50 protein-coding genes and 2 tRNA genes (1 of these 52 running past the window's edge) are annotated in these 57,671 nt (G+C 36.9%); 27 read left to right on the top strand and 25 right to left on the bottom strand.

The window, feature by feature from the left end; translation table 11 throughout:
• Together J0H12_05095 and J0H12_05090 are read right to left on the bottom strand one after the other, a co-directional pair.
• Window positions 1-38 carry the beginning of a methyltransferase domain-containing protein gene (locus J0H12_05095; GenBank protein ID MBN9413281.1) on the bottom strand. The gene continues 706 nt to the left of window position 1, outside the view, so only the first 38 of its 744 coding nucleotides appear in the window; the start codon lies at window positions 36-38; its stop codon lies off the left edge, out of view.
• A 168-nt stretch (window positions 39-206) separates the two neighbouring features.
• Window positions 207-737 (bottom strand): F-box protein, encoded by a 531-nt coding sequence (locus J0H12_05090; protein MBN9413280.1) that lies wholly within the window; start codon window positions 735-737, stop codon window positions 207-209.
• Window positions 738-921: 184 nt separating this feature from the next.
• Here J0H12_05090 and J0H12_05085 point away from each other — a divergent pair.
• A tRNA-Ser gene (locus J0H12_05085) sits at window positions 922-1,011 on the top strand.
• A 151-nt stretch (window positions 1,012-1,162) separates the two neighbouring features.
• Here the strand turns inward: J0H12_05085 and J0H12_05080 are convergent.
• Window positions 1,163-2,689, bottom strand: coding sequence for a M6 family metalloprotease domain-containing protein (locus J0H12_05080; protein ID MBN9413279.1), 1,527 nt, complete (start codon window positions 2,687-2,689; stop codon window positions 1,163-1,165).
• A 309-nt stretch (window positions 2,690-2,998) separates the two neighbouring features.
• Between J0H12_05080 and J0H12_05075 the strand changes: the two genes are divergently transcribed.
• Window positions 2,999-3,223, top strand: a complete 225-nt coding sequence (locus J0H12_05075; GenBank protein MBN9413278.1) for a hypothetical protein — start codon at window positions 2,999-3,001, stop codon at window positions 3,221-3,223.
• Here J0H12_05075 and J0H12_05070 read toward each other — a convergent pair.
• Window positions 3,166-3,864, bottom strand: a complete 699-nt coding sequence (locus J0H12_05070; GenBank protein ID MBN9413277.1) for a pirin family protein — start codon at window positions 3,862-3,864, stop codon at window positions 3,166-3,168. The two genes, J0H12_05075 and J0H12_05070, sit on opposite strands and share 58 nt — an antisense overlap.
• A gap of 117 nt (window positions 3,865-3,981) precedes the next feature.
• On the opposite strand from J0H12_05070, the gene J0H12_05065 reads away from it, so the two are divergent.
• Together J0H12_05065 and J0H12_05060 are read left to right on the top strand one after the other, a co-directional pair.
• Window positions 3,982-4,821 carry a hypothetical protein gene (locus J0H12_05065; protein MBN9413276.1) on the top strand — a complete coding sequence of 280 codons (840 nt, stop codon included), beginning with the start codon at window positions 3,982-3,984 and terminating at the stop codon, window positions 4,819-4,821.
• A gap of 97 nt (window positions 4,822-4,918) precedes the next feature.
• Window positions 4,919-5,707, top strand: coding sequence for a hypothetical protein (locus J0H12_05060; protein ID MBN9413275.1), 789 nt, complete (start codon window positions 4,919-4,921; stop codon window positions 5,705-5,707).
• Between the two features lie 6 nt (window positions 5,708-5,713).
• Here the strand turns inward: J0H12_05060 and J0H12_05055 are convergent, their stop codons facing one another.
• Entirely contained in the window at window positions 5,714-7,309 is a 1,596-nt protein-coding gene (locus J0H12_05055) for an ABC-F family ATP-binding cassette domain-containing protein (GenBank protein ID MBN9413274.1), read from the bottom strand.
• Between the two features lie 99 nt (window positions 7,310-7,408).
• Here J0H12_05055 and J0H12_05050 point away from each other — a divergent pair, with 99 nt between their 5' ends.
• Entirely contained in the window at window positions 7,409-8,257 is an 849-nt protein-coding gene (locus J0H12_05050; GenBank protein ID MBN9413273.1) for an ion transporter, read from the top strand.
• An 83-nt stretch (window positions 8,258-8,340) separates the two neighbouring features.
• Window positions 8,341-9,510, top strand: a complete 1,170-nt coding sequence (locus tag J0H12_05045) for a TraB/GumN family protein (GenBank protein ID MBN9413272.1) — start codon at window positions 8,341-8,343, stop codon at window positions 9,508-9,510.
• Between the two features lie 109 nt (window positions 9,511-9,619).
• Here J0H12_05045 and groL read toward each other — a convergent pair whose 3' ends face one another.
• On the bottom strand, window positions 9,620-11,281 hold the full coding sequence (gene groL / locus J0H12_05040) for a chaperonin GroEL (protein ID MBN9413271.1): 1,662 nt from the start codon (window positions 11,279-11,281) through the stop codon (window positions 9,620-9,622).
• A gap of 31 nt (window positions 11,282-11,312) precedes the next feature.
• Window positions 11,313-11,603: a co-chaperone GroES gene (locus tag J0H12_05035; GenBank protein ID MBN9413270.1), complete on the bottom strand. Its 291-nt coding sequence runs from the start codon at window positions 11,601-11,603 to the stop codon at window positions 11,313-11,315.
• A 380-nt stretch (window positions 11,604-11,983) separates the two neighbouring features.
• Here J0H12_05035 and J0H12_05030 point away from each other — a divergent pair, with 380 nt between their 5' ends.
• Genes J0H12_05030 through J0H12_05020 form a run of 3 tightly spaced genes read left to right on the top strand, consistent with a single transcriptional unit; the run spans window position 11,984 to window position 15,686 of the window.
• Window positions 11,984-13,309, top strand: coding sequence for an MFS transporter (locus J0H12_05030; protein MBN9413269.1), 1,326 nt, complete (start codon window positions 11,984-11,986; stop codon window positions 13,307-13,309).
• Between the two features lie 52 nt (window positions 13,310-13,361).
• Window positions 13,362-14,639 (top strand): MFS transporter, encoded by a 1,278-nt coding sequence (locus J0H12_05025; protein MBN9413268.1) that lies wholly within the window; start codon window positions 13,362-13,364, stop codon window positions 14,637-14,639.
• A 51-nt stretch (window positions 14,640-14,690) separates the two neighbouring features.
• Entirely contained in the window at window positions 14,691-15,686 is a 996-nt protein-coding gene (locus J0H12_05020) for a GDP-mannose 4,6-dehydratase (GenBank protein ID MBN9413267.1), read from the top strand.
• 36 nt (window positions 15,687-15,722) lie between these two features.
• Here the strand turns inward: J0H12_05020 and J0H12_05015 are convergent, their stop codons facing one another.
• Both J0H12_05015 and J0H12_05010 read right to left on the bottom strand, forming a co-directional pair.
• Window positions 15,723-16,496, bottom strand: coding sequence for an alpha/beta hydrolase (locus J0H12_05015; GenBank protein ID MBN9413266.1), 774 nt, complete (start codon window positions 16,494-16,496; stop codon window positions 15,723-15,725).
• A gap of 53 nt (window positions 16,497-16,549) precedes the next feature.
• Window positions 16,550-17,815 carry an AmpG family muropeptide MFS transporter gene (locus tag J0H12_05010; GenBank protein ID MBN9413265.1) on the bottom strand — a complete coding sequence of 422 codons (1,266 nt, stop codon included), beginning with the start codon at window positions 17,813-17,815 and terminating at the stop codon, window positions 16,550-16,552.
• A 192-nt stretch (window positions 17,816-18,007) separates the two neighbouring features.
• On the opposite strand from J0H12_05010, the gene J0H12_05005 reads away from it, so the two are divergent.
• The 3 genes from J0H12_05005 to J0H12_04995 all read left to right on the top strand — a co-directional run bounded on the left by J0H12_05005 (window position 18,008) and on the right by J0H12_04995 (window position 21,263).
• Window positions 18,008-20,392: a DNA translocase FtsK 4TM domain-containing protein gene (locus tag J0H12_05005; GenBank protein MBN9413264.1), complete on the top strand. Its 2,385-nt coding sequence runs from the start codon at window positions 18,008-18,010 to the stop codon at window positions 20,390-20,392.
• Window positions 20,393-20,409: 17 nt separating this feature from the next.
• A complete protein-coding gene (locus J0H12_05000) occupies window positions 20,410-21,009 on the top strand; it encodes an outer membrane lipoprotein carrier protein LolA (protein MBN9413263.1) in 600 nt (199 codons plus the stop codon).
• Window positions 21,010-21,089: 80 nt separating this feature from the next.
• Window positions 21,090-21,263, top strand: a complete 174-nt coding sequence (locus J0H12_04995) for a hypothetical protein (GenBank protein MBN9413262.1) — start codon at window positions 21,090-21,092, stop codon at window positions 21,261-21,263.
• Between the two features lie 135 nt (window positions 21,264-21,398).
• Here J0H12_04995 and J0H12_04990 read toward each other — a convergent pair whose 3' ends face one another.
• Together J0H12_04990 and J0H12_04985 are read right to left on the bottom strand one after the other, a co-directional pair.
• Entirely contained in the window at window positions 21,399-23,579 is a 2,181-nt protein-coding gene (locus J0H12_04990; protein ID MBN9413261.1) for a hypothetical protein, read from the bottom strand.
• A 164-nt stretch (window positions 23,580-23,743) separates the two neighbouring features.
• Window positions 23,744-23,820, bottom strand: a tRNA-Pro gene (locus J0H12_04985).
• A 154-nt stretch (window positions 23,821-23,974) separates the two neighbouring features.
• On the opposite strand from J0H12_04985, the gene J0H12_04980 reads away from it, so the two are divergent.
• Window positions 23,975-24,427 carry a hypothetical protein gene (locus tag J0H12_04980; protein ID MBN9413260.1) on the top strand — a complete coding sequence of 151 codons (453 nt, stop codon included), beginning with the start codon at window positions 23,975-23,977 and terminating at the stop codon, window positions 24,425-24,427.
• 159 nt (window positions 24,428-24,586) lie between these two features.
• Complete coding sequence (locus tag J0H12_04975; GenBank protein MBN9413259.1) at window positions 24,587-25,096, top strand: hypothetical protein; 510 nt, start codon at window positions 24,587-24,589, stop codon at window positions 25,094-25,096.
• A 349-nt stretch (window positions 25,097-25,445) separates the two neighbouring features.
• Here J0H12_04975 and J0H12_04970 read toward each other — a convergent pair whose 3' ends face one another.
• From J0H12_04970 to J0H12_04945, 6 genes are all read right to left on the bottom strand, one after another.
• A complete protein-coding gene (locus J0H12_04970) occupies window positions 25,446-25,985 on the bottom strand; it encodes a hypothetical protein (protein ID MBN9413258.1) in 540 nt (179 codons plus the stop codon).
• A 79-nt stretch (window positions 25,986-26,064) separates the two neighbouring features.
• Complete coding sequence (locus J0H12_04965) at window positions 26,065-26,694, bottom strand: YihA family ribosome biogenesis GTP-binding protein (GenBank protein ID MBN9413257.1); 630 nt, start codon at window positions 26,692-26,694, stop codon at window positions 26,065-26,067.
• A 12-nt stretch (window positions 26,695-26,706) separates the two neighbouring features.
• A complete protein-coding gene (yidC, locus tag J0H12_04960) occupies window positions 26,707-28,416 on the bottom strand; it encodes a membrane protein insertase YidC (GenBank protein ID MBN9413256.1) in 1,710 nt (569 codons plus the stop codon).
• Between the two features lie 2 nt (window positions 28,417-28,418).
• A complete protein-coding gene (gene yidD / locus J0H12_04955) occupies window positions 28,419-28,661 on the bottom strand; it encodes a membrane protein insertion efficiency factor YidD (GenBank protein ID MBN9413255.1) in 243 nt (80 codons plus the stop codon).
• Window positions 28,662-28,922: 261 nt separating this feature from the next.
• Window positions 28,923-29,393, bottom strand: coding sequence for a translesion error-prone DNA polymerase V autoproteolytic subunit (umuD, locus tag J0H12_04950; protein MBN9413254.1), 471 nt, complete (start codon window positions 29,391-29,393; stop codon window positions 28,923-28,925).
• 225 nt (window positions 29,394-29,618) lie between these two features.
• Window positions 29,619-31,553 carry a PBP1A family penicillin-binding protein gene (locus J0H12_04945; protein ID MBN9413253.1) on the bottom strand — a complete coding sequence of 645 codons (1,935 nt, stop codon included), beginning with the start codon at window positions 31,551-31,553 and terminating at the stop codon, window positions 29,619-29,621.
• Window positions 31,554-31,843: 290 nt separating this feature from the next.
• Here J0H12_04945 and J0H12_04940 point away from each other — a divergent pair, with 290 nt between their 5' ends.
• Window positions 31,844-32,521, top strand: a complete 678-nt coding sequence (locus J0H12_04940) for a carbonic anhydrase (GenBank protein ID MBN9413252.1) — start codon at window positions 31,844-31,846, stop codon at window positions 32,519-32,521.
• A gap of 80 nt (window positions 32,522-32,601) precedes the next feature.
• On the opposite strand, the gene J0H12_04935 is transcribed toward J0H12_04940, so the two are convergent.
• On the bottom strand, window positions 32,602-33,363 hold the full coding sequence (locus tag J0H12_04935; protein MBN9413251.1) for a hypothetical protein: 762 nt from the start codon (window positions 33,361-33,363) through the stop codon (window positions 32,602-32,604).
• Window positions 33,364-33,741: 378 nt separating this feature from the next.
• On the opposite strand from J0H12_04935, the gene alaS reads away from it, so the two are divergent.
• Entirely contained in the window at window positions 33,742-36,387 is a 2,646-nt protein-coding gene (gene alaS, locus J0H12_04930; protein ID MBN9413250.1) for an alanine--tRNA ligase, read from the top strand.
• A 307-nt stretch (window positions 36,388-36,694) separates the two neighbouring features.
• Here the strand turns inward: alaS and J0H12_04925 are convergent, their stop codons facing one another.
• The 3 genes from J0H12_04925 to lipB all read right to left on the bottom strand — a co-directional run bounded on the left by J0H12_04925 (window position 36,695) and on the right by lipB (window position 38,977).
• The gene (locus tag J0H12_04925) at window positions 36,695-36,877 is read right to left on the bottom strand and encodes a hypothetical protein (protein ID MBN9413249.1); all 183 of its coding nucleotides are present in this window, start codon (window positions 36,875-36,877) and stop codon (window positions 36,695-36,697) included.
• 14 nt (window positions 36,878-36,891) lie between these two features.
• The gene (gene recA / locus J0H12_04920; GenBank protein ID MBN9413248.1) at window positions 36,892-37,929 is read right to left on the bottom strand and encodes a recombinase RecA; all 1,038 of its coding nucleotides are present in this window, start codon (window positions 37,927-37,929) and stop codon (window positions 36,892-36,894) included.
• Window positions 37,930-38,329: 400 nt separating this feature from the next.
• Window positions 38,330-38,977, bottom strand: a complete 648-nt coding sequence (gene lipB, locus J0H12_04915) for a lipoyl(octanoyl) transferase LipB (GenBank protein ID MBN9413247.1) — start codon at window positions 38,975-38,977, stop codon at window positions 38,330-38,332.
• A 195-nt stretch (window positions 38,978-39,172) separates the two neighbouring features.
• Between lipB and J0H12_04910 the strand changes: the two genes are divergently transcribed.
• From J0H12_04910 to raiA, 6 genes are all read left to right on the top strand, one after another.
• The gene (locus J0H12_04910) at window positions 39,173-39,622 is read left to right on the top strand and encodes a 2TM domain-containing protein (protein MBN9413246.1); all 450 of its coding nucleotides are present in this window, start codon (window positions 39,173-39,175) and stop codon (window positions 39,620-39,622) included.
• A 30-nt stretch (window positions 39,623-39,652) separates the two neighbouring features.
• A complete protein-coding gene (locus J0H12_04905; protein MBN9413245.1) occupies window positions 39,653-39,970 on the top strand; it encodes a hypothetical protein in 318 nt (105 codons plus the stop codon).
• A 176-nt stretch (window positions 39,971-40,146) separates the two neighbouring features.
• Window positions 40,147-41,823, top strand: coding sequence for an energy-dependent translational throttle protein EttA (gene ettA, locus J0H12_04900; protein MBN9413244.1), 1,677 nt, complete (start codon window positions 40,147-40,149; stop codon window positions 41,821-41,823).
• Window positions 41,824-42,199: 376 nt separating this feature from the next.
• The gene (locus tag J0H12_04895; protein ID MBN9413243.1) at window positions 42,200-43,978 is read left to right on the top strand and encodes a hypothetical protein; all 1,779 of its coding nucleotides are present in this window, start codon (window positions 42,200-42,202) and stop codon (window positions 43,976-43,978) included.
• Window positions 43,979-44,252: 274 nt separating this feature from the next.
• On the top strand, window positions 44,253-45,746 hold the full coding sequence (locus J0H12_04890; GenBank protein ID MBN9413242.1) for a peptide MFS transporter: 1,494 nt from the start codon (window positions 44,253-44,255) through the stop codon (window positions 45,744-45,746).
• 97 nt (window positions 45,747-45,843) lie between these two features.
• On the top strand, window positions 45,844-46,413 hold the full coding sequence (gene raiA, locus J0H12_04885) for a ribosome-associated translation inhibitor RaiA (GenBank protein MBN9413241.1): 570 nt from the start codon (window positions 45,844-45,846) through the stop codon (window positions 46,411-46,413).
• Window positions 46,414-46,597: 184 nt separating this feature from the next.
• Here raiA and J0H12_04880 read toward each other — a convergent pair whose 3' ends face one another.
• From J0H12_04880 to J0H12_04870, 3 genes are all read right to left on the bottom strand, one after another.
• Window positions 46,598-47,332 (bottom strand): M48 family metallopeptidase, encoded by a 735-nt coding sequence (locus J0H12_04880; GenBank protein ID MBN9413240.1) that lies wholly within the window; start codon window positions 47,330-47,332, stop codon window positions 46,598-46,600.
• A gap of 235 nt (window positions 47,333-47,567) precedes the next feature.
• Window positions 47,568-49,343, bottom strand: coding sequence for an ABC transporter ATP-binding protein (locus tag J0H12_04875; GenBank protein ID MBN9413239.1), 1,776 nt, complete (start codon window positions 49,341-49,343; stop codon window positions 47,568-47,570).
• A gap of 243 nt (window positions 49,344-49,586) precedes the next feature.
• Complete coding sequence (locus J0H12_04870; protein MBN9413238.1) at window positions 49,587-49,784, bottom strand: hypothetical protein; 198 nt, start codon at window positions 49,782-49,784, stop codon at window positions 49,587-49,589.
• A 419-nt stretch (window positions 49,785-50,203) separates the two neighbouring features.
• Here J0H12_04870 and J0H12_04865 point away from each other — a divergent pair, with 419 nt between their 5' ends.
• From J0H12_04865 to J0H12_04855, 3 genes are all read left to right on the top strand, one after another.
• Window positions 50,204-51,415: a tyrosine-type recombinase/integrase gene (locus tag J0H12_04865; GenBank protein ID MBN9413237.1), complete on the top strand. Its 1,212-nt coding sequence runs from the start codon at window positions 50,204-50,206 to the stop codon at window positions 51,413-51,415.
• 485 nt (window positions 51,416-51,900) lie between these two features.
• The gene (locus tag J0H12_04860) at window positions 51,901-52,101 is read left to right on the top strand and encodes an MbtH family NRPS accessory protein (GenBank protein MBN9413236.1); all 201 of its coding nucleotides are present in this window, start codon (window positions 51,901-51,903) and stop codon (window positions 52,099-52,101) included.
• A gap of 198 nt (window positions 52,102-52,299) precedes the next feature.
• A complete protein-coding gene (locus tag J0H12_04855) occupies window positions 52,300-53,001 on the top strand; it encodes a 4'-phosphopantetheinyl transferase superfamily protein (protein ID MBN9413235.1) in 702 nt (233 codons plus the stop codon).
• A 263-nt stretch (window positions 53,002-53,264) separates the two neighbouring features.
• On the opposite strand, the gene J0H12_04850 is transcribed toward J0H12_04855, so the two are convergent.
• Window positions 53,265-53,600, bottom strand: coding sequence for a hypothetical protein (locus tag J0H12_04850; protein MBN9413234.1), 336 nt, complete (start codon window positions 53,598-53,600; stop codon window positions 53,265-53,267).
• Between the two features lie 966 nt (window positions 53,601-54,566).
• On the opposite strand from J0H12_04850, the gene J0H12_04845 reads away from it, so the two are divergent.
• Together J0H12_04845 and J0H12_04840 are read left to right on the top strand one after the other, a co-directional pair.
• Window positions 54,567-57,368, top strand: coding sequence for a tetratricopeptide repeat protein (locus tag J0H12_04845; protein MBN9413233.1), 2,802 nt, complete (start codon window positions 54,567-54,569; stop codon window positions 57,366-57,368).
• 112 nt (window positions 57,369-57,480) lie between these two features.
• Window positions 57,481-57,671 (top strand): hypothetical protein (locus tag J0H12_04840; GenBank protein ID MBN9413232.1); only part of this gene is annotated, 191 nt, incomplete at its 3' end.

Here is a 57,671-nt window from a genome sequence, read left to right as displayed (position 1 = left end):
TCATAAAAACGGTGAAGGTCAGCGATATCCATACGCATAAGAACATTATATCCTAATTTAAAGACATACCTACAAAGTTCAACATCAACCCTAATATATTTATGAAATAGGCACTAGATATATATTCTTTTATCACCCGAAATACGAAAAAAGCCGCCATTATTAATTGTATACATGGCGGCATAGCAAAGCAAAATTCTCAATTTTTAATCTTTTTTCGCCCCTTTGAGCTTCGTAATGACGGGGTCGAATTTTTCTATCTCGCTTGAAGCCTTAAACTTTTCAGTTCTTGGTATTTCACCTGTTCTTTGCATCATCTCATGCTCATGGCTCTCTTCACGAAGGGAGTCCATTTTTTTCGTTCTCAACTCACCCCTAATTTTAGCATTTGAGTTAGGATCGAGAAGAGTACGCCATTTCTCAGCTCCACTAAGTCTTTTAAAAGTCGCACTATACCTCTCACTGAAATTTATGACCTCTTGCCCAAGAATTTTTTCAGCCATGCCTTTCCAAAATCTTTCATCATTTAAAATATTGTGGCATTCTGAAGAAACCAATCGCATCGTCAAAAGATCTTTATGGGGAAGATATCCCATAATCTCAGCTTTCATTTCTGTAGGTAAATTATCAAAACATCCTTGATCTGAGGCATCTGCTTTAAATGCTGCGCTACTCATTCCACAAATTCCGACAAGACTCAATACCACGGAATTTAAACTTATTTTCTTGATAGACATTACTAACTCTCCCTTGTTTATACTCTTAAAATACGCTTTAAAAATTAAAAGGCCGTTAACTGAAGTGAAAATAATCTGTCGAATTCTTTCTGCAGGCGAAAATAAATTTATCCCTTAGAAAAGCATCCCTCATACCAATTCTGATTGACAGCCGCAGCAAGCTCGCGTAAGTGAATAACAACACGGAGAGGTGGCCGAGCGGTTGAAGGCGCACGATTGGAAATCGTGTATACGGGAGACCGTATCGAGGGTTCGAATCCCTCTCTCTCCGCCATCGATTATTGTGATAAAGCCGATACACGCCTGTGGCATGATGACACATGGTCTTCTGTGCTTATGAAAAAGGGCGAGACTGCCAGGCTCTTTACGCTTTGTTTACGCAAATAACCTTTCTTCATCCTCGCCCTCTAGTTTTTACTTAGGCTCTAATCTCTTTTAATATAGGTTATAGTAAAGCTTACTTCGCCAGAAAGAGCACGAGTTATATCAGAAAGATTAATACCTGAAAGAGCCCCTCCCTTGAAGGAAGTAATGGGTCTGGCAGGGTCCCTGCTCTCATCATTAAGGTCCACTACATTCTTAGTTCCAGGAAAAGGATCTCCTCCATCCCCCTGATTGTCATCAAAGGCATTCTCAAGATCATGCTGTCCATCGGCTTGAACGAGTTGTAATCCTGGACTATCGGGAGAAAACATTTCTTTAGACTCATCCACTTTCCATACTAAGAGTCCTTCTCCAGGTAACCTGCTATCAAATCCAACTCTCATTCTGTTTTCTAATAGTAAGTATTGTGTTGGTTTGAAGGCAGGACTTGTAAGTTTAATGATCTTATAACCTGGCATTGTTGTGAAAGGGGGAAGGGTAAGAGACATTTTATCACCTTCCATCGTTGAAGCATCTATTGTTTCTGTCTCAACCCATTTGTGTTGCATTTTATGTAAAGCAGCGGGATGAACTGGACGAGCTCCGCCTCCACCATAAGAACCACTTGCCATTAAATCCCACATACCAGAGCCATCCCAAGTCTTTCCATCTTCGTCATAGTTTGGATCATAAAAATCATCCCATTGAAAAGCTAAATGCCCTAGCTCATGGGAACATACACCTACATCACAATCATGTGGCACTGTTAAATAAGTAGAAGCATGTAAGCCTGGTGATACTTGAATAGGAGTTCTAAGGTTCCATTTATGGGACCAGATATCATTTCCCCGAATAGATGGATGTAAACGTTCTGCTCCGCTACCAGCATGAATTAAGAATAGAGCCGTGATAATACCGTTATCTAAAACATCAAGCTCTTTCTCAAACGAAATACCTTTTTTTAAAGCAACTTTTACAGCATCTTCAGCCATTCTAGGGGCATTTCTCGGATATGAGCCCCATTCTCCTCCTGATTCACCATTCGTATAGTACGAATAAGGATTTGGCATTCTTAGCCATCCATGAACCGATCCTTTGATAGATACCTTATCCAGACTAACTTCTTTATAGTAGTCTTTCATGCTGCCTGATAAAAGTTTCTTGTCTGAAAATAATAAATTTTCATAATGTTTACGTGGAAGTCGACCAACTTTGTCTTTGAAATCTATTAGCAAAACTTTTACATGCAGCTCTCCTGCGACGGGCTTACTGGGAATAGAGATTCTCCGTATGCCTGAAGATTCGATTGAAACATTATCTCTTCCTTCCTGATGTGAACAGGATGGTACATATCCAGCTAATTTTAAGTAATCCTTAAAAGTTAATTTTTCCACTTTTTCATTGGCATCTAAATACTCAGCATAAAGCCATGAGATAACTTGTGGGGAAGGTGGAACTGTTTTTGGGAATGAATACTTACTCTGTGCTTCTTTCTCTTCACTAGATACAACCGATGCAAACGTATAGGTACATAAACTCGCAAAAATTAATGGGATTCCAAAAAATGCCCTACATTTTTTATAATTCATGATAGGCTCCTTTCTAGTTTTCAGTTAGAGAAGTAGGAGATTTTCAACAAGAAAGCTCTGTCACATTTTCCCTTTGCAAGTCACAATCTCCCTCCATGAACTTCTAAATTTTTAGAAGTTGAAGTTAGTATGTTATGAGATCAAAAAATCTCATAAGATAAAAAAAATGTTTAATTAAACTTGTCGAAGCGCCTCTAGAAGCACCTGGCCTCACTAAAACTCAATGTCTGAATTCCAATCGCACACTTTTCTAGAGTCCTTATACTAGGTGCAAGGTGGAATCATTTAACTTCATCAAACAGATAAAAAATGCTAGCAAAAGAACAAAAATTTTACCAAGCCCTTATCGATAAAAATTCAGACTACGAGGGTATATTTTTTATTGTCGTAAAAACAGCAGGCGTATTTTGTCGTCCAACATGCCCTGCAAGAAAACCAAATCTTGAGAATAACGATGGGGTGATTAACTTAAAATTTCAGGATATTTCCATATCAAATAAGAGGAAAGTTGAGTCTCCTGAAACACTAAAGTAAAGAGATGATTCTTCTTGAATCCCCATTCCATCCCCTTGATCTAATTCGTAGCCATTGAGCATTAGCTTGCCCTCGACTATGTGAATCCACTGATGCGTTCCTTTGGGTTTATAAGAGAAACTTTCCGAGGCGAGAAAACGACCTTCATATACCCAAGCATTTGTTCTGAGCTTTATTGTATTTTCACCCTTATTCCCTTCAGGGACTGCAACCAAATGAAGTCCTTTTTCTTCCCGTAAGGAGATTTGATCATACCGCGGTTCGGCCCCTCGAATGTTGGGAAGAAGCCATATTTGCAAGAGATGAACAGGCGTTTGCGAAGACGGATTAAACTCACTATGGAGAACGCCGTGCCCCGCACTCATATATTGCATTTCCCCAGGCTTAATTTGGGTTCCATTTTCCATACTATCTTGGTGTTCTAGCGACCCGCTCATGATGTAAGTCAAAATTTCCATATCGCGATGAGGATGGGTTCCAAAACCTCGGCCAGGCTGTACAAAATCTTCATTGAGAACTCTTAGTGAGCCAAATTGACGCCATTGCGGATCAACGTAATCGCCAAAAGAAAAGGCATGATAGGTTTGCAACCATCCATGATCTCGAAAGCCGCGATCTGCACATCGTCGAATAAGATACATTTTTGCCTCATTTTTGATTTATCTATAAAATAAATGAAGAAAAAATTCTTGTCTCTGTTAAATTTTAGCTTTTCACGATCCTCAAAATATGTTTACATCCCCAAAAAGGAAACAAAAATGACAAAAAGTAAAAATATCCTTTTATTAATTGCGCTTTTATTCACAATCTCTCAACAAAGCTTTGCTTCTCTTCCTGAGATAGAAAAACAGGGACCTGAGATTATTCCACATCTCCTCACAGGCGCTGGGGAATTTGCAAAATTGACAGAAGAATATCTTCAAGATATTTCTCAAAACACCATCATCCTGACGGATGTGCACGGCGTTGTCACCAATTATTCAGAACCAAATCAACAACCGTATGATTGGGATACGAAAAAAACAAGATACGAATCCCGTGGTGATATGGTCCCTTATTTAAAGAATCTTATGGCACGCAAGTACGTGATCCTTTTTTCAAGCGCTTGGCCAAACCCAGAAGAAACTTTTACATGCCTTAGTGAGTTGGATTTACTCTCTCAGGAAATGGCGGTTCAAAAAGGGAGTCACGCCGTTAAAACTATTCGAAAATATCCCCCGGTTACAGACCAAGAATTTAATGAAGCTGCAAAAGATAAAACTTTGCTAGCAATTCTTGAAAACCGCCCCTCTGAAGAAACGATCACTACCCCTTACGACTTTATCCAAAAAGGAAATTGCATCTCTGTTAACTCTGATTGGGGATACTATCGTAGCAAAGCACTAGTCCCTGATGTGTATTTTGAAAGAAATTCTTCTTCCTCTCCAATAGACACCCTTATATTTATGGAAGATAGTGAACTTAATATTCGGATATTTATGAATCAACTTTCTTTAACAACCTACTATCCGACGCTGAAAAAAGTCATTATTTTTAAATTTCCTAAGATTCAGGGAGAAGTTCGAGACGAAGACAACATTGATCCTGCACTATTGTAAAAAATGATTTGTGAAGAAAATTATATAAACTAACAACGCAAGCAAACTTAGTTTTATACTTACTTCATCACCTTATAACTAGAAAAAGAATTGTGTGATGACCAAAATATTTCTTATTTGTTTAATTTTTTTGACCCATTCCTCATCGGAACTTATTTCTTGTCCTTCAGAAGAAGAAACACCTCGTCCTCTCAGAGTTGTCTTAGAAGAACCTAAATCCATAAAATCACTTCAAAATATTATTGATGCATGTTTAGAAGAATATCCCCGAACAACCATTTTGTTTGTTCAAGTTGAGGGCATCGTCACAGATGATCCTGCCCCAAAATCTGACTATGTGATGCCTCCTATGCCTTATGCAGGTTTGGTCACATACACGCCAGAAAAACTACCTCCTAAAGCTCGAGGAGGGCTTCAAAATACGATGGTTGATTATTTAAAAGGTCTCATGAATAAAGGTGTACCTATTATATTTATGAGCCATCTATTATTGCCTTTTCAAACTATTGAAAGACTGAAATTTCTTGGATTGGTCAGTCAAAACAAAATTTCCCAAAGGATTCCATTAACAGACTCTGTTAAAAATGAAACTTACTATTATGGTGTATATGATAATTTTATCTGGAATGCCTTAATTCATATATTCCCACAAAAATTAAACAAAATAAAAAAACATTTTTATCAATATGCTACCTTTGCTCCTCTTCTATTTTTTTCAGCAGATAGCGCTTGGGAACAAGTTATTATTGTTGATCATACTTATAAATCCCCTGCCCCAGAAGAATTTTTAGAGGGCCTAAAAAATGCTCCTTATTATAACTCACTTGAAGAAATTACGCTCATTGAAATCGATTCTTTTGTAGGCTGGTTAAAAGAAGAAGAATGAAGATTTTTACTTCTTCTTTGCTTTACCTTTATCTTCTTTTTTAGCCCCTCCTAAAACCATTTTACGATACTCTTCAAGATCTCCCTCATAAGGCCGAAGCGTTCCGTCCGCCACAAGCCATAGACGATCAGCCGTATGTCGGAGTAAATGCCAATCATGGGTAATCAAAATCACGGCACCCGCAAAGTTGTTAATTGCCATCATTAATGACTCACGCATCTCCACATCAAGATGGTTTGTAGGTTCGTCAAAGATTAATAAATGAGGCTTTTCAACAGAAATAAGAGCCATGACAAGGCGCGCTTTCTCACCTCCTGAAAGCTTTTCAACAGCCACATCGCTTTTAGTCTTATCAAATCCAAATCGTCCTAAAAACGAACGTATAACCGTCTCAGAAGCCTTTGGCATGAGGTCGGCGACGTGATGGTAAGCTGTATCTCCTTTTTTGAGATCTTCAGCCTGATGTTGGTGAAAATAGCCAACACGTAATTTAGGTGAACGATGAAAATGGCCAGATTTTGGCTCTAAACGGCCTGCCAAGAATTTAGCAAAAGTTGATTTTCCATTCCCGTTCGCCCCCAAGAGCGCAATACGGTCTTCTGGCCCTATCGTTCCCCGCAAATGTTGCAGGATTACTTTATCTCCATATCCAAGTGCCACTTTATCATACGTAAGATATGGTGGAGACAAGGCTTCAGTTTCAGGAAAGTCTAGTTTTAAAGTTGGGTCATCTTCCGCCAAAGAAAGAGGTTCAAGTTTTTCAACGGCTTTAAGACGACTTTGAGCTTGACGAGCCTTCGTTGCACTCGCCCGAAAGCGATCTACAAACTTCATCATATGCTTTTTTTGAGCTTCTATCTTCTCATTATAAGCTTGCCCAAAGGCTAATTGTTCTTTACGGGTTTTTTCATAAAAATCGTAATTTCCATTATACGTCGTAATCTTCCCACGATGGAGATGGAAAATTTTCGTCACGACATTATTTAAAAATTCCCGATCATGGCTGATAATCAGCAAGGTTGCATTATAACTTTTTAAGAAATTTTCAAGCCAAAGAGCTGCTTCTAAATCTAAGTGGTTCGTAGGCTCATCTAAGAGCAAAAGATCAGGATGTTGAAAAAGTGACGCTGCGAGGGCAATACGCATTCTCCATCCTCCAGAGAAACTCGATAAAGAACGAAGTTGCTCAGCCTCAGAAAAACCTAATCCCAAGAGAATTTTGGCAGCGCGTGCCTCCGCGGTGTAGGCATCAATTGTCATAAGACGATCATGGATATCACCAATACGATTTGGATCTTCACATGTCTCAGCCTCTAAAAGCAAAGAAGTACGTTCGTGATCTGCATTAATCACAAATTCAAGAGCTGACATCTCTCCGCCCGGGACTTCTTGAGCAACTGTCGCAATTTTAAAGCTTTGCGCAAAATTAAGATCGCCTCCATCCGCGTGAATCTCTCCGAGAATTAAGCGAAATAAAGTTGACTTGCCGATCCCATTCCGTCCGACAAGACCAATTTTTTGACTGCGATCCATTTGCAAGGAAGCTCCATCTAAGAGAGTTCGTCCCGCAATACGATAAGTAAGATTTTTAAGTGTTAACATGTCCTTGGCATACCACAGTCTCGGCCATTTTTCAAATTAACCTTTAACGATTCATTAATTTTCTTTTGAAATATTAGAAAGAAATAAGAGGACATCATAATGGCTAAGGCAGAAAAAAATTCTTTTTCAAAAGAAGTTAAAAAGGTTGAAAAGGATGTAGAGACCTTCGCGGAGAAAGTTAATAAATTCTTTGAAGAAGAGCCCATTCATTATCTGATCTTAGCATGTATTTTCATCGTAGCAACAGTCTCTGGCCTTCAAACAATACACCATATTAAGCAAAAATACGGTGAATTTTTAGAAGTCCTAGAAAAAGGGATTCATTGTCTTTTTGTGATTGAAATGGCTTTCCGTATTATCGTCACAAAAAAGAAATTTTTTCAAAATTACTGGAATATATTCGACCTTACTTTAATCCTTGCAACACTCTACCCTTCCCCTTTCACGCCAACTGTCCTTATCATCTTCAGAGGCCTCACAAGCCTGAATGTCCTCAATATCTTCCCCAAAACACGACACATTATTCAAGGACTTGCAAAATCTACTCCGGGGATTATCAGCGTCTGTTTTCTTGCTTTTATATTCTTTTATGCTTTCAGCTTGATCTCAACAGAACTCTATCGGGAATATGCGCCTGAATTATTTGGTGACATTGGCATTTCTATGCGGACACTTTTTAGCATGGTCGGCGAATTCTCTTGGCTTGAAATATCTCAAACCATGACAAAATACTATCCAGACGCTTGGATCTTTCTCATGATCTTTAACTCTATTCTAGGTTATTTTGTCTTTAATCTTGTGGTAGGAACGATTGTGGGCGCCATGTCAGAAGTGGTAGAAGATGATATGCGTCGTAAAGGGACTCACCCGCTTGATAATCATATTAAAAGTCTAAAAGAAGAATTAGCAGAAATAAAAAGAGACCTGGCTCTATCTAAAAGAAAATAATTTTTACAAATAGGAATTTTTATGCTATTTATCACCCTTAATAAGGATGATAAATACAATTATTTTTACCCATAAGGAATTACATGAGTTATTTTTTTAAAAAATTCTTCTTTATATTAACTTCTATACAAAGTTTTTCAACCGGTTGGGGGTCATCTCTTCCCCTTAAAAACAACGACCAATTTTCTGAAGATCAAGTTGTAAAACAATCTTTAATTCTCCAATCAAAAATCTCAGCTCTTGTACCTATGCCACGACAGCATAGACCTTATCTCTATAAGCTCACGCCGCCTCAAGACTCTAATTATAAAAAGTTTACAGTATTAGGAACAAATCATGCATACCCTCACTGCATGCTGCCCCCTTCTGTTTTAAAGAAATTCTCAGAGGCTCAACACGCCATCTTCGAACTCACCCCAGAGTATTGGGCGGATAAACGATCAGTGACCAAGGAAGAACTTAAACGCACTGGTGCCTTTATAAACATCCCTGCTGAAGTTGAGCGTCTTGTTAAACAACAACTAGAATGGTTGCAAGCATTTTATGAAGAACAAGAAATTGAAAATCCTTCTCTTTTTAAGAGAGAAGATAAAATATCATTTTTACAAAGCAAGCAAGCAGAAGAAGAACTAAGAATCAAAGAGTTCTTAACAAATTGGGACAATTCTCTTTCAGATGAAAGGCGTCAATACATTCTTGCCCTCCTTCAAGAGGAATTTCCTGAGTTAAATTTAACCGATATTGGGGTATTCCACCCCATAGCTGTGTCTCAATTCCTTCAGGAACTAGAGTACATGAATACTGCACCCAACCATCTCGAAGTAATAGATCACTATTTATACCGATATTCTTTAGAATCTTCTATACCTGTTTATAACTTAGATACCATTACTTTACGGTATGAAGCACAATTAAATGAATTTGCCGAAAACGTAATTTCTTTAGATATTTTTTCTATTGAATCCTCGATTGAATTGATGGCAGCCCCCTCAAAACCTCTTCAGCAAAAAGCACCGCGCTCTTTAGAAGATCACATGGAAATCTCCATAATTTATGATTATCATCATAATAGATGGAAAGCCACAAACAACTCAATTGCCTGTGACTTGAGAACCCAAGCATGGCTTCCTAAGCTTGAAAAGTATATACAATTAAAAGAAGACACTTTTGTTGCTGTGGGCATCGCCCATACCCCAGACATTCTTAAATGGGCCCAAGAGAAGGGCTATACTATTAAACGAAGCAAACATTAGCCCCAAAGTCATCGACCTCCCCCAGAGAGGGAAGCTTTTTTGATCTACAAAAAAAAGAGCTGCATTTCTGCAGCCCTTCTTTTTTAACCTGTGACAAAATGAGCTGAATTTAGAAATCCATACCACCCATGCCGCCCATTCCGCCCATGCCACCCATTCCGCCTGGCATTCCAGCTGCCGCATCTTTCTTTTCAGGAAGATCTGCAACCATCACCTCGGTTGTAATGAGAAGACCTGCAACAGAAGCAGCATCTTGAAGTGCTGTACGCACAACTTTAGTTGGGTCAATAATACCAGCCTTATACATGTCAACATATTGACTTGTTTGGGCATCGTACCCTTGCTTTGCATCTTTTCCTTCAATCAGCTTATTGGCAACGACTGAACCATCTTCACCCGCATTAGTTACAATTTGGCGAATTGGCGCTTGAAGAGAACGGCGGATAATATCAATACCAACGCGTTGCTCGTCATTTGCAAACTTAAGATTATCTAAAGAAGAAATTGCATAAAGAAGAGCAGAACCACCTCCAGGAACAACACCTTCTTCAACCGCAGCGCGTGTTGCGTTCAATGCATCTTCAACACGATCTTTGCGCTCTTTAACTTCAACTTCTGTTGCACCACCCACGTGGATAACAGCAACACCACCGGAAAGTTTAGCCAAACGTTCTTGAAGTTTTTCACGATCATAATCAGAAGTTGTCTCTTCAACTTGAGCACGAATTTGATTACAACGAGCTTCGATATCTTTTGCTGCACCAGCACCATTAACAATAGTGGTGTTTTCTTTGTCGATAACAACTTTTTTCGCTGTTCCAAGCATATCAATCGTGACATTTTCAAGCTTCAAACCAACATCTTCAGAAATCACTTGTCCATTTGTAAGGATTGCAATGTCTTCAAGCATTGATTTACGGCGATCACCAAAACCTGGCGCCTTAACAGCTGCCACTTTAAGGCCACCACGAAGCTTGTTCACCACGAGAGTTGCAAGAGCTTCACCTTCGACATCTTCAGCAATAATAAGTAACGGGCGACCAGACTGAACAACTTTTTCAAGAACTGGCAACATTGCTTGAAGGCCTGTGAGTTTCTTTTCATGAATAAGGATGAATGGGTTTTCGAGGTCAGCAACCATTTTTTCTGCATTGGTCACAAAGTAAGGAGAAATATAGCCACGATCGAATTCCATTCCTTCAACAACTTCAAGTTCAGTTGCGAATGATTTCGCTTCTTCAACCGTAATAACGCCTTCTTTACCAACTTTATCCATGGCTTCTGAAATAATTTTTCCGATTTCAGATTCACCATTTGCAGAAATCGTCCCGACTTGCGCAATTTCCTCAGAAGTAGAAACTTTCTTGGAACGTGCTTTAAGATCTTCGATAACAGCGTTTACAGCCAAGTCAACACCACGCTTAAGATCCATAGGATTCATGCCTGCAGCAACAGCTTTTGCCCCTTCACGAACAATTGCTTGAGCTAAAACAGTTGCTGTTGTCGTGCCATCACCAGCAATGTCATTAGTCTTGCTTGCGACTTCACGCACCATTTGAGCGCCCATATTTTCGAACTTATCTTCAAGTTCAATTTCTTTTGCAACAGAAACACCATCTTTTGTAATGCGAGGTGCACCAAAACTTTTTGATAGAACAACATTACGACCTTTTGGGCCAAGCGTCACCTTTACAGCATTTGCAAGGGTGTCAACGCCACGTAACATGCGTGCACGAGCATCTGTTGAAAATTTAACTTCTTTTGCTGACATGATTTGTCTCCTTTTAATTAATTATCATCCGTTAAGCGGCAAGAATGCCAAAAATATCAGATTCTTTAAGAATCAAAAGCTCTTCGCCTTCAACTTTAACTTCAGTTCCAGACCATTTGCCAAAAACAATACGATCCCCAACCTTAACATCGAGAGGTCTTACTTTACCGGACTCATCGCAAATGCCAGAACCAACAGCAAGAACTTCACCTTCAATTGGTTTTTCTTTTGCTGTATCAGGAATGATAATCCCACCTGCAGTTTTTGATTCTTGTTCCATGCGTCTTACAAGCACGCGATCGTGGAGTGGTTTAAATTTCATGTCGTGTCTCCTTTCTCTAAAAGACGAAAGTTGCTCTTCATCTGTCTTTAAGCCCTACATTAGCACTTAACCAGGAAGAGTGCTAATTATATAACATGGCACCCTAAAATCGTCAATTATGAATTAAAATTTCAGAATTAAATTTAAGATTTAGCAAGGTTTATAGTTGCATATTTTTGAGAAAGAAGTAGAGTCAGTTTTTGCAAAATTGCAACCCTTCTTACGCCCCCTGAAGTCGTAAGAACAGACTTTGCCGACATAGTTTAAAGTACTTTACTAGGAGGTTTAAGTAACATATTGAAAATTATAATTTTCTATTCTTTTATTTTAGTCAGAGCTTTTAAAATTTTTAATCGCTTCATTTTGAGGATATAAAAATCATGACTCTTCCTCAAAAAAAATCTCCTTCTCAAGTTTCAAAAATTGATTTTCTCCCGTGGAAAATTTGGGCGTGTGGAAGCTTTTTCTACTTTTTTCAATTTATTTTGCGCATTTCTCCTAGCATTATAACCGAAGATCTTATGCGGCATTTCAATGTTCAAAGTTATGCTCTAGGCATTCTCTCTGCTTTTTTCTATAATGCCTACGCTTTAATGCAAGTCCCGATAGGAATGATTGTTGATCGTTTTGGGCCTCGCAAAATCCTTGCTTTATCTTGTTTTACAACGGTCATTGGTACTTTGATATTTTCAATGGCGCAGACCCTTACTGTAGCTTCTTTTGGGCGCCTTTTAATTGGAGCAGGCTCTGCTTGTGCCCTCTTGGGTAGTATTAAATTAATTACCTTATGGTTTCCTCCTCAACGCGTAGGACGACTTATTGGATTAACTATTTTCTTAGGAACATTAGGCGCAAGTATAGGCGGCGCTCCCTTAGCTTTTCTCATAGAAAAAACCACTTGGAAAATTTCTTTTTTCCTTCTTGCGGCTCTAGGACTCTGTTTAACCATTACCATATGGTTTGTTGTAAAAGACAAAAATCCAGAAGAAAATCCTTGGAATCGCTCTCTAAATCCAGGACTTGAAGGCGCCTCTCTTCTCAAAGGATTATTAATAACTATTCGAATGCCTAAAATATGGATTATCGCTGTTTATAGTGCCTTAATGTATGTTCCTATTGCTGCGTTTGCAGATTTGTGGGGCATCCCTTTCATGAGAGAAATGTATAACTTAGATCGCCCCGTCGCAGCCTCCGTTATCTCTATGATTTTTATTGGGGCCGCCATAGGATCTCCGATTAGCACTTTTCTTTCAGACCATTATAAAACTCGTCTCTGGCCTATGACGATCGCTGCCATTGGCTCTTCTCTTGTATATGTGACTATTATTTACGTACCTAATATCCCTCTCAGCGTTATGTACATCCTTCTTTTTCTTGCTGGTATATTCTACTCAGGAAAGATTCTTTCCTTTGCTTCAATTTGCGATATTGTCCCTCATTCTGTGAGTGGGGTTGCGATAGGCTTTGCAAATATGACCGTAATGCTGAGTGGTGTCATTTGCCTCCCTCTTATTGGTGGACTTTTAGATCAATTCTGGCAAGGCAAGATCACAAATGGGCTTCCTGATTATACCTTAGGAGAATGGCGATTTGCTCTCATGCCGATTCCGTTCAGTATACTAATTGCTCTTCTCCTTTTGAAATTTATCCCTGAAACTTTTCCCGAAGATCTGAAAAAGCCCCTTCATTCTGCTCCTCTTGAATAATATCATCTGTTGCTAGCTTGAATGATTTCTTTTTCTTTGTTAGAAAGACCCTATGAAATCTATAAAAAAAACTTATTTCATGCATTATCTCCCCTGGGCCATTTGGCTGTGCGGCGGTCTATTTTATTGTTATCAGTTTATTTTACGTGTCTCTCCCAGCATCATGACCGAAGAGCTTATGCGGGCTTTTCAAGTGAATGGGTATGCTTTAGGGGTTTTGAGCGCTTTTTATTATTATGCCTATGATGCGTTACAGATCCCTCTAGGATTTATTATGGATCGTTTTGGTCCTCGACGTGTTTTAACTTTTTCAACCTCTCTTTGTGTCTTAGGAAGTTTTCTATTTGCAAGCGCAACCATCCTTCCTTTTGCAGCGATAGGAAGATTACTGATGGGAGCAGGCTCAGCGTGTGCTTTTATTGGGACACTAAAGTTAGCGACTCTTTGGTTTCCGCCTCAAAAAGTAGGAAAAATCATTGGTTTTACGATGGTTTTAGGCACCATAGGAGCAACTTCAGGAGGAGCTCCTTTAGCCTTTTTACTTGAATATATTGGATGGCGAGCGTCACTTCTTTTAATAAGTGGTCTTGGACTGCTGCTCGCTTTAGCAATGTGGTTTATTATACGAGATAAAAATAATACTTCTTCTTCAATAGAACCTCTTTTACCTTCAGCCAACGATTTATGGAAAGGTTTATCTAAACTCTTACGGAATTCGCAATTTTGGATTATTGCCACTTATAGCTCACTTATGTATGTCCCTCTTTCTGCCTTCGCAGATTTATGGGGTGTTCCCTATCTAAGCACAATCTACCATTTGGAACGCAAAATAGCCGCGAGTGCAATTGCAATGATCTTTTTTGGGATTGCTATCGCAAGCCCTATTACAACCTATCTTTCTGATTATTTTCAGACCCGCCGCTATCCTATGATAATTTCCGCTATCGTTTCTGTTATTCTATATGCCGTAATTATATTTGTGCCCATTCCCTTACCCGTTATGTACGTCCTTCTCTTTCTCACAGGAATCTCTTTTACTGGGCAATTATTAGGCTTTGCTGCAATATGTGAAATTATTCCCTCATCGATGAGTGGCCTTACATTGGGGCTAACCAATATGACGGTGATGTTGAGTGGTGTTATCTTTCAACCTTTCATTGGCTGGATCTTAGATAAAGCCTGGAATGGAAAAATCGAACAAGGTCTGCCATTTTATACTCTTGAAAATTGGAAACTTGCTTTGGCTTCTATTCCTTTGTGTCTTATTCTAGCTTTATCACTCACATATTTTATTCGTGAAACATTTACGAAAAATCCTGTATCATCTTAATTGAAGATCGAAGCTATTTAGAACCTATATTAATTTAAAGAAATATTTAGAATGTTAATATCCTCATCTCCAATTCTTGTTACCGGTGTTGCAGGTTTTATTGGTTACAGTTTAACTTTACATCTTCTTAAACAGGGGATGTCTGTCATTGGCATAGATAATATCAATGATTATTACGATGTTTCACTTAAACAAGCTCGATTAAGAAAATTAAAAGATTTTCCTCATTTTACATTTTATCAAGCCAATATTTCTGATCGAGATCGCATACAGCAAATTTGGGATGCCCATCCTTCAATTCTACAAATCGTGCATTTAGCTGCCCAAGCAGGCGTTCGTTACTCTCTTATGAATCCATTTGCCTACATAGAAGCAAATATCGTGGGACACATGGTCATCTTAGAACTTGCACGGCAAAGAAAAGGATTTCAGCACTTTATTTATGCAAGTTCTTCTTCTGTATATGGTAGCAATACAAAATTACCCTTTTCTGTTGAAGATCATTGTGACACCCCAATTTCATTATATGCCGCAACAAAAAAGGCCGATGAACTAATGACGCATTCCTATGCTCATCTTTATCATATTCCTTCAACTGGGCTTCGTTTTTTCACTGTATATGGTCCTTGGGGACGACCTGATATGGCTGCCTTTTTATTCACAAAAGCGATCGTTGATAATCAACCTATTCAGGTATTTAATCAGGGAAAAATGAAACGAGATTTTACTTATATTGATGATATTATAAAAGGAATTATGGGAGCTTTAAATGCGCCTCCTTCTCGCGATACCGTTGATCCTCCCCATAAAATTTATAATCTTGGGAATAATAAAAGTGAGAAACTTATTGATTTCATTAAATCAATTGAGCAAACGCTGGGGAAGAAAGCCATATTAGAAATGCTCCCCCTCCAAGCCGGAGATGTTCCTGAAAGTTTAGCTGATATCACGACCTCTGAGCAGGATTTAAATTATTCTCCTACAACACCTATTTCTCACGGCATACCAAAATTTGTTGAGTGGTATAAAGAATATTACAATGTCTAATTTTTATAAGTCAGTTAATTTTCTTATGATATTAGTTTAGACGCCTATATAACGTGATGCCCAAGCTTTTATGATATTTGCAATATAAGAAGCATCTGTTTGTTTAGTTAATAAATGATCCATTCCATCAAGACTCAAAAAACTCTTCGGATGAGATGCCGCCGTAAATATTTGATTTGCATTACGAATATCAACAACAGGATCTTCCGGAGCATGCATAACAAGTAAAGCTGCTTTAAGCTTAGATAATGTCTCTCCCATGTTGTAATTCTCGAGCGCTTCAAAAAAATTCTTCCGAATTTTAAAGGGACGCCCTTCAATTAAAACTTCTGCTTCCCCATAAAGCATTACGTCTTCTCTAACCGAATGAACCCTCTTTGCAACGTGTCCAGGATCATAAGGAGAATTCAACGTAACCACGGCACGAATATTTGAAAACTTGCTTGCAGCAACGAGAGCAGCGGTCCCTCCTAAAGAATGTCCTATGATTAAGGTAGGAGACTCATGATTGTTTTGTAGATAATGAGCAGCTGCTAAAATATCTTGGACATTTGTTGTAAAGTTCGTCTCTGCAAAACAGCCTCTACTCTCACCTAATCCTGCTAAATCAAATCTTAATGTTGCAATCCCAAGTTGCGCAAGTTCAGCGCTAATACGTCGACTTGCATGATGATCTTTTGAACACGTGAAACAATGAACATAAATTGCATAAGCACACGGCTGAAAAGGAGGTAAAACTAAGTGAGCCGCAAGCTCACTCATACTCCCAGGGAAGAAAAATCTTTCGATAGTTATAAGCTCTTTTGTCATTGACTATATCATCTGCTCTGCTTTTTTTATTTTATTATCTTGTTTACATGCTCTTATTTATCAAGCGAGGCGCTCTTCAAGGATAGAAGTATAATCAACGGAATACACAAAAGCGCACTTAACGCATAAAAATCATGCCAATTAAGCTGATCTGCAAGCCATCCTCCGATTGAAGAGAAAGTAACACGTGCTAAGGATCCAAATGATGATAAGAGCGCATAATGCGTTGCTGTATGTGGCATACGGCACAAAGAAGAAAGGTAAGTTATGAAAGCTGCAGTCCCCATCCCACAAGCTAAATTCTCAATTCCAATAGTTACAAATAACATTAAAATATTATGGCCAACTTGGGCTTGAATAATAAACATCAGACAAGAAAAAATCTGGAGAAAACCACAAATAAAAAGCGTGTCTATTAACGGTTTTCTGACTAAAAGAATTCCGCCAATAAGCCCTCCACACATCATTGCTCCTATCCCAAAGAATTTAGCAACGTTCGCTATTTCTATTTTTGTAAAACCAATTTCAAGCAAGAAAGGGATACTCATGACATTTAAAATTGTATCAGGGAATTTATAAAAAAGGATAAATAGAATGATTATCCCCCAATCCTCTCGGTTGATAAAAGTTTTCATAGGAGAAGAAACCAAAGTGCGAAATTTTGCTTGCAGCATTGGCGATGATATCTTTTTTTGAGAAAATTTTGAATATTTCGGTTCATGGCTTAAAAGAGTTGCGACAATCCCTATCATAACAAAAAATGACATAAAACTATAAGTCGCAAGCCAACTAAAATTCGTGGCTAAATAAAGAGCTCCTGCCCCCGAAACCCACATTCCAAGACGGTAACCAAAAACGCTGGCGCCCGCTCCAATACCGGCAGATTTAATGTCTAAAGATTCCACCCGATAGGCTTCTATAACACTATCCTGAGTTGCAGAACAAAAAGCAACTACAGTTGCCGCCCCTGCTGTCATCCAAATATTTTGAGAAGGATCAGCAAATCCTAGTAAAACTAATGAAATCATTAATGAAAGCTGGGTTATAAGCATCCATCCTTTTCTCTTCCCTAAGAAACGGCCGAAAAAAGGTAATTGCCAACTATCTATAATCGGGGCCCACAAAAATTTGAGAGTATAAGGAATTGTTACGAAAACAAATAAGCCTATTGTTGTTTTATTAACCCCAACTTCTGACAGGCGCACATGAAGTGTTGCTAATGTTAATAAAAAAGGCAACCCACTTGAAAAACCCAAAAACAAGATGCTCAAAATACGTGGTTCTTTGTAAAGAGTAATAGCTTGTATCCAACTTCTCAAAATTAAAGAACCTCACCATGTGTGGGTTAAAAAAGAAAAACATTTATCGCATACTATAACTTCTTTAAAGGATAAATCAATCTTCAATCAGAATTAATGCTTTTTTGACAATTTTAATTACTCTTATAGACTTTTAAAGCTAAATAAGATTTAATCGACTCGCGTTTTAATTGCCATTTAGCTAAACTTACCATGCACCAATACAAAAGTAATATTGAAAAAAAACCTTTTAATTCCAGTAAGATAAAAACATTCTTATTGCAAAGAGTCGATGAACTTTTGGGAATAGGTTTCTTGGGATCTGCTGTATTTATATTCCTTAGCTTATACAGCTATGATCCTTTAGACCCTTCATGGAATACTCTTGTGGATGGCCCCTTGCAGAATTACGGTGGCATGACCGGAGCTTTTCTTGCAGATTTGCTACGACAAGGCTTCGGATCAGCAAGCTATCTTATTCCGATTACTTTCTTAATTTGGAGTTTTTATTTACTAAAAGTGAAGAAGTTACGATTTTTGGGTTTAAGAATTTTAGCTCTTTTTCTAAGCCTTTTATCAACTTCAAGCTTATTTTATCAACTTTTCAGCGCAAACTTGGTACCCACAAATAGTGGTGGAGCCTTAGGCCTTTTGGGAAGTTATCATTTACAGCAACAGATTTCCCCCTGGAATCTTTCTTGGAACATCCAATTTTCTATTGTAGCATGTTTTTCACTCTTATGCTTCATCGCAGCAAGCGGCCTACATCTAAAACATGCGTGGACAACCTTAAAATGGTGTTATTTTGCTCTTACAAGACCTATTTCTTTCTTAAAGAAATTCTCTTCTAGAGATTTGTATCATTGGGTTCCTTCTTTCAAAGAGAAGGCGGTGGCTTCAACTCATACGCTATCTTCTCACGAAGAACCCCACTTTGAACCTTTCTCTCAAGAAAAATCACTTTCTCAAGAAATCACGCCTTCTGGTGCTCCTGAAATTAAAATCATGGATCCTTCTCCTCAACCTGTAAAAAAATCTCAGCAAAAGATTTCTGAGGCTAGACAAAGAAAAGAACAACCTCTCAATCTCACGCAGAAAGATAGTTATCATCTACCTTCACTCGATTTACTTACAGCAGAACCTGTCGCAAGTAAAAACAGCAAAATCCCCGAGAGTATTCTCCGCCAAAATGCCCAACAATTGATGACGATTCTTGAAGATTTTGGGATCAAAGGAGAAATCACGCAGGTGCGCCCAGGCCCCGTCGTTACGCTTTATGAATTAATTCCAGCACCGGGCATTAAAGCTTCTCGTGTGATTGGCCTTGCGGATGATATTGCTCGTTCAATGAGTGCGCTTTCTACCCGTATTGCCGTTATTCCAGGACATAATGCCATTGGTATCGAACTTCCTAATAAAGATCGTCAAACGGTCTTTTTGCGAGAACTTTTCAAAAGTCAAGATTACGAAGCTCCCAGTATGAAACTTGCTATTGCGCTTGGAAAAGACATTAGTGGAGAGCCCGTTATCGCTGATCTTGCCCGTATGCCGCACCTTCTTGTAGCAGGAACCACAGGATCAGGAAAATCCGTCGGAATTAATGCGATGATCCTCTCGCTTCTTTATCGCCTCCCTCCTGAGCGTTGTCGTTTTATTATGATTGACCCAAAAATGCTTGAATTGTCTGTCTATGATGGAATTCCTCATCTTTTAACACCGGTCGTGACCGAACCTAAGAAAGCTGTTTTTGCACTCAAATGGGTTGTCAAAGAAATGGAAGAACGCTACCGAGCCATGTCCAAACTTGGGGTCCGAAATATTGAAGGCTATAATACGCGCCTTTCTCAAGCGCAAGCTCAAGGGGAAGTCTTATCGCGCCAAGTCCAAACGGGGTTTGATCCTGAAACTGGCCGCCCGGTATATGAGACACAGCCCTTAGATATGTCACCCCTTCCTTACATTGTTGTTTTCGTGGATGAAATGGCAGATCTGATGCTTGTTGCAGGTAAAGATATTGAAGCGGCTGTTCAACGCTTAGCCCAAATGGCGCGTGCAGCAGGTATCCATATTATTATGGCAACGCAACGTCCTTCTGTTGATGTCATTACCGGCACAATTAAGGCAAACTTTCCGACGCGAATTAGCTTCCAAGTGACTTCTCGATTTGACAGTCGCACGATTTTAGGTGAACAAGGAGCTGAACAACTTTTAGGGCGTGGCGATATGTTATTCATGGAGCCAGGTGGCAAAATTCAACGTGTCCATGGCCCTTTCGTGGGTGACAGCGAAGTCGAACAAGTTGTCCGTTTCCTTAAAGCTCAAGGAACCCCTCAATATATTGAGACGATTACAGAAGAACACAATGACGCACCTTTAGGCTCTTTTGGAAATGATGAGGATGGAGGAGATCAACTCTATCATCAGGCCATCGAGCTCGTCCGTCGAGAACGTAAAGCTTCAACTAGCTTCATTCAACGCCATCTTCAAATTGGCTATAATCGTGCAGCACGTATTATGGAACAAATGGAAAATGAGGGTATTGTGAGTGCTGCAAATCATGTGGGCAAACGAGAAGTCCTTCTTCCCGTTGCCTCTTAACAATCAAGGATAGATCAATGAAAAAGTTACGCCTCTTAATACTCGCCTTAATACTTCCTTTACAAGTTTTCTTATCGAGAGCTCAAGGTGAATCTTCCGCACCCGCCCTCAAAATGGTGGAAACTTATCTAAATGAGGCCCGTACCTTTACAGCAGACTTTGAGCAAATTGATAACGCGGGGAAGCTTTCTCATGGAAAATTCTATCTCTCTCGTCCTGGGAAATTGCGTTTACAGTATACGGATCCAACGCCTTTAACAATTGTTGCAGATGGTCAATTTCTCATTCACCATGACTCAAGTACCCGAGAAACGACTACCATGGCTCTTTCTGAAACGCCTGCTGAATTTATCCTCCGCGAAAATATACGTTTTGACGAAGGGATTAAAGTGACACAATTTCAGGAAGAGAAAAATACTTATAAGGTCACTCTCGCGCGAAGCGCTGTGGCCGAAACAGGAACCTTAACCCTAAAATTCTCAAAAAAACCTTTAAAACTCGTTCAATGGATTGTGATTGATTCTCAAGGGCTTGATACCACGGTTAACCTTACAAACTTAAAAACGAATGTCCCGATTGATCAAAAATCTTTTATTTTTCAAGAATCAATCTCTTAAAAACTAAACTCTTTTGAATAGCGTTTACAGATTCTTAACCCCTCTCTCTTAAGATAAAAGACTTAAACAGGGAGGGAAAAATGTTTACTGAGAAAAATTTATTAAAAACACAGCAAGATCTTTCAATAATTAACTCAAGAGCAACGCTTGATCTTCTTAAATTAAAGTTACTCGCCCTCAGCCTTGCACAACAACAAACAACTACAAAAGAAAATCGTTTTTTTAATTCATTTGTGCGCAATCGGTTAGATTAATTTATTCTGTTTTTTAGCCCACGGGAACTTATTAATCTTCCAGATTAATAAGGATCCCTATTTGTTCTCTTTAAGCATTTAAAATAAAATAATTAGCTCTTTTCTTTGCCGCAATAGGACTATCTTTATTTACATCTAATCTTGAAAAATATCTCTAACATTGGAAATCTCTCCCTTTTCCTCTAAAGGAATATCTATTAATTGTTTTTCTAATCCTAAACAAAGCATTATTTCATTCCGAGAAGAGATAATTTCCCAATCAATGGAAGGATTCACATATTGATCTGGCTTATAGACCTCTTGTAAAATTGAAAACACTTCTTGTAGAGTCCATTTTTTAAGCATATCGTCATTCACGACTACTTTTATTCTCTGCAGCCCCTCAGAAGGAAGCTCTTGAAGCGTTGATTGAAACTGAGCTTGTATACTCTCCTTCATATGCTCTTTTCTTAGTTGAACTAAGGATTTTATCAACTCATTATGGGCTTTTTGTTGTTGAGATTTTTTCTCTCTAAGATTCATAAAGCTAATAAAAAGATCAGCATTAGGCTTTTGTGGCTCCTCAGATTGCAAAAACTCTAAATAAGTTTTTTGTTCTTCTTCAGAAGAAAATAATTCCTCATCTTCTTCCATGCCAAAAAAACCAAAACCCTCTTTACCTTCTATAGATTCTTGATTTTCCTGTCTTTTTTCTAATATTTTTCTTAAATTTTCAAAAGAAAGATCAGGTGTCTTAAACTCTCTTTTTACTTCTTCAGCCTTACTCTCATACTGCTCTTTTAGGGCATCTAATTCTATTTGACTGAGACCAATAGTGCTGGAAAGATCTTGTTCAGATGCATCTTTTTCTTTCATCAAGGTTAAAATATCCATAGGTTTTAAGGATAGCCCCCAAGTCACTGTTGTTTTTCTAACAGGTCCAAAGTTTACGAAAAAAGTTGGAAATTTAAGTAATAAATCATCTTGTAAAACAGACATCTGTTTTTGACCAAGACCGATAATGAATATTCTTTCCTCAAATTTTTTATAGGATTCTTTAATAAATTCATACACTTTTGCCATATCAAATGGCATGACTTCTTGAGCCATCCATTCGCTTGAGGCCCCTTCTCTCCATTCTCCTGATTCTTGTTCCAGCCATTTGGTTGAGTCTTGTTCTATCCATCCTCCTAATTCTTGCACCAGCCATCTGCCTGATTTTTGCCCCATCACATAGAAAACGGATGGTAATGAAACTTGTTTAGAGGGATCTTTAATAGTAGAATCCTGTACAATTTCTGCAGAAGTCAATAAACCTACTTTGATTAATTTTAGATCAAGTTCTTGTATTTGTTTATGATAAGAATGGTATTCTTTAAGAAGACCTGGAACTACTTTCTTAATTTTCTTATTTTTCTCATATACAATAATTTCTCCCCCTTGATATACGCTCATTAAATTTTTCAGGTTAGTTCTCAATTTTTCAAAAGTACCATCTTCTTGTTGAATTATTTCTAGAGGATCTTGTTGATCTTTCTCTTTCCTTAGAAAAATTTCAAAAGCATATTTTTGATATAAAGAACGATAGCGCCCACCATCAAAACCATAATTGTCGTGCCAATTTTTCCAAGCCTCATAACTCCATATCCCTAAAGATTTATTTTTCTTTTTGCCCTCTTCATATTCTGCAAGAATTTTTTCTTTAATCTCTTTTTCTTCTTTTACTCGAGAAATCCAAGATTCCATGCGTGAAATCAAAATCTTCAATTCGATTATTGAAGATAAAACCCATTCTTCAGGATCCCTACGCGGTCCTTTAATAATATCAAACTCACCTTTTTCTAAAATATTAGGATGAGAAAGAGGTTTAAAACTTTCTCTCTTATTGACATCCTCACTATAAAATTTATTCCGTTTTTCTTGTTGTTCATAAAGGTATTTTTCTTTAGTTGTGTCGCAATTAACTATAGGAAATGGCATAAAGCTATTATCTAATTCAGTAACATCTCGCTCGGGTTTTAACTGAATCTGATGATAAGCCTGTAAATTAATAAGTTCTAAACTTCTAATAGCAGGAATATCTCTAACTATTCCTCGTCTAGGCTCTCGCTCATCATCAGGCCTCCTTAGAAAACCTATTTCTTTTCGCAAATCGAGAGGAGGTAAATATTCTTCATAAGAGTTAGACGCTACGAGAGTCCTGGGACTAGGCACATTTTTCCCGGCATCAGATGCTGAAGGATCACATGTATATTCCATCGAAACGTCACTAGAAAATAAAGAAGTTGTTATTAACAATTTTACAAAAAATACTGTCAATAAATTATAATTACTCATTTAATTCACCTAAAATATATAAATATTTAAATAATATAATTTAAAAGTATTTATTAAATATTAATTTAACATAAAATTAGCGCGGAAATATCAAACAGTTAAAGTCATTTTTATTTTGAATCGTCTTTATGAATCGAAGGAATAAAAAAGGAATTTTTTAGAAATGGTCGGGGCGGAGGGATTTGAACCCCCGGCATCCTGCTCCCAAAGCAGGCGCGCTACCAGGCTGCGCTACGCCCCGAACTGCTCCTTGTTACACGATTTAGAGCCATACAGCAACGAAAAAACCATCAAATTTAAGAAGACCTCGTTGTTATTTTCTATTTGACAAAAATTTTCTTTTCTCTATAAAGTAACGATATCAAAAACGCAATAATTCCATAATGAATAAATTTATGTTTAAGTCCTTAAAATATTTTATATTTATTACTTTTTTTAGCTTTTCTTCTTCGTTTGCAAGTCAAGAATATCAAGAAGATTATAAATCTCCCTATAGCCCTCGTACTTTAAAACTTAAACGTCCTCCAAACTTCCTAAATTTAACTTCAGAGCAAGTTGCATCAATGTTTTTTGATAAAGAGAACGACAGTAGCACCGTTATTCACGACCATGGAAAATATCGCTTGTCTAAATCCCCCGAGGATGAGGATGCCTTTAAACAATTTTTGCTACAAACTATCTCACCAGATATTGCCATCTTCCAAAGAAAAGAAGAGAAAAAATCAAACTCTAATATAGTTGATTTAGAAATTTATCAATGGGATACTGAAAAACAGTTAGGTACCAATCATTTTTACTTTACCATATGTAAAGTTTCTTCACAAAAAGTGAAGAAAAAATCCAAATAAAATGAATGACAATTTAAAAATAATCTAAGACATTTGATTATGAAATTTGGTTCAGAATTTCTCTTCATTAAAAATAAAAAAATTTTTTAAACTTTCCATTAATTAAAGAATTTTATGCTTATTAAAGAATCATAAAATCTTAAGATAGGCTCTTTATTAATGAAAGTGATATCCCTCCTTCTTTTCTCTCTTCAGCTTATAGGATGCACTTCTTCTCAAAAAACTTCTTGCCCTAGAGATTGTTATGAGGCTCCCCAAGCCCCTCTTCCATCTTCCATCCTTTATGAAACCTATAGAGGATCTATTATAGCAAGACAACTTCCGATAGAAGACCGGATCATCGCTGCTTATAATGCCCAAAACATCTTAAAAAAAGGAATCCTTAATCGTCCGTATGCGTGGGAAAGCATTTCTTCCTCTTTTAGGGGCTCTTTTGAGCTCCTCGCCTCTCATGAAGAAAAAAATACGCCTTGTTTTAAATACAAGCAAACTATTGGCTCAGATAATAACGTATTATCGGCTCAAGGGATTGCTTGCCTTGATTCTTATCAAGTATGGCGTATCGTCAATGAAATCCCAGATATTAATCCTTGGTGCACGTCAAATCCACTTGAAGGCCTTAAAACCTCATCAGAACTAAAAACTCGATTATCAAGGTTTGTTGATTAAAATAAATGAGTTACCGAACAGATTTAGGGAGGGGGGCTTTATAAATATATAAAGCCCTTTTAAAATTATTCTTTATGCCTATTTTCTGTTGAGTGAGTTTCCAAAATTTCTTTCCCCTTAGTTGTTAGCACAGATAATGGGTAAATAACTCTTGCACTTCCGCCAAAAGAACCTTCGCTTACATCCATTTGGAAAGAAATTGTTGACGTATCATTTTTAGATACCTTTGAAATACTTCCGTGAAGCTTCCCTAAGCCCTCACCAGAAGAATCTACATTTTAATATTAACAGCTAAAAATTAAAATTTTATGAAGTAGAAATAAGAATATATAAATGCAGATTCTACGAATTATTTAACCTCACAAGCTTTACAAATCGCCTTATATGCTTGCATAGAACCTTTTAAAGAATAGGTATCTTTTGTCTTGGTGCCTTTTGAAGAAATTCCTTCAACGATTAAGCTTTCTCCTACTTTTGTAAGGCGCCGTGTAATCTCTTGATCATCAGAATCAGAGATCGCCCATGCTGTTTCGTTATCAGTAAAAAGGTCGAATTCTTTTTTATGTTTCCCAACCTGGACTGAGAGGGTCACTTTAGAATTCTTGGGGAATTTATAGCCAGCATGAAAACTGACGACATTAAAACTTTTAAGAGAAGGCCTATGCGTAATCATCGCGTATACTTTTCCCCGTTTCTTAAAATCCCCTTCTTGTTTTTTGGGAAGGCTTATCATGTAACAGACTTTCTTCTTTTGCTCAAAAGTCACATAAGCTTTCCAATCCTCAAATGACCCTATCTCTTCAACATTATTCGCTTTTTTTTCAGCAAAAAGGTCAGAGTTAGACACAAAAAAACTAAAGATTAGGCTATAGACATAAAGATATCTCATGATGAACCTTTTTTATTGAATATGCTCTCAAAATGCGTAAAATTTTTTAGAATTGCAAGAAACAAGCTCAACGGAATATCTATGCGAATTGAGCTATTGAAGCACGAAGAGTTTCTATCCCTTTTTTATCAACAGAGCTTGTCGTCAAGACTTCTGAAAATGCGGCAGCATGTTTAACAGCTTCTTGAGACGTAAGTTTTAAAACTCTTTCGACTTCTAACGATTTTAGTTTATCGCACTTTGTCAAAACAAGTTGATAGGAAACAGCAGCTTCATCAAGCATCTCCATAATTTCTTGGTCATTGGCCTTAAGTCCATGACGACTATCAATCAGCAAAAATACACGTTTTAAGCTTGCACGTCCTCTTAAATAAAGACGTATTAATTCATTCCAGGCTTTAATTTTACTTTTACTCTCCCGAGCGTAGCCATATCCGGGAAGATCAACAAGGATCAGAGTTTTTGCTAAATCAAAGAAATTAACCTCTTGAGTCCGGCCAGGGGTGTTTGAAGTTCTTGCAACATCTCGACGCCCAAGAACAGCATTAATTAAGCTTGATTTACCGACATTTGAACGTCCTGCAAAAGCGATTTCAGGTAGAGAAAGAGGGAGTAAATCTTCAAGTCGATTGACCCCTCGCATAAATTGAACTTCTGCGCCAAATAATCTGGCGAGAAATTTCCCATCTTTTTCTGAATTTTCAGCCATTAAAGTACGCTTTTACTTTTTTTTAATGAGAACTTTATTCTTCTCATCTTTATCATGAAGCGTCATCATGGTCCATTGCTGCAAAATTGTAAGTAGATTGCTCCACGTCCAATAAATCACCAAACCAGCCGGGAATTGAGCCAACATAAAAGTAAACATTACAGGCATGATCATAAATACCTTTGCTTGAGCTGGATCAGAGGGTGGAGGATTTAGCTTTTGCTGTACAAACATAGAAAGCCCCATCAATAATGGCCATAGACCAATCATCAAATAACTCGGCAGTGACCACGGAAGAAGCCCAAAAAGATTAAAAAGGCTCGTTGGGTCTGGCGCAGAAAGATCATGAATCCATCCATAAAATGGCGCCTGACGCATCTCTATACTCACAAATAGAACTTTATAGAGGGCAAAAAAGACTGGAATTTGCACAATCATTGGCAAACAACCGGCCATAGGATTTACTTTTTCCTTCTTATAAAGAGCCATCATTTCTTGATTTACCCGCAATTTATCATCGCCATATTTCTCGCGAAGACGTGTAATTTGTGGCGTTAATCTCTTCATCTGAGCCATCGAGCGATAAGATTTATTGGCCAAAGGAAACATCAGCAACTTAAGCAAAACAGTCAAAAGCATGATGGCAAGACCAAAATTTCCTAACCATTGATGAGCAAATGTTAAAATATGAAAAATGGGTTTTGTTAAGAAATAAAACCATCCAAAATCAACAGCCAAATCAAAATGCTTCACATTTAATGTGTTTTCGTAGCTATCTAATAAATCTAAAATTTTGGCGCCCACAAATAAAGAACTCTTCGTTTCTTGAGTCGTCCCTGGCTGGAGCACCGAAGTCGTCATCAAGAAATCGACTTGATAGCGTTCTTGGGAGACTTGCCCCACCTGTCGGAAACTGGCCTTAACTTCTTGAACTTGATCAGGAATAAAAGCAGCTAACCAATACTTATCTGTGAAACCAAGCCAGCCACCTTGACTTAATTGGCTCTGATCACCTTTCGTTAAATCCTTATATTCAATCTCTTGAAGTTTGTTATTTAGATATCCGAGAGGACCTTCATGAAGGATCATAAAACCAGAAGTTTGGGGCAAACCATGGCGCGAAATAAGACCATATGGTTGAATAACAATCGGGTCTTTCATGTGGTTAAAAACACGCTGAGTAATCGAAAAAAGATAATTCTTATCAACTGTAATATCTATTTCAAAACGAAGACCTTCCCCATTGTCCCAATGAAGTTTTACAGGTTGTTCCGGCGTCAAAAGAGTTTGATTCGCTATCCAAATAGTATCAGCATCAGGCAATTTGACGGTTTTCTTATCGCTGACCCATCCGAATTCTCCATAGTAAGGAGCTTTTGATCCCATAGGATTAAAAAGTGAAACTTGAGAACTTTCCTCTTCAGGTGTCTCACGATAATTTTTTAAAGTGACGTCATCAAGTTTTAATCCTTGAAGATTAAGAGACCCTTTTAATGTAGGTGTTTCCACCAAAATACGCTTAGTTTGCTTAAGAGCTTCTTCCCGCACTAAAGGCTTTGCAGATTCAATAGAAGGTATGTTCGTCTGAGAACTCACAGTCGTTGTTTGTACTTGTTGACGCTCAACTTGACGAGGTTTTTCAAAAAAATAACTCCATCCAAACAGCACAACTGTTGTGACAATTACCATAAGGTAAAGATTACGTTTATCTTGGTTATCCATTTTTACTCCTTTAGCCTTTTTGGTGGAAGTGGGTCTAAGCCAGCCGCCCCCCAGGGATGACAGCGCAAAAGACGTTTTACCGTTAACTTTAACCCTTGAAAAATGCCATATTCTTGCAATGCAGAATAAGCATACTCTGAACAAGAGGGTATAAATCGGCACCGACTTGGTAAGAAAGGCGAAATTCCAAGCCTATAACATTTTATTAAGCCTAATAAAAACATTAGTGTTAATGATTTTAGCATAAGGGTCTTATACCAGACTCCTTAAAGAATGGAATTAAATTCTTTAGAGTTAGTTTTTTCTTCTCATCTTCAACTGAGGTGATTGGTACTTTTTTTAAAGAATAAATAGATAATTCTTAATTTAATCAAGGTTAGAAGTTTTGAAAATCCCAGGCCCAAGGGCCCGGAGATCCATGCTAAAATAAAATTGTTTTTACATTTAAGATGACGAGCTTAAGTTTTCTTTTTCATCTCAAACATTCTACTTTTGTTTTATTTAAGCTAAACAGTATGAATAACGTTTGTGACGACGCCCCAGATCATGAAATCCATTTCTTCTGTGATTTCAATAGCTGGATAATTTGGATTTTCAGGCATCAAGAATACTTTATTATTTTCTTTAAAAAGACGCTTTACTGTTAATTCACCATTCACAACGGCAATCACAACCCGGCCTTGAGCTGGACGTATCGACCGATCAACAATCAATAAATCTTCGGGATGAATTCCCGCATTAATCATAGAATCTCCACTGACACGCACAAAAAACGTACTTTGGGGATTCTTTAAAAGATGGTCGTTAAGATCTAATTGCCCATCACTAAAATCTTCTGCAGGGGATGGCGCACCTGCGGCTACACGCGTATTAAATAATGTCAAAGGCTGAGAACTAGATGCTGAGGCATTCCATATAGCACTGGCTTTCGTTCCACCAACCTCAGGTTTTAGCTTTTTCGGAAATTTCAATAGCATGTCTTTGATTTCTCCAATTTTACTTACAGGAATTCGTATGACTTGTGTCGGCTCGCCAAATCTTCCTGATCCCATTTTACGTCCTGCGCCTTTTCTCGCGCCTCCATGTGTATTTTTTTTTTCAGTCATTTTTTACTCCTCTCCTTGAATTATGTACAATTCTGTAACTTTTGTCAACCTTAAAAACTCTTAATATTCGAAAAAAATTCCAACAAAATGAATTTGTTATTTTTCCTCATTTGGGAAATAATGTACAGGATAACCTTCATGAGCTTTTAACATAAAGAGCTTCCATATCTTTGCAGGCAATCGACCTCCAGTAACCTTTTTCATCGATTTATTATCATCATTTCCCATCCATACACCTGTCACGAGATCAGGCGTAAATCCTATAGCCCATGCATCACGATATTTCTGACTTGTTCCAGTTTTCCCCGCACAAGGACGCCCTATATTTGCACTCTTTCCTGTTCCATAAGAAAAAGCGGCCTCCATAAGCTTAAGTCCATACCTTACTGTTTGAGGTTGCAAAATTCTACCCACCCCCTGGCTTTTTCTTTTATAAAGTAATTCACCTTGTCCATTTCTCACTTCAATAATGCCATAAGGCCAAACACCAAAACCGTGATTCGCAACAGTTGCATAAGCTGCAGACAATTCCAGTAATGTCGCCTCTCCAGAGCCAAGAACGATTGTTAGATCCTTTGGCATCGGACTTGTAAGACCTAATCGACGCGCAATTTTATTCAGGGTTGGTAATCCCAAACGATGAGCTAATCGAACTGTCACAGCATTTACAGAATAGGCAAACCCATCTGTCAGAGTCAGTTCTCCTCGACTTTGCCATGCATAATTTTTAGGTTTCCAGTTTCCAATCTGCATTGGCACATCACTGACCATGGTCTCTGGCGTATATTCATGCTCAAGAGCAGCCAAAAAAACAAAAAATTTAAATGAGGAACCCGTTTGCCTCTTGGCTTGTGTTGCCCGATTAAATTGGCTTTGTGCATAGTTACGCCCCCCCACCATAGCTCTCACACCTCCATCAGGCGTCATAGAAACTAAAGAAGCTTGGCTAGCATCAAACTTAGGACCATCTATTGTAAGGACCTCTGCAACGCTTTCTTCTGCCATTCTTTGCAATCGAGAATCCAACGTCGTTTTGACCACAATATCATCTGAAGGTTTGCCGATATATTCATCTAAAGTTTCAAAAACCCAATCAGCGAAATAACGTCCTACTAAAGCTTCACTTTTTGTTTTGACAAGATGTTCCGGTAAAGTCTGATATTGCTTGATATCTTCTGTTTTAAGGTATCCAGCATCAACCATTGCTGCTAGCACAACAAGGGCCCGGGAATGGGCAAGCTCTGGATTGCTAATCGGTGAATATCTTGAAGGTGCTTTTAGCAAACCCGCAATAATAGCTGCCTGGTATACTGATAAGTCTTTAGCTGATTCTCCAAAATAACGCCAGGCAGCGGCATTAATTCCATAAACGCCCGCGCCTAAGTAAACACGATTTAAATAAATAGAAAGAATATGGTCTTTTTCCAAATGTGCTTCAAGCCACAGGGCAAGCAAGATTTCTTGGACTTTCCGACGGAAAGAACGATCATTGGCTTCATAAAGTTTTTCAGAAAGAAGAAAATTCTTTGCAAGCTGCTGAGTGATCGTACTGCCCCCTTGAACGACAGCCCCTGCTCGAAAATTTCGCCATGCTGCTCGCAAAATGCCAAAGATATCCACGCCGAAATGTTCATAAAAACGACGATCTTCCGTTGCTAAAATTGCTTGTGGAACATATTTAGGTAAATCTTTCACATGAACAAAAGATCCATAAAGATCACCATAAGTCGCAATTGTTGTCCCATCTCGCGCCAAAAGAGTCACACTGGGTTCTCGTGTTGTGAGTTCAAGCCGCTTAATATCCGGCAAATCATAAGCAAACAAAATTAAAAGGCACCCTCCTATCACCCCTCCCCAAATCAACAAAGACAAAAACCATGCAAATAGTTTTGATTTCCCGCCTTTTGATGGCTTGGATTTTGCAGAACTTTTCTTTTTCAAAGAAGCAGATTTAGTAATGCCAGAAGCCCGATATGGACGATCATCTGGATCTATTTTTAAAGCTGCATATAAAGGTGGTTTTTTCTTCATTATTACTTCTTAATTTTTCATTCGTCATTTTGAATCCTGTATCCTACACAAGAGAAAAGCCAGATGTCTAGTGTCTCACACATCTATCGCTCTTAAAATTTTATTACTTAATATCTTTCATCCCCGGAGAAGGTGGGAATTGATTTCTTTACACTTTTAATAACCAACAAAAAAAGTGCTGAATAAAATATAGACAGAAGAGCTGAATGATTATTAAATAAGCACACTTTAATGGGGGCAAAAAGTCCAAAAATTGTATTCTCACCACATAAACTTGAAATGGAGTCATGATGCTTGATGAATTTGAAATGCTTGTGCAAGGCTATGCCGCTTTTCGAGCTTCGTATTTTAATGGAGACAATGAGTTGTATGGAAAACTCGTTGAAGAAGGGCAAAAACCCAAAATACTGATGATTGCCTGCTCAGATTCACGTGTAGATCCGGCGATTGTGTTGGGATGCCAACCAGGAGATTTATTTGTCGTTCGAAATGTTGCCAATCTCGTTCCTCCTTGCGAAAGTGATCAAGGGTACCATGGAACAAGTGCTGCTCTCGAATTTGGTATTAAAGCCCTTAAAATTAAACATGTTGTCCTTTTTGGGCATACACGCTGCGGCGGCATTCAAAGTCTTTTTGAAGTTCCTCAAGAAAATAAAGAAAAACTAAGCTTTATTGAAAAATGGATGGGACTGGCCCGACCGGCTTTTGAGAAGGTTCAACAAGAACATACTCACTTACCTCTTGAAGATAAAATAACAACTTGTGAGCAATATTCCCTTCTGAATTCCTTAGAAAACCTCATGAGTTTTGACTGGATCCGAGAAAAAGTAGAAACAAATCAGCTCGTTTTACATGCTTGGTATTTTGATATTCAAACAGGCCTTATTTATGCACATGATCCTCATACGACTATTTTTAAACCTTTGATCCAGGAAAATTTACAAACCTTAACTGAGAGATCATCATAGAAAATGACCAAAAATATCACAAAGCCCAGAAGCTGAGCTTTGTGATAAGTTTTGGACGTAAGAGAGCTTATAATTATATTTTATTTGTAAATTATAGTTAATGATGCTCTCTTAATTGAGTCATGATCTGGAAACCAGACAGGACTCAATTTCTCTTGTTCTTTTTGTCTCTTTTCTTTAATAAAATCCTCATATGGTCTTCCGTCAATATAAGCAGAGTATTCTGTTTTGCCGGTATCCTTGTTTGAACGTTGGATAATCACGATATAATGCTCTTTGCTGTCTGACGCTTCTGAAGATGAAATCTGTAAGTAAGGATTTCCATGTTGAGAGATTAACCAGGTTTTTTTTAATAAATCCTTTTTAATGCGCTCATATTTCTCTGGAAGAGGTTGCCGAAAAATTCCCATAAATTGAGCTTTTTGTTCCTTTTTCTCTTCTTTGTTTATGGAAGAAAAAGCAGGTGAAATGTTCTCTTTATCATCCCCATCTATGAGGACGGCTTCGATAGGTTTTTGAGACGTTATTTCTCCATAAATGTTCCAACAAGAATCAATAGTTTTTTGAGGAGATCTTTTTCTTTGCCTTTCAATTTGTCTCTTTCTCTTAGGAGAAACAGAACCTGATCCCTTACTAGAACGTACCCCCCATTCCGCTGTTGAGGATAAAGGCAGAACTTCACCACTCTTTTGGACATAGCTAAGGATAGATGTCTGTCGGCCGAATGCAGATCTCTTTTTTGGAGAATAATCATACCCTTCAAGAGCCATGGGGGAACTGAAGCTACTCACAGATGACAGAGTAAATAAAAAAGCAATTTTTATTACTGGACCAAAAGACATTATTTTCTTCCTAAAAATGACAAAAAGGTACTTATCACGGGAAAATAATTTTGACAATTGATAAAATTATTAATTATTTTAATTAAATTTAAGATAATTTTTATGATCCATCAAAAATAATTCTATATTCAAATAATTGATTAATTTTTTAGGTGATAAATTTTTTTATAATTTTAAGAAAAAAATGAAAAATTTATTTTATAGGCAATATTATTTGATTATTTTTCCCAAAAATATTTTTCTCATAAAACTCAATAAGGCAATTTTTACGAAACTCTTTATAAAGAAAAATTATGTTATAAAAGATCAATTAGGATGGATGACAGCACGTCGCTAACTTGATATAAGACTTAAAGTATATTTTTTAATAAAGATAAGATCATGTGGACAACTTCTCGAATTCGTAAGCAATTTTTAGACTATTTTCAACAACAAGGGCATACTATCGTCGATTCAAGCCCTTTAATCCCGCGAAATGACCCGACTTTGCTTTTTACAACAGCAGGCATGGTTCAGTTCAAAAATATGTTTACAGGGATAGAAAAAAGGTCCTACAGCCGCGCATCTACATCCCAAAAATGCGTCCGAGCTGGCGGAAAACATAATGATCTTGAAAATGTTGGGTATACCTCGCGCCATCATACTTTCTTTGAAATGTTAGGAAATTTCTCGTTTGGAGATTATTTTAAAGATGCCGCCATTGAAATGGCCTGGAATCTTATTACAAAAGAGTTTGGTATCGATAAAAATCGCCTTTTAGTGACTGTCTATGCAGATGATGATGAAGCGGCAGGATATTGGCGCAAGATTGCAGGACTCTCTGATGATCGCATCCTTCGTATCTCAAGCTCAGATAATTTCTGGTCGATGGGAGATACGGGGCCTTGTGGGCCTTGTTCTGAAATTTTTTATGATCATGGCGACCATTTAGCAGGTGGTCCTCCAGGGACTCCTGACGAAGATGGCGAGCGATTCGTGGAGATTTGGAACCTCGTCTTTATGCAATATGAGCAGCTTGTTAACCAACGCATTAACCTTCCCAAACCTTCAATTGATACAGGCATGGGACTTGAACGGATTGCCGCCGTCTTACAAGGCGTTCACGATAATTATGACATTGATTTATTTAAAGCCCTTATTCGAGCTTCTGTCGACCTCACGGGCATAAAAGCTGAAGGCAAAAACACGGCTTCTCACAGAGTCATTGCCGACCATTTACGATCAACAAGTTTTCTTATTGCAGAAGGTATCACACCTTCAAATGAAGGTCGTGGATACGTTTTAAGACGTATTATGCGCCGCGCGATGCGCCATGCCTATCTTTTAGGGTGCAAAGAACCTCTCATGCATCAGCTAGTCCCCACATTGCTTGCAGAGATGGGAGAAGCTTATCCAGAACTTACACATGCCCAAACAGTGATTCAAGATACCCTAAGAGTGGAAGAAGAACGCTTTCGCCAAACGTTGGGGCGGGGCTTAAAATTGCTTGAAGAAGAAACTATTTCTTTAAACCCTCAAGAATCACTTTCTGGTGATGTTGCCTTCAAGCTTTATGATACTTATGGATTTCCTTTAGATTTAACGCAGGATATCTTGCGTACTGATGGGCGACAAGTTGACCTCAAGAGCTTTGATGCAGCAATGGCAAAACAAAAAGCTGTGGCGAGAGCTTCTTGGGTAGGATCAGGCGAACAGCAAAATGATTCCATGTGGTTTCAAGTCCTTGAGCGTACAGGTGCCAGTGAATTCCTTGGGTATGATACTGTTGAAGCTCAAGGCCTTGTACAAACCCTTATCATAAACGGGCAAGAAGTTACCGAAAGCGAAGAAGGACAAGAGGTGCTTCTTATCCTGAATCAAACCCCATTTTATGGTGAATCAGGCGGCCAAATGGGAGATACAGGCCTGATGATCTCTGATGAAGGTCTTGCCATTGAAATTCAAAATACGACGAAGAAGCTAGGGAATCTTCATGTCCACCAAGGTTTGATAAAAAAAGGAAAAGTTCAACTTGGCCAAACTTTAACGTTAAAAGTAGATATCGAACGACGCAACTTATTGAGAGCCAATCACTCAGCAACTCACCTTTTACATGCGGTTTTGCGTCAACATCTTGGTGAACAAGTTATTCAAAAAGGCTCTTTGGTGGCCCCAGATCGCTTACGGTTTGATTTTAGCTTCCCACTCGCGCTTACCCGTGAACAACTTAGTTTCATCGAAAATGACGTTAATTCACTCATTCGTCAAAATAACAAAGCCACTACCCAAGTCATGGCCCCTGAAGAGGCCATTAAAGCCGGCGCGATGGCTTTATTTGGTGAGAAATATAGTGAAGAAGTTCGCGTGGTTTCCATGGGCCCTGAAGGAGCTAATCATAAACCTTATTCAGTGGAATTATGTGGGGGAACGCACGTTCATCGCACAGGAGATATTGGGTATTTCAAAATTGTTAGTGAAGCCGGAATCGCCGCAGGAATAAGACGTATTGAGGCTTTAACTGGCCCCGCAGCAGAAATTCATATGGCGCAACGAGAACAACTTGTTCTGGATACGGCTGGACTCTTAAAAAGTCGTCCCGAAGATATCCTATTACGTCTTACAACTTTACAAGATGAAAAACGCAAACTTGAACGTGACGTCAAAGATTTACAAAAAAAATTAATGACCGGAAGCTCGACGGATGCTGCGACACAAACTATTGCCGGGGTTAAATTTCTAAGTCGCGCTCTAGAGAATGTAAGTGCCAATGATTTAAAGCCATTAGTGGACCAATTGAAAAATCAAATCGGATCTGGCGTCGTCATCGTTGGTTCTAACCAAGAAGGCAAAGGTTCTATCGTCGTCGGTGTTACAGCAGATCTCATTTCCACCCACAATGCGGTGGATCTCGTACGACTGGCAGCAGAAGCCTTAGGCGGCAAGGGTGGTGGAGGTCGTCCAGATCTTGCCCAAGCAGGTGGTCCTAATGGAGATAAACTTGAAGCTGCCTTTATGGCCGTGCAACAGTCTTTATCTAAGAATTAACGTAAATAAAAGCTCGACCGACGGATTATTAGAACACTCATAGGGATGTCTTTTCGACTTTTTGAACTCGCCTATATAAAGAAAACTTCTTTGTTATAGCTTTTTGAGATGCGAGACTATTTTTCATTTCCTCTACAAAAATGACTTAACCAAAATTTTAAACCTCAATTAAACGCAAGCGAATATTCGTGCCGGAAAAATTTATTTCTTAAGTAGAAAATTATTCTCGGGGGTCGCCAAACGGATTTCTTTAATTTTTCCAAGTTGATAAACGGAAGATATTATAAACGGATCTTTGCTTACTATATCAACGGCTTATTGTTTTGATACCACAGAGAGAAGAAAAATGCAGAACATCCTCACAAGGACCACAAAACATAAGCTTCTTTTGACGATGTAGGTCTTTTAAATGATCAACATGTGCTTTCAAGAGCTCTGGGGTACAGAGCTCTTCTTGAAAGACTTGAAATTCAACAAAATAGGTTGCCACAAAAACCTAAGGTTTTAGGCAGCATCTTCCCCATTGTTTTCTTCAAAAGAACTCGCCGCCATAGCTTGGCTTACTTGGCCTGATTTCTCACGAATAGCTTTTTCGATGATGATCATTGTTTCAGGATTTTCACGCAAAAATAGTTTTACAGCTTCACGTCCTTGGCCAATTCGTTGCCCTTGGAAAGCATACCAAGCACCAGATTTTTCAATGATATCTGCTTTTACACCAAGATCTATCAACTCACCAACTTTGGAAATACCTTCACCATACATAATATCAAACTCGACAACCTTGAAAGGGGGTGCCACTTTGTTTTTGACGACCTTCACTCGTGTTTGATTCCCAATGACTTCATCTCGATTTTTAATCGAACCAATCCGTCGAATATCAAGGCGCACAGAAGCATAAAACTTTAGAGCATTTCCTCCTGTCGTTGTTTCAGGATTACCAAACATCACCCCAATCTTTTGACGAATTTGGTTAATGAAAATCACAATACAACCAGAACGTGAGATAGAACCTGTCAACTTACGTAACGCTTGACTCATAAGGCGAGCCTGAAGCCCCATATGAGAATCGCCCATTTCACCTTCAAGTTCAGCTTTCGGCACAAGGGCAGCAACAGAATCTATCACTAACACATCAACACCGCCTGAACGCACAAGTGTATCCGCAATTTCTAAAGCTTGCTCACCCGCATCAGGTTGTGAAATCAAAAGCTCATCCACATTTACCCCAAGCTTACGCGCATAAACAGGATCTAGAGCATGCTCGGCATCCACAAACGCACAGACGCCTCCTAATTTTTGGGCTTCAGCGACACAATGCAGAGCAAGAGTTGTTTTTCCAGAGCTTTCAGGCCCATAAATTTCTATAATCCGTCCTTTTGGAAGCCCACCAATCCCTAAAGCAATATCAAGACTTAAGGAGCCTGTTGAGATTGATTCAATTTCTATGGCTTCTTGTTGGCCAAGCTTCATTATTGAGCCTTTACCAAAAGCACGCTCGATTTGTGATAAAGCCGCCTCAAGGGCACGTTGTTTTTCCATAGAGTTAAATTTCCTTATATTGAAGTAAAAATTTGCTAAACTAGTTTATCCCATACCAAGCCACTAATTGCAAGTTTTGCAACGGCCTATAAAAAGATATCATTCCATTATTCTCGTGAATCACCACTGTCGTAGACTCACTTTATTTAAGGTTAAATTTGCATTATTGTTAAAAATATATCTCCTTTATTTTCATTTCCATTTATCCTTAAAGATAGCTCTTATTTTAGCCCATAAGAATTCCTCGATGATTCTGACACTCCACCTTGTCAGTACAACCAGAAACGTGTCTCACCTAACGTTCTTAACCAACTTCATCTTATTTAATTATACCAAAGTATAATTACTTTTCCTAGAAAAAAGTACTCGTATCAATAATAAAAATGAAAAAATTCTTATTTTAGAAAATAAGTGAAAATGTTTTATAAAGAGCCTCATCAAGATCTTCTAAAGAGGCGCTAGACCCCAACGCCTCCAAAGAGGTCACCCCATATTCCTTGATTCCGCAAGGCACAATTCCTTGATAATGAGTCAAATCAGGATTCACATTAATAGCAACCCCATGAAAGCTGATCCATTGCTTTAATCGAATCCCAATAGCTGCAATTTTCTTCTCATCACCTTGATGATCAACCCATAACCCTATCCGCCCTTCTCGGCGCTCACAACGAACATCTAAGGTTTTTAACGATTGGATAATCCACTCTTCCAAAGCCTTCACAAAAGCACGGATATCCTTCATTCGATGGCGCAGATCTAACATGACATACACCAACCGTTGTCCTGGGCCATGATAAGTATATTTCCCCCCTCTTCCCGTAAAATAAACAGGAAAATCTCCTGAACCTATCAATTCTTGCAATTTAGCACTTGTGCCTGCCGTATAAAGAGGGGGATGTTCAAGCAGAAAAATTTGTTCAGTATCTTGCCCTAACTGAATCTTTTCAACGCTCTCTTCCATCATTTGAAGCGCTAGAGGATAAGGTGTTAACCCTTTAAATGTTGTCCACTTGGGGAGTGGTGCCTCGAGGTATTTTTTAAATTGCATTCCGACCACTATTCATTCAATAAAAATTTTATCACAAAATAACAATCTACTTACTAATTATTTTATATTTCAACTGTTTAATATGAATAATTTACCTTTAAGTATAAAAATATATCTATAAATAAATAATCTATCTTGCAAGCCTTTGATTAAAATGAGAACATTATTTATGTAATATTAGTTAAGGGGAATAATATGACAAAGCAACTCACTGAAATCGAGATAAAAGCACGCGTTAAAGAGCTTAGAAATTTCTATGTCGACTTAACTCTCTACGGAGCAGTCAATCTTGGCCTTATCTTAATTTGGGCCATTTCAGGGGGGGGCTATTTCTGGCCGATTTGGGTAATTGTTGGATGGGGAATTGGCATGGCTTTGAAAGCTATTTCTTTAGATATGATTCCGGCTCTTGCGGATCTTTTTCCTTTCTTCGCCAAAACATGGGAAGAACAACAAATTAAGCGGATGATGAAAAGTCAATCGATGGCGCCATCAGATGCATCACCAAAAACTACAGATACTTCACCTCTCACCTCAGAAATTAAAGCTTCTATTGAGAAAACAGTGAAAAACGCAACACCGGCAAAAAAAGCAAAAGCTTCAACGCCCAAAGGTTTTAAAAAAACCCCTCCCCTCAAAAAATAAACTTTATATAAATTAAACAAGGAGAAAAAAATGTTTCGCATACTGACATCAACCACCCTTTCAGCAAGCTTGCTTTTTGGCTTTTCTGTTAATGCAGCAACAGCTGATACAAAAACAGCAGCCCCCGAAGTTCTTGCACAATCTTACAGATGCCCCCCTTTTGAAAATACGGCTCAATGCAAAAAAGCAGTTGAAGACAAATATATTAAGTGTATGGGATTAGTTGATCAAGAAGAACAAGATGACGAAGATTCACATGGTGATCGTGCGCCACTCCATCCAACACAAAGAGTTTGCGCAGTTGAACGCGACAAAGGTATGGCTGAGTGCGAGAGTAATTGTAAATAATTATTCACTAAGTCTCTAAAAATAATCCCTTTCTTTTCTCATAAAGAAGGGGATTATTTTTATCGCCCTTTAATATTAAAAACCATCGACCATTTTCATTTCTGTTCCGCTTGCGTCCCCTCTTTAAATACAGTAGAAAGGCGCATCTATTATAAATCTTAGGAGTTTTAAATACCATGGCGTCTTATCAGTATGTCTATGTGATGCAAGGTTTAAGCAAAACGTACCCAGGAGGTCGTCAGGTATTAAAAGATGTTTCTCTCTCCTTTCTACCCAATGCAAAGATTGGCATTATTGGGGTCAATGGCGCAGGAAAATCAACCCTCATGAAAATCATGGCAGGTATTGACAAAGAATACCAAGGTGAAGCATGGCCAGCAGAAGGCATTAAAGTAGGTTATCTCTCTCAAGAACCTGAGCTTGATCCTACTCTCACTGTGCTTGACAATATCATGGCCGGCGTTCATGAAGCAAAATCTCTATTGGTGCGATTTGAAGAACTTAGCGCACGTTTTGCAGAAGAACTTTCTGATGATGAAATGAATGCTCTAATTATGGAACAAGGGGAAGTTCAAGAAAAAATTGAAGCCCTCAATGCCTGGGAATTAGACAGAACAATAGAAATTGCAATGGATGCTCTTCGCTGCCCTTCGGGCGACGCTCAAGTAAGTCAACTTTCAGGCGGTGAAAAACGTCGCGTTGCTCTTTGCAGGCTTCTTCTGCAACACCCAGACATTCTTTTACTTGACGAACCCACGAACCATCTTGATGCAGAATCTGTCGCGTGGCTTGAAAAATTCCTTCAAAATTATAAAGGCATGGTTGTTTTAGTTACACACGATCGCTATTTCCTAGATAACGTCGTTGAATGGATCTTAGAACTCGATCGCGGACAAGGTTTTCCTTTTAAAGGAAATTACTCAGGCTGGCTCGAATATAAGAGAAAATCCTTAGAACAAGAAGAAAAACAAGAAGTTGATCGCCAAAAAACACTTGAACGAGAGCTAGATTGGATTCGCCAATCTCCAAAAGCACGCCAAAGTAAAAGTAAGGCTCGTATTTCTGCTTATCAAGAACTTTTAGCTAAAAGCCATGAGAAAAGAACTTTTACTGAACAAATTATTATTCCCGCAGGCCCCCGCCTTGGAGATCTTGTCATCGAATGTCAAAATCTCTTCAAAGGGTTTGGAGATAAACTTCTCATTGAAGATTTAAGCTTTCAAATACCGGCCGGCGCTATTGTCGGTGTTATTGGCCCAAATGGAGCCGGAAAAACATCTCTTTTCCGAATCCTTAGCAATCAAGAACCCCCCAATAGTGGAAATATAAATTTTGGTGAAACAGTACAGCTAGGCTATGTCGATCAAAGTCGAGATGCGTTAGACGATAGCAAAACCGTTTGGGAAGAAATTTCTGGCGGTCTTGATGAAATCGAATTAGGGCGCTCAAAAATGGCAAGCCGCGCTTACTGTGCTCGTTTTAATTTTAAAGGGTCAGATCAACAAAAAAAAGTTGGCCTTCTTTCGGGAGGAGAACGAAATCGTGTCCATCTCGCGAAAGTTCTTAAATCAGGAGCGAATGTTCTTCTTCTAGACGAGCCAACGAATGATCTTGATGTTGAAACCCTAAGAGCATTAGAAGACGCATTAGAAGACTATGCGGGATGCGCTATTATCATTAGCCATGATCGTTGGTTCTTAGATCGCATCGCAACACATATCCTTGCCTTCGAAGGAGAAAGCCATGTGGAATGGTTCCACGGAAATTATTCAGATTATATCATTGATCGGGAAAGACGCCTAGGCTCTATCAATTCTCCACAAAAAATAAAGTATAAACCTTTAACTAGATAATAAAAAAAATAATTATTATGACTTTTACTTATTAATTAACTATATTTATAAGTAAAACACTTATTTATTAATAAATATATTGACAAAAACAAAAAAATATATAAATCTATACTTAATGCTTAAATAAAAATACAAATAAAGCAGAATAAAAAAATAAAGATATTATGTAAAAACAAATAAAACATAATACAATTAAAATATAAAACGGGGGACTTCAACATGCAGAAAATTATTACGACATCCAGCTAACCTTATTATTTTTCATCATTGAGAAATAATAAGCCGTAAAACAGACATATAAGATAATAAGCAAATAATATAACGAGCAAAATCTCGAAGAGAGAAATTTTGCCCTTTAGTTATGGGGGAGGAAAAAATGAAAACTTTAAAAAAACTATTTTTAAGCACAACAACAATGGTGATGACAGCTTTTGCAGCTAATCCTGCCCAGGCTACACCTTCATTGACTCAAATTTATCCTAACGCTGCAAAGCTTGCAGAACAACAGAAAAAGAAACAACAAAATTCTCTTTCTTTTTTGACACAAACGCCAGATCCTCTTTTTACGATTCCATCTGAAGATACTCGCACCAAAAAAACAAAAACTTCTCGCATCAAAATTGAGACTTTTAAAGATTGGAGAATAAAGCCTCAAACACCTAAGGAAATTACCGCTCTTCAGGTAAAAGCACCCGACACCTATCAAATTTTAATGCAAGAAATAAGAGATCTCAAAGAAGAGTCTCCGAAAAATATTGCCTCACTTCGAGGTGGAATAGATAAAAATCATCAACTCTTACTGGACGAAATAGCTACCTTAAAACAAGAAATAAAATTTCTTCAAGCTCAAACACAAAAAGCCCGCATTATAGAAGAATCTCAAGCAGTAATGCCTGCGCTAGTAGAAGATAAAATTCTCTTGTCACGGGAAGAATTTGAGGATCTAAACTCCCAGATAAGAGAATTAACTATACGAGTTCAAACACTTCAAGAAAGTCATCATGATCTGATGAGTTCTGTAGAGACTTTAAGTGCCGTAAAATATGATAATGATGCATTAATAGAATTCTACTCCAGTGTTTTTCAGCCGATCAATACTTTCAACTATAATGAAGAAACGTTAAATCCAAGAGAAATAACCGAGCCCAGAATGATTAACGACACCTCTATTAGCGAAGAAAACGTCACTCAAAAAACTACAACAACAGATATCAAAGATGCAGAAGATACACCAGCCACTCTTTTAGCAGGTGATACACCAACTCCTTTCCCAGATGAAGAAGAGCCGCCGATTGTTCTTTCAGAAGCTTCCTGGACAAAAGAAGAATTTGAACAAAATGTATTAGGAATAACACCAATTAATTTAAGCTCTATGAATGAAGACGACATAACGTTATGGCGCACCTTTACCATGCTTCAGTTAACTGGTGGGAATAAACAAGATTTATTGTCTTCTAGTAATTCTACCTCAAAACCTTGGTCCACTTGGAATGGAGCTTTCTCAACCAAAGAACTTGAAGAAAAATTTAAAAGCAACTCTTTTATGACAAGTGCTTTTAGAGATATTGTTGCACTTCATCACTCACAACCTGCCCCCATTTTTTTCGAGAATCATGCCATATACTTCTTATCTACAGCTCCCAATCTTGGACTTTCCCCTCAAGACGAAGTTCATGCAGAGCTTATAAAAGCATATTACTACCGAGGATTGTACAGAACCTTAACAGGCGATAATTGGACTGGAAGAACACGTACTTCTAATGCCGCAAAATTTGAGATTAATCTCGAAGAAGGAATAAAAGGTAGCCGCTTTAATTATGGCTCTTTAGAAAATCCCCAATTATATGAAACTTCGATTGAAGATGCTGAAGAATATTTTAAAAATACGCCTTGGCATATTCTTTTCATCAATCAAGTAAGACAAGCCACTCTTGATTCTCTCACAACACATCACCTAAGTATTATGGATTCATATAATAAAAAGGCTCAAGAAATAGAAGAGATTCTATCATTTGAGGACGATTCTTATGCACAAGCACATCTTTATCTTAAAGAAGAAAGAGAACTCACTTTAACACAAATAAAGACTATGTATGGAAAGATTGACCATGCGAAATCTCTTCATGACATCGATGAAGCTTTAAGAATTAGCTAAAAATATTCCGAAACTTTATCTTTACGTCAGGGGCCTCAGCTCCTGACTTTTTAATTATTTATTCCAAACATTTTTGTTTCTAAATTATCAAACATTTATTTAGATTAATAAGCATTTAATCCGAAAAATAAAAACAAGATTTATAAAAAAAGACGATTCATCTTTAGTCAATAAAAGTTGTATTCTAGTAAAAAATATGATTGTTATCTTATATTAATCAGGATAGCGTCTATTTAAGTTATTATGAATTTGATAGGGAAAAAGGATCCAACGAATGAACAAAGTGCTCGCAGAAGACCCAAAACTATTGGGAACTTCACAACCGCAAGCGTTGTACATACTCTTCTTTGCTGAATTATGGGAACGTTTCAGCTTTTATGGAATGAGGGCCCTTCTAGTTCTCTACATGACATCTGAACTTCTTTTTCAAGATACAAAAGCATTTGATGTGTATGGCATTTATACTGCTCTCGTTTATGCAGCTCCTGTCATTTGTGGCTACCTTGCCGATAATTACTTGGGAAATCGTAAGGCTATTTATTTGGGTGGTATTATCATTATACTTGGTCATTTTTGCCTGGCCTTGCCTTTCCAAAAATCATTATTCTATGGCCTTGCTTTTATTATTGTTGGAACAGGATTTTTTAAAGCTAATGTTACCAGCCTCTTGGGACAATTTTATGAAAAGATGGATGCTCGTCGTGACGCCGGTTTTACACTCTTTTATATGGGAATTAATTTAGGCGCCTGCCTTGCGCCATTGGTGTGCGGATACGTTGGAAAAGTATTTGGGTGGCATTATGGTTTTGGAATAGCCGGTGTCGGAATGCTTTTCGGAATGCTTGTACTTCTGAAAGGAAGCGATAAACTAGGCAGCAAAGGAAATCCTCCTTCCAAAACAATCTTAAAGAAACCTCTAGGATTTGGTTTCACACCCTACCGACTTATTGTAATTGGGTCCTTTGTGAGTGTCGGCCTTTTTAGTCTATGCCTCCATTATTATCATGTGATGAGTCACTTTTTAAATATTTTTGGGGTCTTAACACTTATTTGGGTGTTCAGCATTGCGTATCGTTGCAATGCAGAGGAACGAAAATCTATTTTTACACTTCTTATTATGCTTCTCTTTTTTATGGCCTTTTGGGCAGGCTTTGAACAAGCTGGGAGCTCTATCAATTTCTTTACTGACCGCCATGTCAACCGTTATATTTTTGGATGGGAAGTCCCTGCACCTTGGTTCCTCTCAATACCCCCCTTTTTCGTCATTACGATGGCACCTCTTATCTCAGCCATTTGGGTAAAACTGGGCAAAAGAAAACTTGAACCACTCCCTCCCACAAAATTTGGATTAGGTCTTCTTCAAGGAGGTATTGGGTTCGGATGTCTCTTAATCGGAATAAAAACAGCTGATGCGCAAGGTATAACATCCCCGCTTTGGCTCATTCTTGCCTACTTCTTCCATGCCTCAGGAGAACTAAACCTTTCTCCTGTGGGTCTCTCTATGGTAACAAAACTTTCACCTCCCCGCTTCGTTAGTTTTTTTATGGGTATTCTTTTTCTTTCCGTGGCTTTTGGAAATTATTTAGCCGCCTTTTTCGCAAAGATCTTCAGTGTCCCCAAGTCTCCTCTTCCTGCAAACGATAAATTAGGATCCTTAATTTCTTTTTCAGGAACTTTTGAATTCCTTATTTATTTTCTCATAGGCGCTAGCATTATCATGTTTTTAATCTCACCTTTCATGCGGAAAACCTTCGAAAAACACCAGTAAATAAACAGCGAAAAATTTGCATTTTTCACCCCATTTATGATATACTTTAAGTGTAGTGGGGTGAAAAAAATAATCTAAAAATCAACGAGGCAACCAAATGAAACTAACAATTACAGGGCGTCATGTCGAAATTTCAACAGCTTTTCACACGAGAGTTGAAGAAAACCTTAATGAATTTAATGAAACATATCATATTGATCCCGTTGAAGCCATTATAACTCTTGCAAAGGAAAACAATCTCTTTACTTGCCACCTTACGCTTCACTTAGGAAAAAACATGACTCTACGTTGTCATGCTGAAGGAATCGAAGCCTACCAATGTTTTGATAATACTCTTGCATTACTTGTCAATCGCTTAAGAAGACATAAAAAGCGGGTTGCTGACTATCATAAACAACGTGATGGTCACGAACAAATCGCTGATACGCTTCCTTACTTTGTCTTGAATGGACAAGGAACAGAAGAAATTGATAATGAAGAACAATCTTCAATTATTATTGCTGAACAAAAAAAAGAAGTTCCATCTTTAACAGTTGGTGATGCTGTCATGCACCTTGATCTCAGCAATGAAAATGCAATGGTTTTCCGAAATAAAAATCATGGGAAAATTAATTTCATTTACCGGCGCTCTGATGGCAATATCGGCTGGATTGATGTTTTGAATTAAGAAATGACTGGTGGTTTAAGAGCCAACTTAACTTTGACCAAGTCATAGTATTAATAAAGACGAAATAAAGCTTGATAGCTTTGTTCTAATGACGATGGTTTTAGCTTTTAAACACCATGTACTTTTTGGGGCACGTGAAATTAATCTCTCTATGCTGAAGACGTTTTGCTTCAAATAAGCTGTCTCATTCATGAAATTGTAGTTTGAAGAGCTCTGATCCATTTTTTTTAAGCCAATGTCGTGCTTCTTGAGACTTTGGATGTAACTGAGCGACCAAGCGCCAAAATTTGATACTATGATTCATTTCTTGAAGATGAGCGACTTCATGCGCAATAACATAATCTATGACTTCTTTTGGAGCAAAAATAAGGCGCCAATTATAAGATAGCGAACCATGAGCTGAGCAACTTCCCCATCTACTTCTAGTTTCCCGAATCCCGACTTTCTTAACCTTAACTCCAAGAAGAATACTATAATGGTTACTTTTAACCTGAAAATATTCCAGTATCATTTGCTTAAACCATTTTTCTAATGCAGGTCCAAAATTAGGTATTGGCCCCATAATGTGAAGCTTATCATCTGTCATTAAGAAACTCGTCCGTCGACTTGCATGATATTTAAGCTCGACTTCATTTCCCATGATAAAAACTTTCCGACACTTGTAAATAGGGATAAGTTGAGGCGCTTGTAAAATTTGCTTTTCCATCCATTTTTGAGCTTCTCTCAAAAAACCTTCCACAGCAGCTTTTTCATAGTGTAGGGGGACTCGAATTTTAAATTCTTGATTTTGCAAATCATAGCGCAAAGTTGCTTTTCTAACGCGCGCTAATGGCATGACGCAGATTTTGACTACTTGATGTGTTAACCGGAATGTAAATTTGTCCGGAGTACTCTGAAGGGAAGGCCACATAAAAACCATTTTCTTTCTTAAAGAAGAAATACAATGATTAGAGCAAAGATCGCGCAAAAAATATTCAGCATCCTCTGCGCTTTTGTCACTAAAGCTTTAACACAAAGGGCCAATGCTATCCACATTAACCATTTAAGGTGCGTCTGATGATAAGCTATTGCCTGTACTACTGCCAAAATTCCAAACATCTTAATAAACTTTCTTTAAAAATCTTCTATTTTTTCTACTCAATCTAGGAGAGCTTTCAAGAAAATTTTGCTTTTTCTGGTAATAATCCTCCCCTTTGAAGAGCATAAAGCTTCGCAAAGTGTCCACCTCTTTGTAAAAGCTCCTCTTGTGTACCATCTTCAACAATCTGCCCTTGATTGAAAACGAGGATACGATCCATATCTACGAGAGTCGATAAACGATGAGCAATGATGATCGTCGTCCTTCCTTCCATCAGTTCTTTGAGGCTTGCTTGGATATGCTGTTCAGTATTAGAATCAAGCGCAGAAGTTGCTTCATCAAGAATTAAAATTGGAGCATTTTTGAGCATCGCGCGGGCAATCGCAATACGTTGCCGTTGTCCGCCAGAAAGATTGATCCCTCTCTCTCCCACCATTGTTTGATATCCCTGCTCTAATTTTATAATAAACTCATGACAGTGGGCTCGTTTTGCGACTTTAATAACATCCTCTTCGCTTGCTCTAAGGTGCCCATAACGGATGTTCTCTAAAAGAGTTCGATGGAATAAGGCAGGTTCTTGAGGAATCATCGCTATATTGGCTCTTAAAGACTCTTGGGTCACCTTTGAAATATCTTGATCATCAATAGAAATTCTTCCTCCATTAAGCTCAAAGAAGCGCAGTATTAAATTAACAAACGTCGTTTTTCCAGAACCAGAAAAACCAACGAGACCAATTTTTTGCCCTGCTTTAATCACCAGATTTTGATTTTTAAAAAGATTTTCATTTCGTAGATAGTTAAATGTCACATTTTCAAAACAAATCTCACCCTGAAAAACTTCTAAGCTCTTTGCTTTTATGTGATCTCTAATCGTATGCTGTTGAGTGATAAGAGAAAGCGCAGCACGAATTGTCCCTATATCTTTGAAAAGTTGGTTCATATTATAGGTCATATGCCAAATCATTCCCAAAAGGTTAAATGACGTGATTGTAATTAAGGAAAAATCACCGATAGTAACCCACCCTTTACGCCACCCATGTACAAGCCCCCAGACCATTCCCAGAATGAATAATAGACATAAAATTCCTCGAAAAAAATTTAGTAGTTCATTGATAAATCCGGCTTCCTCAGATTTAAGAATTTCTTCATCTTGAAACTTCTTTAAATATTTTCTTTCATGAGTTCCACGTGCAAACAAGCGAACACTTATAATATTACTCAAAATATCTACAATCTGCCCATTTAATCGAACAATTGATTCAGCATGGGCTTGCGATGTCTTATCAATTAAAGGCTGAAAAAGAATTGTGACACTCACAATTAAGAAATAATATCCTGCCAATAAAGCTGAAAAAAACCAATTTACCTGCCCTAAAATGAGTAAAGATATTAAGAAGGCAAGTGTCGTACTCAATAAATTATAAACAAAAGTTAGAATAATCTCTTCCGAAGCGCGCGGAAGGTCGCTAATTTTGTTGGCAATCGCACCCGCAAAATTATTTGCAAAAAATGTGTGATCATGCTGACGCGTATATTCAAAGACTTCATCTCGAATTGCGGCTCGAAAACGTGGCATTACTTTATAAATCATATAACCTTGAAGCCGCATACCAACTTCCATCATAATCCACGATATAGCAATAAAGAAGATGGGGCCTGTTAACTTCAGCCATATTTCTGGATCAAAACGATCAAGTGTTTCAACTTTATTTACGAGTATTTTTATAAAATAAGGAAAAAAAGACTCATTGATTGCCCAAAAAATCACACAACCAAGAATTAAACAAAAATTAATTCTTTCTTTTTGGATAAAATGCCACAGAAATGCACATAAAGTTTTTGGTATTAACATGAACACCCTCAAGAAAACTAAAAATTAAAAAACAGACAATATCAAACCATTATAAGGTTCAATGAGAAAGCTGACCTTTAAAAGGTAGCGAAAAAAGATATTATGAGGTTTTCATGGGGTTAAATTTAGCGAATTTCTAGAAAATAGTCAATGCTGCTTCTCTCCTAGATACCATTTCAATTTGAGAATAACCTGCATTTTCTATAAACCCAATGATTCCTTCTCGCGAATTACACTCAAGCTTTAGCATAATATACGCGTATGCGTCTCAATCGTTCGCGGCGCAACACTTAAAAAATTCGCAATTGTCTTTTGGGTTCGGCCTCGAAGAAAGCATGCAATAATGTCGATCTCTCGAGAAGTAAATTTAATACCTTCCATAATTTGAAAAGGTTGAGAGTCATTTAGAAAAGAATAATTATTAAAGTCATTCCTATGCATAAATGCCACTTACTTATTTCTTAGAATAAATTGTAGCACAAATGTAGCTATAAAAAATTCTTTTATTTTAATTTAACCTGGTTATAGTCTAAAATTAATTTTTTAATAGATAGCTTAGTTCTTAAAATGCAAGAGAATGAATTTTTCTTCTAAATTCTTCACTAAAAGCTGCAATATTCAGGAAATGGCATATAAATGGTGGGCGATGAGGGATTTGAACCCCAGACCCTCTCGGTGTAAACGAGAAGTAATATTGATCTATAAATTTCTATTTATTTATATAAATTTATATATATCAATAAATTAGGTATTTTACCAGGTGGCTACCCCTCTTAAGAAATCTCTACAATTCTCCTTCCATTGCTCCCCATATGCTCCCCTTTTTCAATTGAAATTCTATTATTTCAATGTTAGCTATCATGGATAATGTTAACTCTGTCATAGGTAAAACGATGCAAAAAGTGAATAAATGTAAACTTACAAAAAGAGTTGTTGAGAGCGCCCAACCTGATTCAATAAATCGGATTGTACTCTGGGATAACGAAATTACCGGTTTTTGCTTAAGAGTTTATCCTTCCGGTAAGAAGACTTATTTTCTACAATATAGAAATAGGAACAAAATCACCCGAAAAATTAAAATTGGCACTCATGGACAAATAACAACAGAACATGCACGAGAACAAGCCTATAAGTTAGTATTAAGTATCAATTTAGGAGAAGACCCATCAATCCAATCACCTTTAAAAAGCACCTTCAGAACTTTCAAAGATTTAACTAAAGAATATTTAGAATCTCACTCAAAAATTAAGAAGACTCCAAAAGGCTATAAGGAAGATCTATATTTTTTAAATGAAATTATTTTGAGAAGATATGGCCACCTGAATATTGAATCAATCACATCATTAGACCTCCAAAAACTTCATGCTGAGATGAAGAAAACTCCTTATAAAGCCAACAAGCTTAGAGATTTACTAAGCAAGATGTTTAACTTAGCTATACACTGGGGATGGAGATCTGATAACCCAGTTAAAGCCGTTGAGAAATATAAAGAGTATAAAAGATACAGATGGTTAAATGATTCCGAAATACAAATTCTATGGCATATTTTAGATCAATATCACAATCAAAACATAGCAAATGCTATTCGACTTTTGTTGTTAACAGGGTCACGACGAAATGAAGTTTTACATGCTACATGGGATCAATTTGATCTAGAAAAAGGAATATGGACAAAACCAGCCCATACAACAAAACAGAGAAGAATGGAGCATCTTCCTCTTTCTACTACTGCAATAAAAATTCTTAAGCGCATGAAAAAACAATCAGACTCTAATTTCCTGTTCCCTGGAAAAGTTCCCAATAAGCCAATTCAAGAAATTAAAAAGGCATGGCAAACGATAAGGGAAAACGCTGAAATTCCTGATGCACGTCTTCATGATTTGCGACATACACATGCCTCTCATTTGGTATCCAGTGGCTTGAGTTTAAGTATAGTTGGCAAGCTTTTAGGCCATACACAAGCTTCTACTACACAAAGGTATGCTCATTTAGCAGATGAGCCCTTAAGAAAAGCAACAAGCATATTTGGAAATAAGATCGAAAGCCTTATTTCAAAAACATCCAATATTTAAACCTAAATAGCATTATTACCCTCAAAGAAGTAACTTTTTCAACTTCGCATGATTTAATTAATAACCTCAACAATAAAGAAGGTTCTTAAAAACCTAAATCTCCTCTCCCAGTATGTCATATTAAAGAATAACACAACTTCTAATAGCTAACGTAAGTACATTTTAGCCAAATGAAATTTCTTAGTGATGATTTTAAGAAGAAAAATTGTAAGAATCTCACCAAGGATTTGCAAAGAACAAGACTTTTAACTCAGGATTTTTTAAATTCTTTTTTAATAAGAAAGATTCATTTTTCCCACTAATCCAAAAAGATTCTTTGTTATTGTATCACCTTAGACAGAAACTTTTTCGTTTTTCAGATAGCAAAATGTAGAGTGAAGGCCCACCATTAGAACACAATATATTTCAGGAAGAATCAAATGATTTTTCATTGAAACCTTTCTAAAGTATGATTAATAAGTAACGATATCAAAAAAATTATTGGAATGGAGCTTATGTTTAAGCATTGCAAATCGTGGCAAGTTGTTATTAGCTTAGAAGGTTCATATTCTATTTGGCCAACTGATAAAATTATACCCTTAGGATGGTTAAATGGGGGCAAGATTAGCACTAAAGTAGAATGTTTAAGCTATATAAAGGAAGTGTGGGTTGGTTGCGAATATGCAGCTAAAGGTAAGAGAAAGTAATACTCCTATACAGAGAGTAACCTCTGTTTTGAGCAAATATTATAAAAATCTACTTTTTTAATCGCTTTCATATAACAAAGAAATAATATCTTTCTATGATAGTAGTCTTTCCCACAATTTTTTAGAAAAATTGTTCCTTGTTATAATATGATTTATAAATAATGAATTCATTCATAGCATAGAAAGTAGTATAATATTTTGTTACTTCCATCTAATGAAATTCATATCTGGTCCGCTTGTCTTTTAGAAAATGAGCCAAATATACCTTATTTTTTATCTACTCTTTCTAAAGATGAATACCACAAAGCAAGAAACTTTAAATTTCAGAAAGATCAACAGGGTTTCATTATTTCGCGCGGCATTTTGCGGTGTTTACTTGGAAGATATTTGAATGAAGAACCTCAGCGCATAGAAATACTCTATAACTTGTGGGGAAAGCCTTCTCTTTCATCTACACACTCCTTGCATTTTAATCTTTCACATTCAAAAAAGTACGCTATATACGCTTTTACACGTTCTTATGAACTAGGTGTAGATTTAGAATACATAGATTCTACACTTAATATAGAAGATCTGGCATTCACTATTCTATCACCTCAAGAGCGTCTCTATTGGGAAAAGGTTGCTCCAGAAAAAAAGATACATGCTTTCTTTAAGCTCTGGGTTCTCAAAGAATCTCTTTTAAAAGCTTCTGGAAAAGGATGGTTAAGTGATGAAAAAGTCCTTTCTCTCGCCACTTTAAAAACCTTAAACATTTTTACCGCTCATAATATCGTAAATGAAAAGGGAATTTTTTTGTATTATTTTGAAACTATTCCTGGGTATGCTAGCGCTCTATGCACTAAAGGCCCCCGTCTATATCCTTCGCATTATACTTGGGAGTTTCATAAATCAACTTAATTTAAAAACTAGGATTCCCCCTTCTTTAAAGCACTTTTTTAACTTAGCGTCTGCTCAAAACTTCTAATTCTCTATTTGTAATTGTTTGAATATTAAATTATTTTAACATTTAGGAAGAATACTAAACCTAATCTAAATCCAATCAATAGGCTCTGAATTAAACCGTCAAAAGTCAATTGCTCTCCATCTTTTTTTTCGATGAGAGCAATTGATCTTTCAATAATTTCTAAATCAAATCTTAGGAATAATCATCAACAAGATATTTATTTTAAAAATTTCCAATCTTTTAAAAAATCCTTTCCTGGCTCTATAATTTTTCTCTTAATTACTTTCCACGTATCCTCTAAACGATCTTCCATATCTTGCACAGCATTTTCTAAAAGGTCGTCAGATTTTGGCCTTATAGAGCGCGTCAAGAAAGTTTCTGCATCTTCAATAGTATTTGAAGCTGTGCGAACAATTTTTTGCTCAATAAATTTGCTACTCTCCTCTAATATCCAGCTTGCTCTAGATTCATACGGCAATCCAAAAATTACCGTACACGCTGTGAGTATCCCATACACAGAATATTTAAAAGATTTTCTATTATGTTTCTTCATGATAAACTCCATTTGTTAATGTTCATTAAGAAAGGCTGCAACCTTTCTGTTGTTTTAACGAGAAGACCACCTTGGTCTTCTCTTTTTTGTTCTGACTGCAGTAAATCTCTTTTTGAGTTTTCTCTGAGCAGCAACGATTTAAATTTGCTAAGAAAATCGATGACCTTAAATAAAAAATTCGCCTTAAGTTAGCTCCTTAAGGAAAATTCCTTAGATCACTATTATGTATTAATGAAGTTTCTTTAAAAAAATGGATCGATATGGTAGCTTTCTAGGAGCCTTATTGAGGGATTTATAATAATTATGCAAAGTATTGATTTTTCACTTCCACAAGAATTTTATTTAAAATATTTAGAAAATGTAAATGGAGTAAAATTTACTTCTCGAGAGATGGAAATTATTGCCTGCTTACTTAATCAAAGAAGAACCGGCATTCCCTCATTTCTATCGATGGCACCCAAAACTGTTGCAGCACATACATATAATTTAAGACAAAAACTAGGAGGAATTTCACAGGAAAATATTATCAATTTCATTGAATCCTCTGAACATGCCTCATTAATAAAATATACTTATTATCATAGCCTCAAAAAACGCTCTGCTTTTGAAAATGAATTAAAAAAGCTTTACCCTAAAATTAAATCTCAACCCTTTTCTTGCCTTATTGTAGAATGGCAAGACTCAGAAGAGCAATCTCAACATATTAATAAATTAAAAAAAACTATAAAAGAACAAGTTACAAAACATTTAGAACTCATAGGAATTGAAGCTACTATAGAATCAAAAAAAGGACCTTATTTTCTCGAAGATCTAAAAAACTATGATAAGCCGATTATTTCTATTGTGAATAAAGAACAATTAAGCCATCTTTTAAAGAAAGAAGAAGCTAATGATGTTTCTGAGCTTTTTACAAATGATACTCTCTTTGAAATTACTTTTATTGTTCTCGACGATGAAAAATCCACAGTGACTCTTCAAACATTATCCAATGGAGGCCGCGCTAAAATATATTCAGTCAACAATTACTATCGTGCTTTTGAATCTTACATAAAAGCGTCATACAAAGAGCTTGATTTTGAGAATTTTTTTATCTCTTCTAATGTTGATTTCACTCAAATTTCAGAAAAAAGAAATTCATTTTCATCCAGAAGTATAAATGGCTTATTTTTGGATTTTTATCGAAAGCAGAAATATTGGTTTTTTACATTACTTTTCCTTTTATTAATTCTATTTTGGGCCTTAAAAACCAACTTTTTACATACTATGACTATGGAACAAGAACACTCACAAAACTTAAAGAAAGAAGAAATAAATCTTATTCGATCAGATTTGATTATCCCAACTGAATCATCTCTTCTTCATAGACCTGAGTTACTCACTAAAATAGATGATAAACTTAAGGGGAAAAGTGAAATTAAAACTATCGCTTTAGTAGGGACAGGAGGAACAGGAAAAACGACGCTTGCTCGTCAATATGCGCGCCTTCAAAAAGCTAAAGTGATTTGGGAAATTAATGCTGAATCAGTTGAAACCCTAAAAACTTCTTTTGAAAATTTAGCCCTAGCTCTGGCTGAAAAAGAGGAAGATAAAATAATTTTAAGAAAAATCCAACAACACAAAGACCCATCAGAAAGAGAAGAAAAAATTATCTTGTTTGTAAAAAAACAACTGCATTCGTCTGAAAATTGGATACTTATATATGATAACGTAGAAAGTTTTGAAGATATTCAAAAACATTTTCCACATGATTCAATAACATGGGGAAAAGGAATCGTTATTTTAACAACGTCTAATAGTAATATTCAACATAATACACATATTGATAATATCCTTCAAATTGGAGAGCTAAGTTCAAGTCAGAAGCTTGCACTCTTTATAAAAATCATGTCTCATAGGGATGAGCACGTGTTTACATCTACAGAAACTGAAGAAGCAAAGAAATTTTTGGAAGAAATTCCTCCTTTCCCTCTGGATATCTCAATTGCAGCATATTACTTAAAGTCAACTAATGCTTCATATAATATATATTTAGATAATATAAAAAAATGTAATGAAAATTTCGTACATATGCAAGAAAATCTTTTAAAAGAAGTTGGAAATTACAGAAAAACACGATATAGCATTGTAAGTATATGCTTAGAAAGCCTTTTACGTTCTCATAAAGATTTCAAAGATATTTTATTATTTATATGCCTTCTTGACTCTCAAAACATCCCTATAGATTTACTTCTTCGATGTAAAAATAATGTTATCATAGATAATTTTATATATAATTTAAAAAAATACTCTCTAATTATAACCCCATCATTTAATCTTTTGAAGACTACTATTCGAACTTGCTCGATTCATCGCAGTATACAAGAAATTAGTCGAACTTACCTTTTACAAGTATTAAACTTAAAAAATAGCGCTCAATTACTTGAATTTATCTCAGATACTTTAAAAAAATATATGGCCGATTCCATAGAAAAAAGAGATTTCTTGAGAATGGAACTTTTAGTAAGCCACTGCAAACACTTTTTAAACCATGAATATCTTTTAACTAGCAATACTATGGGATCTTTAAAAGTTACATTGGGGAGGGTTTATTACTATTTAGGTTACTATATGCAAGCAAAAAAAATTATTGAAGAAAGTCTAAATAAAATTGATAGCAAAAATTATCTTATACTTAGTCAAGCCTTAACATATTTAGGAAATATCTATGTAGAATTAGGTGATTTCGAAAAAGCTAAAGACCTCCTTGAAAAAAATCTAAAAATTCATCAAGGATATTTTCCTGAAAATAATATTGATGTGGCACGTATTATGGCATGCCTAGGGAATGCCTACAGACAACTAGCACTGTATGAAAAAGCAAAATATTTTCTTGAAAAAAGCCTTATGATTTATCAAAAATACTATCCTGAAAACTTTCTCGAAATGGCAGAGATTTTAGAATACTTAGGAAACTTTCATAGATATTCAAAAAATTACTCCCAAGCAAAATTCTTTTTAGAAAAATGTCTAAAAATCTATGAGAATAAATTTCCTGAAAATCTTATGGATCTCGCTTGTACTAAGATATACTTAGGCAATGTTTATAAGGAGCTAAAAGAATATGAAAGAGCTGAAATCTTAATTAAAGAAGGTGTTGAAATTTACGAGAAAAATTTTCCTGAGAGACGCATTGATATTGCTTGGGGGTTAGCTTATTTAGGAGATCTCTATAAGCATGCAGGAAAATTTGAGAAAGCAAAGCATATTCTTGAAAAAAGCGTGGAAATGCATCAGCACGTATTTGGAAATAATAATGCTAGAACCGCTTGGGCTTTAAATTTTCTAGGAGATGTTTATAAAGAACAAAAAAATTATCAACAAGCAGAAACCAATTTTCAAAAAATATTCGCCATTTATGAAAAAAATTATGGTAAAAATAATATCGAAACTGCGCAAATCATAATGAAGCTTATACAAATATATTTATTACAAGGAAAAATAACATCCGCAGAAAGCTATATTAGTAACTCATTAGAGTCATTAAAAAAATACCAAATACGCGATATATTAGTAGCTTTAGAAGATTTATCAGACCTACTTTCAAAAAAATCTTTGTCTAGCATACATGAAGGAAACTTTTCTCAAGCTAAAAAATTTAAAATGCAGGCTATTAGCTACTTAGAACAAGTTTTGAGTATTACACAAGAATATTTTCCTGAAAACTCTCAACTTATAATAAAGATTCAATCTAAACTCAAAAATTTTGTTGCTTCTACAAAAGGAGTTTAATAACTTTATTTTCTTAGAATCACTTTGATCTTAAAAAATTAAGTAAATAATGCTATAAGAAATTCTCTTTTTCCTTAATAAAGTATCATACAATCTTCATAGAATTAAAGAAATGAAAAATTTTACTTCTCAAGAAAAGCATCAATTACTCGTAGAGTGGAATGATACAAATGTTGAATATCCAAAAGATAAAACTATTCATCAACTTTTTGAAGAACAAGTCCAACAAACACCCCATAATATAGCGATCATCTTTGAAGACCAAGAACTTACTTATTATCAACTGAATGAAAAAGCAAATCA

The organism is Candidatus Paracaedimonas acanthamoebae (assembly GCA_017307065.1).
Classification (GTDB): domain Bacteria; phylum Pseudomonadota; class Alphaproteobacteria; order Caedimonadales; family Caedimonadaceae; genus Paracaedimonas; species Paracaedimonas acanthamoebae_A.
This window is presented reverse-complemented; position numbering and strand designations above follow the sequence as displayed.

Excerpts from the sequence above, each read along its gene's own strand:
- recA (MBN9413248.1), bottom strand. The coding sequence starts at position 37,929 with ATGGAAAAACAACGTGCCCTTGAGGCGGCTTTATCACAAATCGAGCGT.
- J0H12_04940 (MBN9413252.1), top strand. The coding sequence starts at position 31,844 with ATGCTTGATGAATTTGAAATGCTTGTGCAAGGCTATGCCGCTTTTCGA.
- ettA (MBN9413244.1), top strand. The coding sequence starts at position 40,147 with ATGGCGTCTTATCAGTATGTCTATGTGATGCAAGGTTTAAGCAAAACG.
- J0H12_05000 (MBN9413263.1), top strand. The coding sequence starts at position 20,410 with ATGAAAAAGTTACGCCTCTTAATACTCGCCTTAATACTTCCTTTACAA.
- J0H12_04975 (MBN9413259.1), top strand. The coding sequence starts at position 24,587 with ATGAAAGTGATATCCCTCCTTCTTTTCTCTCTTCAGCTTATAGGATGC.
- yidD (MBN9413255.1), bottom strand. The coding sequence starts at position 28,661 with ATGCTAAAATCATTAACACTAATGTTTTTATTAGGCTTAATAAAATGT.
- J0H12_04935 (MBN9413251.1), bottom strand. The coding sequence starts at position 33,363 with ATGTCTTTTGGTCCAGTAATAAAAATTGCTTTTTTATTTACTCTGTCA.
- J0H12_05060 (MBN9413275.1), top strand. The coding sequence starts at position 4,919 with ATGACCAAAATATTTCTTATTTGTTTAATTTTTTTGACCCATTCCTCA.
- J0H12_04970 (MBN9413258.1), bottom strand. The coding sequence starts at position 25,985 with ATGAGATATCTTTATGTCTATAGCCTAATCTTTAGTTTTTTTGTGTCT.
- J0H12_04880 (MBN9413240.1), bottom strand. The coding sequence starts at position 47,332 with ATGGTTTTTATGTGGCCTTCCCTTCAGAGTACTCCGGACAAATTTACA.
- J0H12_04890 (MBN9413242.1), top strand. The coding sequence starts at position 44,253 with ATGAACAAAGTGCTCGCAGAAGACCCAAAACTATTGGGAACTTCACAA.
- yidC (MBN9413256.1), bottom strand. The coding sequence starts at position 28,416 with ATGGATAACCAAGATAAACGTAATCTTTACCTTATGGTAATTGTCACA.
- J0H12_05080 (MBN9413279.1), bottom strand. The coding sequence starts at position 2,689 with ATGAATTATAAAAAATGTAGGGCATTTTTTGGAATCCCATTAATTTTT.
- J0H12_05045 (MBN9413272.1), top strand. The coding sequence starts at position 8,341 with ATGAGTTATTTTTTTAAAAAATTCTTCTTTATATTAACTTCTATACAA.
- J0H12_04865 (MBN9413237.1), top strand. The coding sequence starts at position 50,204 with ATGGATAATGTTAACTCTGTCATAGGTAAAACGATGCAAAAAGTGAAT.
- J0H12_04945 (MBN9413253.1), bottom strand. The coding sequence starts at position 31,553 with ATGAAGAAAAAACCACCTTTATATGCAGCTTTAAAAATAGATCCAGAT.
- J0H12_05070 (MBN9413277.1), bottom strand. The coding sequence starts at position 3,864 with ATGTATCTTATTCGACGATGTGCAGATCGCGGCTTTCGAGATCATGGA.
- lipB (MBN9413247.1), bottom strand. The coding sequence starts at position 38,977 with ATGCAATTTAAAAAATACCTCGAGGCACCACTCCCCAAGTGGACAACA.
- raiA (MBN9413241.1), top strand. The coding sequence starts at position 45,844 with ATGAAACTAACAATTACAGGGCGTCATGTCGAAATTTCAACAGCTTTT.
- J0H12_04850 (MBN9413234.1), bottom strand. The coding sequence starts at position 53,600 with ATGAAGAAACATAATAGAAAATCTTTTAAATATTCTGTGTATGGGATA.
- J0H12_04875 (MBN9413239.1), bottom strand. The coding sequence starts at position 49,343 with ATGTTAATACCAAAAACTTTATGTGCATTTCTGTGGCATTTTATCCAA.
- J0H12_04895 (MBN9413243.1), top strand. The coding sequence starts at position 42,200 with ATGAAAACTTTAAAAAAACTATTTTTAAGCACAACAACAATGGTGATG.
- J0H12_05020 (MBN9413267.1), top strand. The coding sequence starts at position 14,691 with ATGTTAATATCCTCATCTCCAATTCTTGTTACCGGTGTTGCAGGTTTT.
- J0H12_04870 (MBN9413238.1), bottom strand. The coding sequence starts at position 49,784 with ATGCATAGGAATGACTTTAATAATTATTCTTTTCTAAATGACTCTCAA.
- J0H12_04990 (MBN9413261.1), bottom strand. The coding sequence starts at position 23,579 with ATGAGTAATTATAATTTATTGACAGTATTTTTTGTAAAATTGTTAATA.
- J0H12_05025 (MBN9413268.1), top strand. The coding sequence starts at position 13,362 with ATGAAATCTATAAAAAAAACTTATTTCATGCATTATCTCCCCTGGGCC.
- J0H12_05090 (MBN9413280.1), bottom strand. The coding sequence starts at position 737 with ATGTCTATCAAGAAAATAAGTTTAAATTCCGTGGTATTGAGTCTTGTC.
- J0H12_05050 (MBN9413273.1), top strand. The coding sequence starts at position 7,409 with ATGGCTAAGGCAGAAAAAAATTCTTTTTCAAAAGAAGTTAAAAAGGTT.
- J0H12_05035 (MBN9413270.1), bottom strand. The coding sequence starts at position 11,603 with ATGAAATTTAAACCACTCCACGATCGCGTGCTTGTAAGACGCATGGAA.
- J0H12_04980 (MBN9413260.1), top strand. The coding sequence starts at position 23,975 with ATGTTTAAGTCCTTAAAATATTTTATATTTATTACTTTTTTTAGCTTT.
- J0H12_05065 (MBN9413276.1), top strand. The coding sequence starts at position 3,982 with ATGACAAAAAGTAAAAATATCCTTTTATTAATTGCGCTTTTATTCACA.
- umuD (MBN9413254.1), bottom strand. The coding sequence starts at position 29,393 with ATGCTATTGAAATTTCCGAAAAAGCTAAAACCTGAGGTTGGTGGAACG.
- J0H12_04905 (MBN9413245.1), top strand. The coding sequence starts at position 39,653 with ATGTTTCGCATACTGACATCAACCACCCTTTCAGCAAGCTTGCTTTTT.
- J0H12_05055 (MBN9413274.1), bottom strand. The coding sequence starts at position 7,309 with ATGTTAACACTTAAAAATCTTACTTATCGTATTGCGGGACGAACTCTC.
- J0H12_04910 (MBN9413246.1), top strand. The coding sequence starts at position 39,173 with ATGACAAAGCAACTCACTGAAATCGAGATAAAAGCACGCGTTAAAGAG.
- J0H12_04995 (MBN9413262.1), top strand. The coding sequence starts at position 21,090 with ATGTTTACTGAGAAAAATTTATTAAAAACACAGCAAGATCTTTCAATA.
- groL (MBN9413271.1), bottom strand. The coding sequence starts at position 11,281 with ATGTCAGCAAAAGAAGTTAAATTTTCAACAGATGCTCGTGCACGCATG.
- J0H12_05015 (MBN9413266.1), bottom strand. The coding sequence starts at position 16,496 with ATGACAAAAGAGCTTATAACTATCGAAAGATTTTTCTTCCCTGGGAGT.
- J0H12_04965 (MBN9413257.1), bottom strand. The coding sequence starts at position 26,694 with ATGGCTGAAAATTCAGAAAAAGATGGGAAATTTCTCGCCAGATTATTT.
- J0H12_05075 (MBN9413278.1), top strand. The coding sequence starts at position 2,999 with ATGCTAGCAAAAGAACAAAAATTTTACCAAGCCCTTATCGATAAAAAT.
- J0H12_05005 (MBN9413264.1), top strand. The coding sequence starts at position 18,008 with ATGCACCAATACAAAAGTAATATTGAAAAAAAACCTTTTAATTCCAGT.
- J0H12_04860 (MBN9413236.1), top strand. The coding sequence starts at position 51,901 with ATGGAGCTTATGTTTAAGCATTGCAAATCGTGGCAAGTTGTTATTAGC.
- J0H12_05030 (MBN9413269.1), top strand. The coding sequence starts at position 11,984 with ATGACTCTTCCTCAAAAAAAATCTCCTTCTCAAGTTTCAAAAATTGAT.